This is a genomic window from Aquimarina intermedia (assembly GCF_008124785.1).
In the GTDB taxonomy this organism is placed as follows: Bacteria; Bacteroidota; Bacteroidia; order Flavobacteriales; family Flavobacteriaceae; genus Aquimarina; species Aquimarina intermedia.
Window position 1 is genome coordinate 1 of sequence record NZ_VNHU01000015.1, and the last position, 46,582, is coordinate 46,582.

The following is a 46,582-nucleotide window of genomic DNA, read 5'->3' on the forward strand; positions in this document are numbered from 1 at the left end:
TTAGACGCTTTTGTTTACACATCCTGCCAAAAGGCTTTACCAGAATACGGCATTATGGTATCTTAAGTAGTAGCATAAAGAACAAAGTGCTACCCTTACTTAAAGGTCAACTAACAGAAAAACCAGCAATAAAAAATAAACATCCCATACAACATCGCAAGTGTCCAAGCTGTATGAAAGGAATACTGATAACAGTGCATACTTTTGGTAGCAGAGGACCGCCAAATCACTGGCTCAAAAAGATAAAGAGTAAACATACTGCCCCAGAAAGTAACACCCTTGTCGGGTAAGGGGATACTTATGACCAAAAACAAAAAAAATATTAAAAAGAGGATACAATTACGTTATAAAATCATCACAACCTCTATAGAAAGAAGAAAATGGCACTCATAAATCGGTAAAGAGAACTTCTGTTAAATAGGTTCCACCTCACGCAGATCTATAGAAATACATATCAAACCCCATACTAAGGAATATCGACCCGGTTTAGTCAACACGGCCTGCATGCTCGGTCGTACCGACCGCATGAATGCTTAGTTGTTATGTGCTGGCTTTTTTCTCCGTTGCAAAAAATCCGTTATCATTTATTTCGTCAAATAATTCAATTTCGAGTGCATTATATTTATCTGAAATCGAATTGAGTAATTCCGCGTTAAATTCCGTTTTATTTATTTGCATTAATTCCATTCCGTCATAACTGACAAAAATCGGTTTGCTTTCTTTTTCGATTGAGAAATGAACCAAGTCGTAAATCAGTTTTTCTTTTTCCGATTCCAAAATGTTTAGCAATATGTTTTTTAATTCAGAAGTCAGAGGAATGATAAATGTCGAAATTTTGCTTTTATCAGGAACTTGCTTTTCAGAGAACAATTTTCGGAATGATTTGTCAGAGATATGTTCAGAGTAAAATCCGTTAATATTCATTTCCGATTTATTCGGTGAATTTATAATCAGTTCTTTTAAAAACGCTATTTGTAATTTTTCTTCTGTCATTTTTGTGTTTTTCGCTTGCACATAACACTGTTATATAATCACCTTTGGTAACTATATTCTTTTATATGATTACCAAAAGTAACTATATTTCTCTTTTACGATCACTACCCTAAAGATACTAAGTGGGGTTTAAGTGGTACTAAACTACAGATTTTATTTGAAATAAGCTATTGCCATGCAAAAGCCACGAGGCAGAAAGCAAAACTTGATAGAAGGGAGACAAGAAACAGGATGACAGGAAACAGGATACTTTTACATTTAGCATTTAAAATTCAATATTTTATATTCGGTATTCAGTATTCGATTAGTGTTTTTTCTTTTTTGCATCGCCCAAACCTCTCGACTCCGCTCGAGGTGACATTCAAAAACCCAAGTTCGAATATGCCTTTTCAGTAAGATATCCACTCCTCGTTTTAAACCAATTTCCTGTAGCCACTACCTTCACTTCATTTTTTACGCTAAAGTTTTTATAGGACGCTCCTTTCGCATAGCGATTCCCACCATCAGGAAAGCTTCGGGACAAGTGCGGCACGTTTTCCCACCACTGGGAAACCTTCAGGAGAAGTGCGGCAACGTTTCCCACCACCGGGAAAGCTTCAGGACAAGTGCGGCAACGTTTCCCACCATCAGGAAAGCTTCGGGACAAGTGCGGCACGTTTTCCCACCACTGGGAAACCTTCAGGAGAAGTGCGGCAACGTTTCCCACCACCGGGAAAGCTTCAGGACAAGTGCGGCAACGTTTCCCACCATCGGGAAAGCTTCGGGACAAGTGCGGCACGTTTTCCCACCACTGGGAAAGCTTCCTGACAAGTGCGGCAACTTTCCAAGCAGTGATAGCAAGGGTTTACCAAAATGTATGGACTAGTTTTTCTTTTTATAAAAAGGAATCAAATAACTTATCGAATAGCCATAACCTACGCCAAAATTGCTAAAGTCATTGGTTTTACCAAAACCGGGAATAAAAAGGTTGTCAAATTGTTCGGGAGATGTCTCATTGATCATGCCGCGTATCGATACATTGGCACCCAGATAAATATTAGCAAACAATTCTACTTTGATCCCCAATACAAGTTCTCCCCATCCTGCGGTCAATCCCTTTTCTTCGATGGGTACGGTAATACGTGTGGGTCCGTAATAATTGGTACCGGTGAAGACAGCGTATTCATCTAAGCGTTGTGAAAACGTAGCAAAACCATAACGTACACCAACATAAATACTATTTTGCATACCATACCAGTTATCATAGGCATTATAATCCACACCGATACGTACATAACTCCCCGAGCCTTCGCCCACTATATTTTCTTCTTCGCGTAGCAACTTTTCGTTACCAATCTCGGCAGCGAGATAGAAGTCTTTGTAGAAGCGATAATCTCCGTTGATTTCGAATCCGGTATATTCGTCTTGGATCGCAGTAAGCAATAGTTTATTAAGATCTGTCCCGACACGTAAGCCATACTTTTCTCCGGGTGGGAGGGTGTCAGTAGCTGTTACCTGTTGCTCGGTTTCGGCAGTGGTAGTGGGTTCCTGCGCATAAAGTGCTGTAGCTCCTATCAGACTAATGACGAATAAGTACGTGTGTAGTGGTTTCATCCTTAACATTTAAACTTTGTACAATAATTTCATTAATCCAGTTATCGGTATCTGTCGTATTTTCTCTGGTAGCACTTAGGCCCTCAAACGTAGCTCTAAAACCACACGCACTACTCACATATTCTTCGACTGTCGTGTATTGAAAACTTACCATATCAGTGTTGGCGGGAATCGAATCATTCTCAACGTTGCTATTCACCGTAAATTCAAATTCGCTTAAGGTACCGTTGGTACGAAGTGGTATCCTAATCGTATCCAGAGCAGTACCCAGTTCGAGCAATTCATCAATGCCTTCTCCTTTAATCTGTAATTCTACAGGCGCTTCAGCTTCGGCAGTCTCGGCCGAAATAAAAGCAATAACCAATAGGGGCGTTGTTGCCGTATCGGGCGCACAGATATCATCTCGCTCACAACTTACCTGAGTAAGCAGGAGTATCGATAGTAAGGAGAGACAGCTAATTAGAATATACGGTTTTAATCTCATGGTGGGTAGTCTTATCTTTTTTCGAGCAATACAACGTTTTCTACATGATGCGTCTGCGGAAACATATCCACCGGTTGCACCTTAGTTACTTTGTACGCTTCGTCTAATAACGCCAAATCTCTCGCTTGTGTTGCGCTGTTACAACTCACGTATACAATTTTTGCCGGAGCGATATTCAGTAGTTGTTGTACTACGTCTTTATGCATGCCGTCTCGCGGGGGATCGGTAATTACTACTTCGGGTTGACCATGGGTAGCAATAAAATCTTTGGTAAACACTTTTTTCATGTCCCCTACGTAGAATTCTGTATTGTCGATCTTATTGTTTCGGGCATTTTCCTTGGCATCTTCGATCGCTTCGGGTACAGCCTCCACACCAATTACCTTTTTAGCTTGTTTGGCAACAAACTGTGCAATGGTTCCGGTACCTGTATATAAATCATAGACTAGCTCTTCCCCGGTTAACTGTGCAAAATCACGGGTAATTTTATATAGTTCGTACGCCTGATCCGAATTGGTTTGATAAAAAGATTTAGCATTAATCTTAAATTGTAAGCCTTCCATTTCTTCGGTAATATGATCTTTACCGTGGTAACAAATCACGTCTTGGTCATATATAGTATCATTACCCTTACCATTTACCACATATTGCAGTGAAGTAATTTCGGGAAACTCAGTTTTGATATAGTCGAGTAAGAGATTACGTTTTTCGGCATCGTCAAAAAAGAACTGTACCAATACCATAATTTCACCCGTAGAGGTGGTACGTATCATCAAAGTACGCAATAAGCCGGTTTGATTACGAGCATTGTAAAAAGAAAGGTTGTTTTGTGTAGCAAAATCTCTGACTTTATTACGGATCGCGTTACTTGGATCTGCTTGTAAATAGCAAGTATCAATGTCCAGAATCTTATCCCACATGCCGGGAATATGAAAACCTAGTGCATTTCTATCCTTAATTTCTTCATCATTCTGTATCTCTTCTAACGATAACCAACGGCTGTCACTAAAAGAGAATTCCATTTTATTACGGTAAAAAAATTGTTCTGCAGAGCCTAAGATCGGCGTTACCTCAGGGAGGTCAACCTTACCAATGCGTGTGAGGTTGTTCATGACTTCCTGTTGTTTGTAATCCAATTGATGTTCATAGCCCATAAATTGCCACTTACATCCACCGCATGTACCAAAATGCTTGCAAATTGGTTCCACTCGTTTTGACGAAGGTTTAATTAAATTGGTAGCCGTACCTTCATAATATGCCTTTCTTTTTTTGGTAGTTCGGATATCTATGACATCTCCGGGAACTGCATTGTTTAAAAAGATAACCTTACCATCAGGAGCTTTGGCAATACTTTTTCCTTTTGCCCCTGCATCTATAACTTCGATATTTTCGAAGACTTGCTTTTTATTTTTTCTCGCCATAGCGCAAAAATAGAATATTTAGCAGGATTAAAGGGAGAAGCGCTAAAAAATTCGCTAAAGATTTAGTAATTTGCGATCCACTTCATTACGGTTGATTTCTCGCCGCTCTCACGAGTAGGATAAGTAGGAATAGTAAAGTTTTATTTTTAATACGTTTATAATGGCAGTTTTAGAAAAAAAGTCATCACAACACTCAATTGATTTAGAAAATAAGTATGGAGCACACAACTACCATCCGTTACCTGTGGTTTTGAACCGGGGAGAAGGAGTTTTTGTGTGGGATGTAGAGGATAAAAAATATTATGATTTTTTAAGTGCATACTCAGCAGTAAATCAAGGACATTGTCATCCCAGAATTGTGGATGCAATGACCGAACAAGCAAAACAACTAACCTTAACTTCTCGTGCATTTTATAATGATAAATTAGGAGAGTTTGAGAAATTTGCGACTGAGTATTTTGGGTTTGACAAATTGCTGCCAATGAACACAGGAGCCGAAGCGGTAGAGACTGCTTTAAAAATTTGTCGCCGTTGGGCATATGAGAAAAAAGGCATTGCCGAAAATGAAGCGCAGATCATTGTGTGCGAAAACAACTTTCACGGACGTACAACAACCATCATTTCTTTTTCAAATGATCCTGTAGCACGCGACAATTTTGGTCCGTATACCAATGGATTTATAAAAATTGAATATGATAATTTGAAGGCGTTGGAAGAAGTTTTGGAAAGCACTCCCAACGTTGCAGGATTCCTTGTAGAACCGATTCAGGGAGAAGCAGGGGTGTATGTGCCGTCTGAAGATTATTTAGCGAAAGCGAAAGCGCTGTGTAAAAAACACAATGTACTGTTTATTGCTGACGAAGTACAAACAGGTATTGCCCGTACAGGAAAACTTTTAGCGGTAGATTATGCAAAGGTGAAGCCTGATGTTTTAATTCTTGGAAAAGCAATTAGTGGCGGAGCCTATCCGGTTTCTGTGGTATTGGCAAATGACAATATCATGGAAGTGATACGACCAGGAAGTCACGGGAGTACCTTTGGTGGAAATCCGGTGGCGGCGGTAGTTGCCATGGCTGCACTTGAAGTAGTAAGAGATGAAAAATTAGCGATCAATGCCTTTGAGTTAGGAGAACTCTTTAGAGCAGAGCTTAACAACTATATTGAAACTTCGAATATCGTTAATCTGGTACGTGGTAAAGGATTACTCAATGCCATTGTAATTAATGATAGTGAGGACAGCGATACTGCCTGGAATATCTGTGTGGCTTTAAAAGATAATGGTTTGTTAGCGAAACCTACGCATGGTAACATCATTCGTTTTGCACCACCATTAGTAATGACGAAGGAGCAATTGTTAGATTGTGTACGTATCATTACTGAAACATTAAAGACTTTTGAAAAGTAGATCAACCTACTGATTACTTATTAGATATAAAAAAATCCCGCAACTTGCGGGATTTTTTATGCTTTGTGCTCTAATGCTAGTTGTACTGTTCAAGCATTTCTTGCTGCATTTCCATAAGTCCGTCATATCCTGCGATGATAAAGAAGATAATTAAGGAAATAAGATATAGTGCACTTAATACCAACCCAATAATAGCTAGAATCTTTCCGGTTTTTACATTTTGGTAACCGGTGTATAACTCAGGGTTCTCTAGGTACAGCTCCGTTGCTTTTTTGGACATAATAATAGCAATGATTCCAAATACGATTCCGAAGAATCCATAGCAGCAGCAACCAAGAATTGATAGAATTCCGAATACTAGAATTAAAGTAGAGTTTGGTAATGTTTGTTTTTCCATAATATTGAAAGGTTAGTTGAACATAAAATTCATTTTGATAAAGTAACTTATGATGATAGTCAGCACCGTAACTGCCAGTAAACCGTATTTGATATAGGTGTCAAATCTAAACTTAAAGAATAAGGTAACTCCCCAAAAGGCTAGTAATAGAAGTAGCGGGTATACGGCCGGATACATTTTGAAAGCTTGCGCGAACTCCCCTTGTGCCAGATAAGACAAGGAGCGTTGTAAACCACACCCTAAGCAGTCAACCCCAAAAAGTTTTTTATTAAGACAAGGAAACATGTATTTTTCCACAGTAATCTTAGGTATTTTGAGGTACAATATACGTATTTACATATTTTTTGCATGAGATAATTTCATTTTCATAAAATCCTCATATTTTTACCGGATGAAAAGCACTAGTTTTAAAACAATTCTCAAAACAAGCTGTATCGCGATTGGGATAGGGATATTAGTCCATCAACTGATGGCTGAAGAAAAGAACTATTACCTGCAAAGTTTGGGGGTCGTTTGTTTAATGGGAGGGTTGTATATGGTCAATACAACGCTTTCTTCACGCTCTGAAGGAAGTACGGATGAGACGCAAGAATAATTTTGGATATGATAGAGGTAGGTGATAAGGTTTCGGTTTTGGATGAAGATATAACAGGGGATGTTATAAGATTAGAGAAGGATGAAGCTGTGATAATGAGTGATGATGGCTTTGAGTTAAGCTTTCCCGTCAATGAACTTGTGCGCGTGATGACCGGAGATATGACCCTGCCATCCTATGAAGAGGTACATAAGAACCTACAGGAAAAAGAACATTTTCAAAAGAAAACAAAACGTCCGGCTGTCAAACCAAAAAAGCAACAAGCTCCCCCGATGGAAGTGGATTTGCATATTCACAAATTGGTAAAATCCAGTAGAGGGATGACCAATCATGATATGGTGAACTTACAATTGGATACAGCTAAGCGTCAATTGGATTTTGCAATCAGCAAACGTATTCCTGTAGTAATTTTTATTCATGGAGTAGGACAAGGCGTGCTCAAAGAAGAGTTAAAGTATCTGTTTGGAAGGTATGATAATTTAAGTATCTCTGATGGAGATTATAAAAAATATGGTTTGGGTGCTATGGAGGTGTATATAAAACAAAACCCAAACAACTAAATTAAATTAAGGCGTAAAGGTTTTTGCAACTTCTTGTTCGCCTAGAGCCAAGACCTCTTTTCTGTAAGCAACCCCTTCACCGGTTAAGGTGATATCTTTTAAAAGAATCGTACGTCTAAATATAGAATCGTTCGCTTCAGTTCTCAAAAAATCATAACTAATTTCAGCAGTACCGCTGGTGCTTACATACTCAAGGGTGGCGGTGTTTTCTTTCGGCGGAATGTTACTACAAAAATAGCTGGAAGCTGTGATAGGGGAGTTAAACTCACGATATGTAAGTAAATTGGTAGTTTCATTAAGTGTAACCACATCTGTGGACGTTAGTTTTTTGGTATCCGGAATAAGCGTGAAATTTGTACCTGTAAAATTTAGGAATAGTGCTTTGCTTTTCGTTGCATCAAGCTTATAAAAAACAAAGGTATTTGCACTGATATTTGCACAATTGCCTAATGTCCCTTCAAATTCCAATTCATCGGTGATAAGATCCCCTTCACTACAACTAGCGGCCAAAATAAGTAAGCCTGCCATAAGGCCTAAAAACAAGTGGATCGTCTTTATATTATTTTTCATCTTTCTTATTTATCTTATCAATCGTGATGTCTCTAAAGCCGAGTACATAGGTGTCAGAATCTAAGGTTTGTGAATCCGAACTAAGTTCAAGGTTAGTAATGCTAACAGAGGTTCTATAAGTCGTTTCAACAGTATTAAGGTTGCTTATAGGTGTTGGATATTCGGTTACTTGATCGGCCTGTAAATAATTGGGGATATTATCGTTGTTATCATCATCTTCTCTCGGACCATCTTCACCATTCGTATCTTCATTTCTCGTTAACACCCCATCATTATCATCATCATTATCCAAATAATCCGGTATACCATCCTCGTCGCTGTCTCTAGGATCATCATTGTCAGGAATATTATTTGGTAATTCAATAATGGTTAAGATATTATCATCATCGTCATCAGCATCTTTATAGTTAGGGATGCCATCATTGTCGGTGTCATCGTTTTCAAGATTGCCATCATTATTGATATCCTCTTCTGCTGCCGGAATACCGTCATCATCATCTTCGGTTATAATTTCGGTAACAATGGTTGCATTTCCGGATAGACTAAACAAATCTTCGGTAATGGTAATGTCATTGGGCGGTACACTACCACAAAAATAAGTAGCAGGCACCTCTCCGCTAAATTTACGATACACCAAGTCTCCTGCTTCGGTAGCCAAATTAATTGAGATCGGCGCCTCTGTAGATATAGTGTCCGAAAATTGCTCATTTTTAAAGGTAAAGGCGATAGCTTCGTTAACTTCTTTTCCGATTTTATAAAATACGTACTCATTCTCCCCGGATCCGTTACATAATTGAAGGTCCACTTCGTCAAACTCAAAAGAGGTAATGATAATATCTCCATCGTTACAGGCGAATAGGAAGCTAGCTAATAAAAATAAAACAATACGTTTATTCATAGGATTAATTCCGCTTTTAAGCAAAAATAAGGCAATTGAAAGATTATAACGTTATCCATGGAAAATAATTTTATTTACTATAGTTTTGCCTGATTAAACAAACAATATAATGCGAAAAGTTTATTTTGACAGCGCTGCTACGACTCAGGTTCATCCAGATGTAATCACCAAAATGACAGAGGTTTTACAGGATAGCTATGGGAACCCTTCATCCATCCATGCCTTTGGACGCTCTGCCAAAAATCTTATTGAACAGGCTCGTAAACAAATCGCTAAACAACTCGGAGTTACCGCCGGAGAAATAATTTTTACCTCCGGGGGCACCGAAGCAGATAACTTGGCATTAAATAGCTCAGTACGTGATTTGGGCGTTCGTCATATCATCACTACCAGAATCGAACACCATGCAGTGCTACACACAGTGCAAGAACTACAAAAGCATCAGGATATCGCTGTGAGTTATGTGAAAATTTTACCGACGGGTGCTATTGACTATGCGCATCTTCAAGAACTTTTGCAAACAGCAACAGAAAAGACATTGGTTAGTTTAATGCATATCAATAATGAAGTTGGTTGTATTTTAAATATTGATGCAGTAGCTGAACTTTGTAGAACACATAACGCGCTTTTTCATAGCGATATGGTACAGTCTATTGGTCATTTTGATGCGAATTTAGCTGATATAACGGTTGATTTTACTGCCGTGAGTGCGCACAAATTTCATGGTCCTAAAGGCGTTGGTTTTGCGTTTGTGCGAAAAAACTCCGGGTTAAAACCTTTAATTTTTGGTGGAGAGCAGGAGCGAGGATTTCGAGGGGGTACCGAAAGTGTTCATAATATTGTAGGTATGGCTGAAGCATTACGTCTGGCATATGACAATTTGGAAGAAGATACGGCGTACGTAACGGGAATTAAGGATTATTTCACTGCCCAATTGAAGCAACATATTCCTGAAGTAAAATTTAATGCCGATTGTTGTCAAAATGAACATAATACCTATACCTTGCTAAACGTTTGTTTGCCGATATCTTCAGAAAAGGCAGGGATTTTACTATTTCATTTAGATATTAACGGGATTGCATGTTCCCGAGGGAGTGCTTGTCAAAGTGGAAGCAGCAAAGGATCTCATGTGTTATCAGAGATTTTATCTGCCGAAGACATAGAAAAACCATCGGTACGCTTTTCATTTTCTAAATTCAACACCAAAGAAGACGTGGATTACGCCGTTGAGGTGCTTAAGAAATTTATCGAGAGTTAGTTAGATTTTGCTAAAACTTCAGTGCTAACTTTACATTAAAAGTACGTGCAGTTAAATAATTTGGAATCGCATATTGACGTTGTGATGACGCATCCCGAACAAAGGTGTTGGTAATTGAATTTTGATTGTTAAACACATTATAAATTTCGAATCCAACGCTCAAATCATTGAAAATCTTCAGCCAGTTTGGAGTTGCTTCAGGTTGATTGGCATCTACCACTACATAAGAAATTCCTAAATCCGCGCGCCTGTAATCCGGGAGCCTGTTTTGATATTCATAAGGATCAGCATTTGATGGCGATCCACTGGGCACGCCTGTCTGATACACCATATTAAGATACATCTTCAGATTAGGAATGGTGGGGACATAATCCTGAAACAGGACCCCAACTTTAATGCGTTGATCAGTTGGTCGGGCAATATACCCGCGATCATTCTGATTTTCTTCTGTTTTGAGATAACTCAAACTGACCCAGCTTTCTGTACCGGGAACAAATTCACCATTGAGGCGTAAATCTATTCCTTGCGCGTATGCTCTTGCATTATTGTTCGCAGCATATCGAATCCGAACGTTCTCTACCGTATAAGCGTTAATTTTGGACAATTCTTTATAATAGAGTTCTGTAGAAAGCTTAAACGGGCGATTCCATAGTAAGAAACTGTAGTCGTTGCCGAGAACAATATGTACCGATTTTTGAGCTTTGACCTCAGAGTTTACCGTGCCTGAGAGATCTCTCAATTCTCGATACATAGGAGGTTGGTAATAGAGCCCTCCCGAAATTCTAAAAAGCATATCTGCTTTCCAATCCGGTTGTAACGCTACTTGAGCTCTCGGACTAATAATGATTTCGCTATTGGTTGCAATTTGATCTCCCGAAACAGTATAGTGTTGAAAACGAGCGCCTATATTGGACCAAAATTTATGTTCACTAATAGTTGCACGCATGCTATATTGAAGGTATCCCGAGATTCTTTGGATGTCAATATCATTCTGTGCACGAACGGAGTTAAAAGGAAGCAGCGGACTTGTGTACGGAGTGTAGGGTTGATCATTCTTGAAATCATTAATCGGCGGACGAATAGAAAATCCGGCAGAATCAACAATTTCATACTCCTGAATGCGATCTTTTATGTTCTCAAAAGTATACTTAACACCCCACTCAAATTGATGGTTGTTCTTGTGATAGTTTCCTTTGTGCTCAATGTTATAGAATAAAGCATCCAGATCATTTCGTGCATGCGTGAGTTGCGAACCGATACCTTCGCTAAATTCAATTTCACCTAAGTTTTCGCTTCCAATATCGTTATTTACGGTGCCTAGCTCGTATTGTGCTAAAATGTCGTAGTATTCTTGTTCTTTGGTGTGGTATACTGAGGTTATAAGCTTTAGGTCTACAGCGTCGTTCAAACGATAGGTTGTTTTAACAGCTCCCATAGAGGTGGTGTATCGATCTTCTTCCTGTCCTTGATAATATACCAAAAGCGCCTGAGTATTATTGACTGTACCAAAATTGGTCTGCCGGGTTAGAGGTTCGTAGGAATAATTATTAAGGCTTAAATTTCCTAAAAAGCTCATTTCTATTTTAGAAGTAGAGGTATAGGTGAGAAATGTTTGCACATCTGCAAAGCGGGGATTAAAATTGGTTTCAGTTTGTTTGGCTTCCACCAACATGCTGTTGTCCCGATATCTAAACCCCAAAATACCACTGAGTTTTTTGTTCTTTGTCACTCCTTGTGTAGCAACGCTCGCACCCAATAAGCTTAGTTTGACCGAGGTTTCTATGTTGGTAGGACGTTTATAGGTGATGTCCAGAACGGAGGATAGTTTATCTCCGAATTTTGCTTGAAATCCTCCGGCTGAAAAATCGACAGTACGCACCAAGTCGCTATTCACAAAACTGAGACCTTCTTGTTGTCCCGATCGCACTAAAAAGGGACGGTAGACCTCAATATCATTTACGTAGACTAGGTTTTCATCATAATTACCGCCACGTACCGAATATTGCGTACTCAATTCATTTGTACTACTTACACCCGGTAATAACTTTAGCAAGCCTTCAACGCCCGCATTGGCAGAGGGTGTGGATCTGATAGTTTCCGGATCCAACGTAGCTAAACCTTCAATGTCCTTTCGCTCACTGCCAGAAAGGATAACTTCCGTAATTTGTTCGATGTCCTGTTTTAAAATAGGATTAAGCTCGTATACCTGATTGGGAGCTAACTTAATTTTGAAACGGATGTTTTTAAAACCGATATGTGCGATAGTAATCTCAAATTCGGCATTGGAAGGGATACTTAATTGATACACCCCGTTACTATCGCTTTGTGTGCCGATCTCATTCTGAGAAATAGTTGCTCCGACTACAGGTTTCTTGTCTGTGTCTAGAATTACACCTTTTAAAGTAGCAGTTTGACTGAGTAGGGTAGAAGATGCAGACAATAAAAGAAGGAGCGAGAGGATGAGTAGGTTTTTCAAGGTTGTAAAAGCTGTTTTCTGAAAAATGTGGTAGTATAAATGGACGTATTGCCTACATTGTCTTTCACAGTAAGTTTTAAATTATTTTCTGTAGCTGTCTCTACAGCATCATTAAAATCATATACAAGCATCCCGGTTTTATAATCATATTCCATCAAAATGAATTTACCGTTTATTGTTGCGCGATAACTATCTATTCCACTATCGTTGTCATTGATCTTAAATTTTAAAAAATTTTCATTAGAGATCCATTTGTTATCCGCAACATTAAGTGGCATAATTGTAGGTTGTTCCGTATCCTTTGCCAAGGTATAGGTGCCAAATGTACGCGTTTTGGTAAGGAATCGATCTCCACTTTTTTTAGTCGAACAGTAGTACGTTTTGTTTTGTTCATTCACTCGGGCAATGTAAAGCTTCTTTTTGTCCTGATTCGTATACTTTGAAACGTCAAATGCTATACTCATATTTCTGTGAAGCGGCGTACTTTTTGTGTGAATTCGAATCGTATCTTTGTCTTGTGTAATATCCAAGTATACGTCTTCATATAAACTGTGTTTGGGAATGTGTACATCGACTTGATTGCCAGCATAGACGAAATCTTCCTCCCAGGAGGCGAAAAAATCTGTTTTTGAATCTACGGCTGATGGTAAATTGACTTTTTTTCCGAGTATAGGAATGTGAATGACTGTAGTATTTCCTGAATAATCTTTAACTGATATTTTGACCAGATAGGACAAGCTGTCCTGTACTGAGATATAGCCATCATCTTTAACGTTTTTGTAAACCGACAAGGGATTGTTTTTTTCGATAAAAAGTTTTTCAATTTTTATGCGATTATCTTTATAATGCGCATAATCAATCAATCGGTTGATATAGCGCGTTTCAGAAAAGCTAAAACGATTCATTTCGATCCCAAAGTTCGGCGAACCATTGACCGTCGAAGTTATAGCATATACGCCATTCTTATTCGGAGCTAAATCCTGCTGATCATAAGTAGCAACTCCAATTCCCAGTTTTCCAAAAGCCTTTATTTCATCAGCTCGATAACTACCGTCAGCTTGTAACCGCAGTGCGACTTTATATTTTTCTCTACTCATTTCGACATGCGAGGCGTCATTTTGAGGGTAGATATAAAGGTCTTGAATGATAGGTTTATTAGTGTCCAAAATTTCAATTCCGAATGCCATCGGATTCATTGGACGAGCGTTCTTATCTCGAATTTCAAAATGCAGATGTGGTCCGCCACTTCCCCCTGTATTTCCACTGTAGGCAATTGTATCTCCTTGTGATACCTGTAACAGCCCGGATTTTGGATACAGCTGAATGTCGTAGGATTCCTTGGCATACTGTCGTTTTTTTACATACGCTTCGATCGTTGGATTGAATTTTTTGAGATGCGCATATACAGAAGACTTACCATCGGGATGTTTGATATATAAAGCTTTTCCATATCCAAAACGAGATACTTTGATTCTAACAATTGTGCCGCTTGCACTTGCAATAACAGGAATACCTTCGACCCCGTTAGTTTTCAGATCCAAACCAGAATGAAAATGATTGGACCGTAATTCACCGAATGTTCCCGAGGTCATCAAAGTGATCGGTAATGGAGGTATAAAATTGGACGTTGTATCCGTATTTTGTGCGAATACAGCAATCGATATAAATAGAAAAAGTAAGGGGATTACACGCATAGTTGGTAAATGTAAAAATTTTGATTTGAATATAGAAAATATGTTTTCTAATTTTCATAAACCATTAATTATAAGTAGATTGAATTTGGTTGTGCTCCCACATCAAAATTAGTTTAAAAACTATTGGGATTTTTCAATTGGTATGTTAACTTTGTGTAACGAAGTATTGCGTAGCTAAATAATGAGTGATTTAATTGGGACTATTGATTCTCTGGAAGATAAGATAAGCAGGTTGCTGGATCGTTATGATCATTTACAGCAACAGAATATCGATCTGGAACGTAAGATAGGGGAGTTTCGGCGAAATGCTGAAGTCCAATCAGATCAATTAAGGCAGTGGGAAGAAAAGTTCAGTGCCCTTAAAAATGCTAATGCAATGTTAGGCAGTGACGAATATAAAAGAGAAACTAAGCTCAAAATAAATGCTTTGATACGAGAGATTGATACGTGTATAGCGCAACTCTCAGAATAATAAAGGGGAAATGGCCGATAAGCTGAAGATTAAAATTACTGTTGCCGATCGTGTCTATCCTCTAACGGTACATCCTGAACAGGAAGAAGGATTGAGAAAAGCCGCAAAAAAGATCGAAGAAATGATCAAGCAATTTGAGCAGAGTTATGCAGTGAGAGATAAACAAGACGTTTTGGCTATGTGTGCTTTGCAATTAGCAGCACAAGTGGAACAAAAAGGAATAGATAAAGATAATGATAAAAATAATGTAGCAACTCGCCTTACGGTATTAAGCGATTTGTTAGATAAGCATTTATCATAACGTTCATATCATAGGACATAAGGTTACTGCCTGCACTAGTCGTATTTTTTGATAAACTCAACAAGAATTAATTCAAAAGGGTGAGTTTAAGTTGTAAAAGCGCGCCGCCTTGAGCGGATTCTTGACCAGCTTGTTAGCCCTAAACCTGTTTTTACAGAGTTTATACAAAACCCATGCTAGTGCAGGCTTTTTTATACACAAATATTAAATTTAAATTATGGATAATATAATATTCTTAATAGTTGCGACCATAGCAGGAATAGCAGTGGGCTTTGTTATAGCTAAGGTGCTGGAACGCAATAAAGCTTCTGAAATACTTTCTAATGCTAAAAAAACGTCTGATCGCTTAATTAAAGAGGCAAAAAGTGAAGGTGAGTCTATTAAGAAGGATAAAATACTACAAGCAAAAGAAAAGTTCATTGAGCTCAAATCAGAGCATGAAAAAGTTATTTTTTCCAGAGATAAAAAAATGGCTGATGCAGAAAAAAGAACCCGTGATAAAGAATCACAGGTTTCTAATGAACTGGCAAAAAATAAAAAGCTAAGTGCAGAGCTGGAAGCGAAGCTTAAAGAAACTGATAAGCATACCGAATACTTGGAAAAGAAAAGTAGCGAATTAAAGAAGCTTCACAAAAGCCAGGTACAACAGCTGGAAGTTATCTCCGGTTTATCTGCTGATGAAGCAAAAGAGCAGTTGGTAGAATCTTTAAAAGAGCAAGCCAAAGCTGACTCTATGGCACTTATTCAGGATCGTATCGAAGAGGCTAAATTAACTGCAAAGCAAGAGGCTAAGAAAATTATAATTAATACCATTCAACGTATTGGTACCGAAGAGGCTGTAGAGAACTGTGTATCTGTTTTCAATATCGAAAGTGATGATGTTAAAGGTAGAATTATAGGAAGAGAAGGTCGTAATATTAGAGCGATTGAAGCCGCTACGGGTGTCGAAATTATTGTTGATGATACTCCAGAGGCTATTATTCTTTCTTGTTTTGATTCAGTAAGACGTGAGGTTGCTCGATTGTCATTACATAAGTTAGTTACCGACGGTCGAATACATCCTGCCAGAATTGAAGAGGTGGTTAAAAAGACCAGAAAACAGATTGATGAAGAAATTATAGAAGTGGGTAAGCGTACTGTTATTGATTTAGGAATTCATGGACTGCATCCAGAATTGATTAAGACGGTTGGTAGAATGAAATATCGTTCGTCTTATGGACAAAACTTATTGCAGCATTCACGTGAAGTCGCTAAATTGTGTGGAGTGATGGCTGCGGAATTAGGATTGAATCCTAAATTAGCTAAGAGAGCAGGGTTATTACACGATATTGGTAAAGTGCCTGATACTGAAACCGAAGTGCCACATGCAATTTTAGGAATGCAGTGGGCAGAAAAATATGGTGAGAAACCAGAGGTTTGTAATGCTATTGGAGCTCACCATGACGAAGTGGAAATGACCTCCTTAATTTCGCCAATTATACAAGTGTGTGATGCTATTAGCGGAGCTAGACCTGGTGCCAGAAGACAAGTGCTGGATTCGTATATTCAACGTCTTAAGGATCTTGAGGAGATTGCTTTTGGTTTTAGTGGAGTGAAGAAAGCTTATGCTATACAAGCCGGTAGAGAATTAAGAGTTATCGTAGAGAGTGAAAAGGTAAATGATGAACGAGCTGAAAGCTTATCCTTTGAAATTTCTCAAAAAATTCAGACAGATATGACCTATCCCGGTCAGGTTAAGATAACTGTAATACGCGAAACCAGAGCGGTAAATATTGCGAAGTAAGCAATCTTAATGTATAGAAATGTAAAGGAGTATAAACCAGAGGGTTTATACTCCTTTACATTTTGACACTCACTCAATTTGGTGTAAGATTTTGGTTAGTTGGTTAACGAAATATCTTATTATTTTTCTATACAGCTGAGAATCTCATCTTTATATGCTAAAGCTTTTTCCATTGATTCGAAATACTTAAATTCTTTTTTAAAGAAGTTTTTCTCTATTTCGTATTGTTTCCTGTGAATTACTAGATCGGATACAATTATAAAAGCGACCAGATTATCAATTTGAGAGGTCTCAAAATATACTGTAGGATCTACTGCGTACGAATTAACTCTATGGGTGATATATACAAAAGGTCTATTTTTAAAAAATTGTAAGGCGATTTCTGTTAGTGTTGCATTACGTTCAGAAGTGATGCACACGCCTTCGTTAATTTCTGCTTTCATGTAGTTCTCATGCAATTCTAATGAGCAAAAATCCAAATTATATTTTGCAATTGCCTTTGGATGCCTCATTTGTGGTATGGTTTAAGATTTTTATAATTCATGTTGGGGGGCTTTTTATTAACTTGTGTTCAATCTTAAAAAGAAATAAGCCTCGCTTTTGCGAGGCCTATCCTTTTATAGTATTAATTTATTACTACGATTCTGTAGATTTTTCAGCTTTTTTAATGGTAATCACCAACTTTTCCGCGTTCTCATCCATATCCATGAATATACTGTCTCCCTCTGCTAAGTGAGAATTAATTATTTCTTCAGCTAAAGCATCTTCAATATATTTTTGAATCGCTCTTTTTAGCGGTCGTGCTCCGAATTGTTTATCAAAACCTTTATCAGAAATATAGTCTTTTGCTTTATCCGTCAGGTGTAATTCATAACCAATATTCTTTATACGGCCGTATAATTTATTTAGTTCAATATCGATAATTTTATGAATGTCTTCACGTTCTAAAGCGTTAAAAACAACAACATCGTCCACTCGGTTAAGGAATTCCGGTGCAAAAGCTTTTTTCAAAGCACTTTCAATAACTCCACGAGCATACTCATCAGTTTGGGATTTTTTTGCGGAGGTACCAAAACCAACTCCTTGTCCAAAATCTTTAAGCTTACGCGCTCCGATATTAGAGGTCATGATTATTATTGTGTTTCTAAAATCAATTTTCCGACCTAAGCTATCCGTAAGATATCCGTCATCCAAAACTTGAAGCATCATATTGAATACATCGGGATGTGCTTTTTCTATTTCATCGAGAAGTACTACAGAATAGGGTTTTCTTCTGATTTTTTCTGTCAACTGTCCACCCTCTTCATACCCAACATATCCCGGAGGTGCACCGATTAACCTGGATACAGCGAACTTCTCCATATACTCACTCATATCGATACGAATCAGTGTGTCTTCGCTATCAAATAATTCTTTTGAAAGTACTTTAGCAAGTTGCGTTTTCCCTACACCTGTTTGTCCGAGGAAAATAAAGGAACCAATGGGTTTATTCGGATCTTTCAGTCCTGCACGATTACGTTGAATCGCTTTAACCACTTTGGAAACGGCTTCATCCTGTCCAATTACTTTACCCTTAATCAGGTTGGGTAATTCAGCTAATTTATTGCTTTCGGTTTGTGCAATTCTATTTACAGGAATACTGGTCATCATAGAAACCACATCGGCAACGTTATCCTCGGATACGGTCTCTTTATGTAGTTTAGAGTCTTTTTCCCATTGCTCCTGCGCTAATGAAAGTTCTTTTTCCAGATTTTTTTCATCATCTCGCAATTTGGCAGCTTCCTCGTATTTTTGTTTTTTAACAACACTATTTTTGAGTTCTCGTACATCCTCCAGCTTCTTCTCAAGATCAAGAATCTTTTTGGGAACGTCTATATTTGTGATATGTACACGAGATCCAGCTTCATCTAAAGCATCAATTGCCTTGTCCGGTAAAAATCTGTCCGTCATATAACGATTCGTCAATTTGACACAAGCTTCAATAGCTTCTTGTGTGTAGCTCACGTTATGATGATCCTCATATTTATCCTTAATATTGTTTAAAATCTCTATGGTCTCCTCAATATTTGTAGGTTCTACAATAACTTTTTGAAAACGTCGCTCCAAGGCTCCGTCTTTTTCTATGTACTGTCTGTACTCATCAAGGGTAGTAGCACCGATACATTGTATTTCACCACGAGCTAAGGCAGGTTTGAACATATTTGAAGCATCAAGACTTCCTGTAGCACCACCGGCACCAACAATGGTATGAATTTCGTCAATGAACAAAATGATATCATCATTTTTTTCAAGCTCATTCATAACTGCTTTCATACGTTCTTCAAACTGACCTCTGTACTTTGTGCCGGCTACAAGACTTGCTAAATCAAGGGTAACTACACGTTTGTCAAAAAGTATTCTAGACACTTTTCTCTGTATGATTCTAAGGGCTAAACCTTCTGCAATAGCTGATTTTCCAACACCGGGTTCTCCAATTAGCAACGGGTTGTTCTTTTTTCTACGGCTCAAAATCTGAGAAACACGTTCAATCTCTTTTGCACGACCAACTACTGGGTCCAGTTTGCCTTCTTCTGCCATAGCGGTGAGATCCCGACCAAAATTATCCAGAACCGGAGTCTTTGATTTTTTTGTGGCTTTGCCAGCAGATGGAGAGTTGAACGGATTTTCTTTTGAGCTATCTCCACTTAAGTCATCATCTTCAGAAAATGACTCGGCTTGTGGAGTTTCTATAAATTCTTCTTCATTTGTGATCATAAACTTAAATTGGTCTTTAACGTTATCATAATCGACTTTTAAACGATTTAAAAGTTTAGTAGTGGGGTCGTTTTCATTTCTTAAAATACACAACAACAGATGCGCTGTATTAATCGAAGCACTTTGAAAAAGTTTTGCTTCCAAAAATGTAGTTTTTAAAGCGCGCTCAGCTTGACGGGTGAGGTGCAAGTTTTTCTTTTCATTAGATGCAATTGCGATATCCGGATTGGCAGGACTCAAGATCTCAACCTTTCTTCTCAAATTAGTTAAATCAATATCCAATGCATCTAATATGCTAATTGCTTTTCCGCTCCCATCTCTTAATAATCCCAGCATAAGATGTTCGGTACCTATAAAGTCATGGCCCAAACGCAGTGCCTCTTCTTTACTATAAGCAATAACATCCTTAACTCTAGGTGAAAAATTATCATCCATAAAATTCTCTTTCTTTTTCTTTAACTAAAATAGTAATTTTTACTATGTAACAGGCAAAAACTATACCCTTTAACCAATCTTAACATTGTAGGCGGGCAAATGATCAATTGTCAGTCGTATCGATTGTCCTTTGCAGAAGTAAATTGTGTGACAATTACAATTTTGCCTTGATTTTAGTAAATAGACAAAAAAGTATTTAAATTTCAAAATGTTGTCAGCAGTACTTATTAACTGTTGTGCGCGGTAATATTGTTAATAAATTACTCATATTACAAAGGCGAACGGTTGTTAATACAGTCCTAAATTTCTTAAATTAGCGCGTTATTAAATAATGTAAGAACAAAACTAAGTTTATGGCTGAAGGAGAAAAGCTAATACCTATCAATATTGAAGATGAAATGAAATCAGCGTATATCGATTATTCGATGTCGGTTATTGTTTCTCGTGCTTTGCCTGATGTACGCGATGGTTTAAAACCAGTACACAGAAGAGTTTTATTTGGAATGTATGAGTTAGGCGTACGGGCCACCGGTGCTCATAAAAAGTCTGCAAGAATTGTCGGAGAAGTTTTAGGTAAGTACCACCCGCATGGTGATACTTCTGTCTACGATACGATGGTTCGTATGGCTCAAGAATGGAGTTTACGTTATATGTTGGTTGATGGTCAGGGTAACTTTGGCTCTGTAGATGGAGATAGTCCGGCAGCCATGCGTTATACCGAAGCACGTATGCGCAAAATATCAGAAGATATGTTAGCCGATATCGATAAAGATACGGTAGATCATACGTTAAACTTTGATGATACCTTATTAGAACCAACAGTTTTACCAACGCGTGTTCCCGGTTTACTAATTAACGGAGCCTCTGGTATTGCAGTTGGTATGGCAACGAATATGCCACCACATAATTTATCAGAAGTTGTGGATGGAACCATTGCCTATATTGACAATGAAGATATTGAGATTGATGAAATCATTCAGCATATTAAAGCACCGGATTTTCCTACGGGGGGAACTATCTATGGTTATGATGGTGTTCGTGAAGCCTTTAAAACCGGTCGCGGTCGTATAGTTATTCGTGGTAAAGCCAGTTTTGAAGAGGTAAATGGACGCGAATGTATCGTGGTTTCTGAAATTCCTTATCAGGTCAATAAGGCAGATATGATTAAGAAGACTGCCGACCTTGTTAATGAAAAGAAAATAGAAGGTATTTCTTCGATACGTGATGAGTCTGACAGAAAAGGGATGCGTATCGTTTATATCTTGAAGAGAGATGCGATACCTAATATCATATTGAACTTACTTTATAAGCACACTGCATTACAATCTTCTTTTAGTGTAAATAATATAGCATTGGTTAAGGGAAGACCGCAAATGCTTAATGTAAAAGATATGATTCACTATTTTGTTGAGCATCGTCACGAAGTGGTAGTGCGTAGAACAAAGTATGAATTGAAAAAAGCAGAAGAACGCGCTCATATTTTAGAAGGACTTATCATTGCTTCTGATAATATTGACGAAGTGATTGCTTTAATCAGAGCCTCTTCAAATGCAGATGAAGCCAGAGAAAAGTTAATTGAAAGATTTAAGCTTACAGAAATACAAGCAAAGGCAATCGTAGAAATGCGTTTGAGACAGTTGACAGGTCTTGAGCAGGATAAATTACGAGCTGAGTATGAAGATTTGATGAAAACTATCGAAGATCTTAAAGATATTCTTGAGAAAAAAGATCGTAGAATGGACATCATCAAGAATGAATTGCTTGAAGTAAAAGAGAAATATGGAGACGCGCGTCGTTCTCAAATCGAGTATGCAGGTGGAGACTTAAGTATTGAAGACATGATTCCGGATGAAAAAGTGGTAATTACTATATCACATGCCGGATACATCAAACGTACTTCTCTGAATGAATACAAAAAACAAAATAGAGGAGGCGTTGGACAAAAAGGAAGTACCACACGAAACGAGGATTTCTTAGAAAATCTATTTGTGGGAACGAATCATCAATACATGCTTTTCTTTACGCAAAAAGGAAAATGTTTCTGGATGCGTGTGTATGAAATACCGGAGGGAAGTAAAACGTCCAAAGGTAGAGCCATCCAAAACCTGATCAATATCGAAAGTGATGATAAGGTGAAGGCATTTATTTGTACCCAGGATCTAAAAGATGAAGACTATATCAATTCGCATTATGTCATAATGGCAACGAAAAAAGGTCAGGTCAAAAAGACATCTTTAGAACAATATTCTCGTCCGAGAACCAATGGTATCAACGCGATCACTATTAAAGAAGGCGATGAATTGCTTGAAGCAAAACTAACGGATGGGAAAAGTCAGGTGATGTTAGCTGTAAAATCAGGTAAAGCGATTCGCTTTGAAGAAGAAAAAACTCGACCTATGGGGAGAGGTGCTTCGGGAGTAAGAGGAATCAGACTGGCAGATGAAAAAGATGAAGTTATTGGGATGGTATCTGTAAACGATATGGATAGCAATATTTTGGTAGTTTCAGAGAATGGATACGGTAAACGATCTAATTTAGAAGACTATAGGATCACAAATAGGGGTGGAAAAGGTGTTAAAACTATTTCTGTTACCGAAAAAACTGGTAAATTAGTAGCAATCAAAAATGTAACAGATGCCGATGATCTTATGATTATAAATAAATCCGGTATCGCCATTCGTTTAGCAATTGAAGAATTGAGAGTAATGGGTCGTGCTACACAGGGAGTGCGATTGATTAGCTTAAAAGGAAAAGATTCAATAGCTGCTGTAGCAAAAGTAATGCATGACGAAGAAGACGTTGTGCTTGACGAAGAAATGGATGACATTGTAGCCGAAGATACTGATAATACTGCTAATGGCACGACTATTGATGACACCTCGGAAGAATAAAAAACTAATAAAACGTAACATGATGAAGAATAGAATTGTTTTAGCATTACTACTATCAGTAAGCGCTATTGGATTTTCTCAAAAACAAGCCCTTAAATCTGCTTCTAAAGCTCTCAAATCAGGAGATATAGAAGTTGCTAATGAGGCGTTAAAAGCAGCTGAGGCACAATTAAGCACTGCTGATGAGAAGCAAAAAGCTCAATATTATTATTTAAAAGCTGAAGCATTTAATGCAGCGGCAGATAAAAATGATATTGCTAATGTAGAAGGTGCTGCGATGGCATATGCTAAGGTGGTAGAAATTGAGAATGCTGCTGGAAACTCAAAATATAGTGGAGATGCTAGTGAAGCTTTACAAACAATCCGTCAGTCATTAGTTGAAAAGGCAATCGAAGATCAAAACAAGCAAAATTATAAAGGTGCTGCAGACAAGTTATACTTAGGATATAAAACAAATAAAACAGACACCATTTATCTTTATTACGCTGCTTCTAACGCGGTGAATGGTAAAGATTATGATACTGCATTAAATTATTATAATGAATTAAAGGATCTTGGTTTTACAGGAATTCAGAAAGAATTTGTTGCTATTAATAAGGAAACTGGAGAAGAAGAAAACTTTCCTTCAAAATCAGTAATGAATATTCAGGTGAAAGCTGGAGAATTTATCAAGCCGCAAGAGCGATTAACAGATTCTAAAAAGGCCGAAATAGCAAAGAACATTGCTTTGATTTATATCAGTCAGGGTAAAGATGAGGAAGCGATGCAAGCAATGGCTGATGCCAAAAAGGAGAATCCTAATGATGCTTCTTTATTGCAAGCTGAAGCTGATATGTTTTATAAGTTAGGTAATATTGCTAAGTATAAAGAAATAATGGAACAGATCGTGGCAAATGATCCTGAAAACCCTGATCTTTATTACAATCTTGGGGTGAGTGCTTCTAAGTTAGATAATAATGAGCAAGCTATTGAGTATTACAAAAAGGCATTAGAGCTTAAACCTGACTATGGAGCAGCTCAACTTAATATTGCTTCGATTATTTTAAGTGGTGAAAGTGCTATCGTTGAAAAAATGAATGCGCTAGGAACCAGTAGTAGTGATTATAAGAAATATGACGCACTTAAGCTTAAAAGAGAAGAACTTTATAAGAGTGTGATCCCTTATCTGGATGGTGCACTTAAGAGTAATCCTGATAATGTAGAAGTAGTACGTACGTTGATGAACATCTACTATCAGATAGATGATCCTCGTGCAGAAGAGATGAATAATAAATTGAAGGCTCTTGAAGGAGGGAATTAATCCTCCTCATAAGTAACGGATTTATATTATAATAACCCCCGAAGGTAAATAAATACCTTCGGGGGTTATTTTTTTTAGTTTTTGATTACACCGCTCGGGTTAAATCCAGCAATTGAATGTTACTTTGAAGACGTTCTTTTACGATATTCATCATACGTTTGTTTAGAGATGATGAATTTTTGGTGTACTGTAAATATTCATCTACTGTAAATTGTCCAATTATGATACCTTTTAAAATGTTTCTGAACTTCATGTCCTTTTGGATCGCATTTTCTATAAAAGCCATGCGTAGATCAACAGAAAGTTCGTAGAATGTGTTTTTTCGCTTAACGACATAATTTCTAAACACTTCTATCAATAAATCATTTTGTAGCTTAACAATGGGTCTGATAGTTCGATTTTGAAACTGTTCGTCAGTTGTCATGTTTGGGGAGACTCTCGCATTCAATATTTCAGGACGTAGTGCGATAAGTTCGTATGCTCTATTTTCCATATTAAATTGTTTTATTAAATATAAGGCTTATGTTTTTTGCTTGCGTTTGGTGATGTTTTAATTATCAACCAGTTGTAAACAATTATTAAATAGGGTTAGCCTGGAAATTTGAAGAGGTTCTGATCAATTTCTGGATTCAAAACAATGGTATTAATTTCAGCATCCGTACCATTTCTGGAAAATTTAACCGGAAATACCATTCCGTCGATAGTTTGATATGCTTTGATTTCTATGGTGTTTAATTCATTATTCACTGTTTTTTCGATACGTACGGGAAGGTAGGTGGTAGTATCCAGATAAAAAATGGTGGTGTCCATACTTTCTGTTTCTTTCAGCTCAATTTTAAATGTGTTTTTACCTCCTACGGTTGCATTACCGACTAGGTTGGCAACAAAACCATTTTTCCTATATCGCAATAACGGATTAGGAAATATGTCAGATATTTTTTTCATCTGATCCGCTTGATCTTCGCTTAATTTTTCGGTTTGCAGTGTCATGGGATTTTTAGCCCAACTAGTTTTTCCATCTGATGCAAAAAGTACAATATCCTGACCAAACGGTTGCGCAATCATTGCTTGTTTTCCATCTGAAGTTGAGATGATCGACATGGGTAGATTAAAACCTTTGAAATTGACAGAAGTAGTCATTTTTATTCCATCGATACGTTCCCAGTTCTCCCGACCGCCGGTTTTTTCGATATGTGTATTAATTAAGCTATTGGCATCTTGTGCTGTGACACCGGTAGATAAAAAAGCTACTATGATAATAACGACCGTGGGTATAAATTTCATAAAGTGGGTTTTGTGATTACTAAAATACTGTTCCTGTGCTATCTTTATATTAAGGGAATCATAAATCATACCTAACCATATTATAGGCTTAGATTTCTTTATATATTGGTTACCATATAATAAGAATTTATTCTAAACTTTATAATCGTATGAAATTTGGTAAAGTTGAGAACCCGGAGACCATTGATTTTTCTCTCCCGGAGGATCACCCGGACACAAAACGTGTACTTATATCTGGTAACAGTAAATCCCTTGACACATATGTTGGCTGTGCTAAATGGAATAAACAAGATTTAAAAGGCTTTTATCCAAAAGGCACTAAGGACGAATTGCGCTATTATGCGACTCAATTTAATGCTATAGAGCTCAACGCTACTTTTTATAGAATATTTACTGGAGATCAGTTTGAGAAGTGGTACCTCAAAACTCCTGAAAATTTTAAATTCTTTCCCAAATTAGTTCAAAATATATCGCATTTTAAAAGGCTTACAGACGATGTTCAACCCTTGGTGGATGAATATCTTAGCAACGCCGTTAGACTTAAGGAAAAATTAGGTACTATCTTTTTGCAAATGCACAGTAATTTTGCTCCTTCTCATATCGACAGACTCACAAACTTTTTAAAGCAATGGCCGGTTGACATACCGCTGGCGGTTGAGTTGAGACATCCCGATTGGTATGTCGGAGAAAACTTCACTAGACTTAACGCGTTTTTAGAAAAATACAAAGTAGCGTCAATCATTACAGATACGGCAGGCAGAAGAGATTTATTACACATGCGTCTAACCAACAAAGAAGCTTTTATTCGCTATGTCGGTGCAAATCATACATCGGACTATACACGTCTCGACGAATGGGTAGATCGACTGGCGATTTGGCATGGCTTGGGACTGGAAAAACTGCATTTTTTTATCCACCAGAACGTAGAAAAAGAATCACCGCTTCTGGCAACCTACTTTATTCAAAAATTAAATGAGCGACTCAATTTGGATTTAAAACTTCCTGAACACACCTCGAATACATTAGGTTTATTCTGATAAAAAGTAAGTTTAACAGTTAATTTTTAAACTTTTTATACACTTTATCGATTTTTTATGTACTTTGTCTATGTTTTTATGAGTTGCATTATACTACACATATCTTTTTTCCTGTGATACGTATTTTCGATTCAAGTTTAGGAATTATGAATTTAAATTGGATCTATGAAAAAACATTTACTTTTTACTTGCTTGATGGTGTGTATGGGGATATCCACTGCGGTATCGCAATCAATCGATAAAGCTGCAATCAGTGATAATATGAAGCATACCGTCGAAGTATTGGAGCTGCATGATCACGACGCTGCTTCTTCATTCACTAAGGTTGCTGTGTTAAGTTCTTCCAGACATTTGGATATTACCATGTCTTTACATTCGATTTTATCATCTGATGGAGGTTTTGACTTTAATTGCCATGGAGGATTCTGCATGCAAAAGTCCCATACCCATAAGAAAGGATTATCTCAAAATAAGCAATTATTTACTTATTTTATGAATGTTTCGGGATAGATAACTTTTGGGTAAGTAGCGTCAGTTAATAAGAATAGATTACTTTTGCGCAATAAAAGCAAGAGTATATGAGTTTTTTAGATTTAGGAGTGCCTAAGGCACTGAACATGGGATTAAAGGAAATGGGAATTACATCTCCTACCAAAATTCAAGAGCAAGCTATTCCTATTCTACTTAATAGTGCTACTGATTTTATCGGAAAAGCACAAACGGGTACTGGTAAAACAGCCGCTTTTGGAATTCCTTTATTGGCAGGAATTGATGCTAACAATCCTAAAACACAGGCACTTGTTTTAGCACCTACCAGAGAGTTAGGACAACAAATTGCAAAACAGCTTTTTAAATTCACCAAGCACACAGATAAAATTTTTGCTGAGTCCGTGTATGGTGGAGAAAAAATTGACAGACAGATTAAAAGGTTGCAAAGACCTACACATATCATCGTAGCCACACCGGGTAGATTAATAGATCTATTAGAAAAAAAAGCTGTTGATATCTCCACGATAAAAACAATTGTAATGGATGAGGCGGACGAAATGCTTAGTATGGGTTTCAAAAAGGATTTAACCACCATCTTGAGCAAAACCAAAGGGAAACGAAATGTATGGTTATTCTCTGCAACTATGCCGGCAGCGCTCAATGAGATTATCAATTCATATGTTAGTAAAGATGCAGTTAAAATTACAGTTGATAAGAATGCTACGGTTAATAAAAATATAGATCATAATTTTGTGGTAGGTGAAGAAGCAAGTAAGCTGGACACACTTACTTACTTTTTAAAAACCAACAAAGAGAGTAGAGGCATCATTTTTACGAAGACAAAAGTTGCCGCTAGAATTCTTGCAAAACAATTACTAGCCAAAAATTACGAGGTCGGTTTATTAGAGGGTGAAATGACCCAAAAAGACAGAGATAAAGTAATGCGTGCGTTTAAAAATAAAAAACTTCAATACTTAGTTTCTACGGATGTCGCAGCTCGTGGAATTGATGTGGATAATTTAGCTTTTGTGGTACATTATCAATTACCTGATCAGTTTGAGTATTACACGCACCGTAGTGGAAGAACTGCCAGGGCCGGAAAAACAGGTGTTTCTTTGGCGTTGATTGTAAAACAAGAATTGAAAACAATACGTGCTTTAGAGAGTGAATTAGGTATTCGTTTCAATCAAATTAGATAGATTTTAATTTAGAAATATTCTTATTCAGCTATAGTTTCTATAGCGCTTAAGAGTCTTTCAAAATCCACGGGTTTAGAAAAGTATTGGTCAAACCCTTTCTCTAAAAAATGTGCTTCATCTCCCGGTAATGCGTAGGCTGTAACGGCATATATAGGCTTTGTTTTTAAAGGATCCATAAGACGAAATCTTTTAAGAAGTTCGCAACCATCCATTTGATTTATACCCAAATTAATATCAACCAATATTAAGTCAAAGGAATCAGCACTAACTTCTTGAAGAGCAGTGCTTGCATTTGCTACGGTGATGACATCGCAGGCATTTTTAGATAACATTTTATCCATGACTACCGCGTTGATTTTGTTATCCTCTACATACAAAATTTTCATAAGTGTTTTGGTATTACAATTTGAAAATTAGTTCCTTTATTAATATGACTTTTTACAGTGATCGTTCCTTTCAAAACTTCAATAAAACGTTTAGCCAAGCTCAGTCCAATACCGGTTCCTTCATATTTTCGGCTTAGGCCTACGCTTTCTTGTACAAAAGGATCAAATATCTTTTTTAGGTTTTTCTTATCAATACCTATACCTGTATCTTTAATATTGATGTGCACTAAATCCTTCTTAGCTATATCTATAACTTCAATATCAATTGTTCCTTTCTCAGTGTACTTGATGGCATTGTGAATGATATTATGTAGTGCAGTTGACAATACTTCTTTGTCTATAATAGCAATAGGCGTCGTATTACTTAAATGTAATTCGTAGCTCAGACGCTTTGACTGCGCCTGATGTTTTAAATTTCTAAAACAACTTTCGACTTCAAAATTTATATCTGTCGGTTCTAACTTTAAGGTTGACTGAATTGTTTCTATTTCGCTATAATTAGAAAGATTGTTTAGCGTTTCTAACAACCGATCTTTACTTTCATCGAGATAATCTACTAATTTGTCACGTTCTTCCATAGAATGCTCATCAAGTAAAAGCTTTGAAATAGTTATAATTCCATTGAGAGGCGTTCTAATCTCATGGCTAAACACGGATAACAGATTGGACTTCAGATTGCTTAATTCCTGTTCTTTGAAATGAGCTTCTTTTATTTTGTATTCTGCTATTTTGAGATCGGTAATGTTTTGAAATGTAATGAGTACCGAACGGACAACCTTTTTTTGATCACAGATAGGAGCATAAGATACTTGTAACCACTGCATTTGTCCATCATCTGCTATACGTTCGATTTGTTTTTTAGTTACATTTCCCTTTAACGCCTCATTAAATTCATGAGCAAAAGGTACTTTGAAGTTAACCGGCATCACGTCGATAAATAAAGTTGGGGCAACCAAGGGGTTAATATTGAAATCTTTTTTTATTATTTCGACGGTATTCTTATCTGCCATTAGAATTTTACCTTTAGTATCTAATAGGATTGCATAATCAAATCCATGATTAATCATAGCTCGTAACCAGCCTGATTGCTCAGTTATAAGTTGCTCGCGTTCTTTCTTATCTTGGACATCAATTAGATTACCTACGATACGAGTAACGTTGTTCGAAGCGTCTAATTTTTTATATCCATAGACATCGTAATGGCGATATTCTCCGTTGTGATGTTTTATTCTATAATAGTTGTAATAGTGCTTGTCGTCTTTTTGTAGATTTTGATGATGTCTTACTATAGCTTCTTCCAGATCATCAGGATGTATTCTTTCCAAAAAGCTATCTTCGGTTACATAATCATGTTTTAAAGATAAGCCCAGCATCTTTTTAAAGGAATTACTGTATCTTATTTTACTATCCGAGACATTATGATCAAAAAGCCCGGATCGAATTCCTTTTAGAGCCAGATGTTTTGTCTCTTCCGATTTTTTCAATTGTTCCAAGTAGTTCTGTTGTTCAGTTACATCTGCAATAGCTCCATTTACATAGACTACTTTATTGTTTTGAACCACAGGTTTAGCAATTACACGAATCGACTTCTCATTGCCTTTATCTGTGTGAATTTTTTCAACATATTCATATTCCTGTTGAAGTTTTAGTAATTCATCAAAGTGCTGTTTGATAGTAGATCTTCTATCTTCTTTAAAAAACTTAAAAGCTCTCTCCAGTGTTATATTTTCGTCTGAAGTAGTCTCGTGAATTGTAAAACACTTGGTAGACCAATAGAGTTGTTTTTTCTCTACATCATAAAACCAAGCCCCGGTATTGGTCAATTTGGACAGGGAACAAAGTGCCTGTTGTTCCTTGCTTTCCTCAGTGATATCCATTCCGGTCGCTTGAATAAGCCCTTCAGCGAGGCTAAAATCAAATTTTATGTAGTTGAGTACACCATTGCTTACCCAAAGTCTTAGTATAACCGTTTGAGATGCTTTGTTAAGTTTTAAATTCTGAATAACATCTTGTAAAATACTTTTATCCTCATCTACAATCCAATTTTTTATATTACTTTCTTCTGATAGCTCGATATTGGAAAGAAAACATTCAAAAGCATTATTGTAATATAGTACTTTCCCATTTGTTTTTAGTACGAGGAGAAAGAGAGACGTTTTCTCAGGGATAAGTCTAAATTTTTCAGAGGCTAATGGCATATTTGAGCAATTTGTATTTAAAGTTACAAAAATGATTTGATTTATATTCATTTAGTAGCTGCGTTCTGGAAAGCCAGAAAATGAATTTTTGCTACTTCTTTTTCTTGAATTTAAAGCTAACTGTTTTATGATAAAAATCTTAATATCACAATTAAAACCCAACAAAATCGAATTTTAATTATTTTTTTAACTAAAAAAACTAAAATTATCATCTATTTACGTTAAAATCAATAGCGCTTCAATAGTGAAGCGTTAATTTTATGGTCTAATCATAAAACAAAATAAACATGTTACGTTGGACAATCATTTTTGTAGTAATAGCTTTAATCGCCGCAGTATTAGGTTTTGGTGGAATCGCCGGAGCCGCAGCAGGAATTGCTAAGATTCTATTTTTTATCTTTTTAGTACTTTTTATTATTTCATTAATTTTTGGATTTATGAGAAAATAAAAATTACACTACTTACTGCTGATTTACTTATTCGATAAAAGTAAAATTCAGGATCAAAAGAGAATGTATTAAATGATAGTACATTCTCTTTTTAGTTTCGACTTCATGCTATAAATCTTAAAATATTTTAGAGTTAACGGCTAAGCGATCATATCCTTAACGTAACATTTACACCCCGTGTTAAACAATGTCAATTTAAGATTAGGAGCAAGTTTAATACCTAAATTTATCATGATATGTTGACCAAACTATCCAAATAGACAACACACAGATTATTCTTTAATATTAAAATTTAAACATATGACAACTACAGAAAACATTACAGGTCTTATTAATGATCTAATTGAAAAAAATTATGATGCGAACAAGGGGTACCTGAAAGCGGCAGAAAAAGTCACATCTTCTAACCTTGCTATGTATTTTAGAGATAATGCGGCAAACAGATTAAAATTTGCTGAGGAATTAAAAGCAGAATTACACAAGTATGCTGATCACGATAAAATAAAAGATAGTGGTAGTGCTACAGGTAGCTTGCACAGAGCCTGGATGGATCTTAAATCTGCATTTTCATCGGATAATGATGAGGAAATCTTAGAAGAATGTATACGAGGTGATAAAGCAAGCTTGGAGGAGTATGAAGAATCTTTGGAGAAATACTCAGAATTACCTTCTCGCTTTAGAACGCTAATACAGGAGCAAATTACGAATGTACGTACTACACTGAACCGAATTAAATCTTTGGAGGATTTTGCGTAAAATAAACAGTATATAAAAGTGACTAGTCGGAATTAGTCACTTTTATATTCTTAACTATAAAATGATTGGATATGAATATTGACGCTTTGATTACCACACTTTACTCCTGTAGAAAGGCATGTTTATTCTGCGCAGACGCATGTTTGGATGAGGAGGATATTGCTGACATGTCAACTTGTATCAGGTTAGATCATCACTGTGCAATTCTTTGTGCGACGACTGCAGATTTGTTAGTTCAGTCTTATGGTAACATAGATGAACTATTAAAATTATGTATAGAGGCTTGTAAAGCTTGCGCTGATGTTTGTAGTCAGCATAAGCATGACCATTGTCAAAAGTGTGCTGCTTCTTGTAGAGAGTGCATCACTGCCTGTGAAAATTACTTAAGCAGATCGGCATAACAAGCAGGTTGTAGAATGATTGTTAACAAAATCAATACGGGTTGGGAGGTTATCTATCAATATACTCATGGCTTACTGGCAGGTAAAATCGCACAACAACTTGCCCACAAGTATAGACCACCACATTGGGTTGAAACGTTGACAGCTATCATTGAGCATGATGACAATCAACTTGATTTTGAGGAGAAAACATATTTAGATGAGGTTGGCGCTCCCCTTGACTTTGCGTTGGATCAACCTTCGCATAATGAATTATATGAGAGAGCTATCCGCGTGTTGAACTTGGCGTCCTTTAAATCCGGTTGGATTACGTTGTTAGTATCCATGCATGTAAATTTTTTATATCAAAGTAAGGCCTCAGAAAATGATAAGCTTAGTAAGTTATTAGATCAGCAGAAGAAACTAAGGAACGTTCTTAGAAAACGCTATGATATTACCAAAGAGGATGCAACTACCTATTACAACTTTTTGCTGTTTTGTGATCGTTGTTCGTTGATATTATGTCAAAATGAAGTACCTGCATTATCGAGATCGATAGAAATAAACAAAACAATTGATAATAAACAATATTTTATCAAACGTATAGATGATACATTTTATACTATCACTCCTTGGTGCTTTGAGCAGAATGAATTTGTACTCAGTGCAGAAACCAGAATAGTAAACCAACTCCAATTCAAAAGTAACCACGCGTTACATAAAGCCTTAACCACAGCTCAGGTACATTTAAATCAATGGAGTTTAAAACGTACCTGATAGTTAATACAAAAAATACAAAACTTAAATTTTTGACCACCACGATTCTAATTATATGATACATTCGATAAACCCTTTTTTGCCGACACAAACATTGATGCCACCTTCGGCGAATCCAGCTAACATTTTGGAAACTATAGGAGACACTCCGTTGGTTGCACTTCAACGAATCTCTCAGGCATATTCTTTTGAAATGTTTGCAAAAATGGAAAGTTTTAATCCGGGCGGCAGTATAAAAGATCGAACAGCACACACCATTTTAAGTACTGCACTGCGCGAGGGTAAAATAAAAAAAGGGGATATTATTATCGAGTCAAGCTCAGGTAATATGGCTATTGGATTAGCTCAAGCGTGTCTGTTTTATGGACTGCAGTTGATTGTGGTAGTAGATCCCAAACTAAATAAACATACCGCAAAGATTTTAGAAACGTATGGAGCGACAATAGAAACAGTCTCAAAACCGGAAAAAAACGGAGGTTTTTTAAAGAGTCGGCTCAATAGAGTAGTGGAGCTTTTAAAAGAATATCCAAATAGTTATTGGACTAATCAATATGAAAACACCTTAAATCCCACCACACATCATACAACCATGTCAGAAATTGCAGAAGCGTTGCAGGGCGAAGTAGCGTATGTTTTTGTGGCTACCAGTACCTGCGGAACTTTAATGGGGTGCGCAGAATATATTGCGCGTAATGGACTGTCTACAAAAATTATCGCTGTCGATGCTATCGGTAGTGTTCTGTTCGCCAAGGATAAAAAAGAACGTTTGATTCCAGGTCATGGTGCCGGAGTTCCTTCTAATTTTTTGGAATTAGACTCAGTGCATGACGTAGTACATGTATCTGATGAAGAATGTATTGAGGGGTGTTGGCGATTGTTGAAAGATGAGGCGATCCTTTGCGGGGGTTCTTCGGGGGCCATCATCAGTGCAGTAGAGAAATATAAAATGAACATTAAGAAAGATAGTGCTTGTGCCCTGATTTTATGTGATCGAGGAGAGCGATATCTCGATACTATTTACAACGAACAATGGGTAAAAACTCATTTTCCTGAAATGAACCTTCCTCATCAATCTATTACAATTTAATTATGCCAGGCAAAGAACTTTTTAACGATGAGCCCTTAGTTATTGGCATTGTTGGTTTTGGTCCAAAAGGATTGTACGGACTGGAACGATTGTTGGCGGCCTATAAAAATAATGGTTCCGAACGAAGAATTATTCTTCATTTGTTTAATAATAATGATCATTTCGGAAGTGGATCAGTATATCGTACAGATCAACCCTCATATTTGTTAATGAATTATGCTAACAGGTATATCGATATGTGGCCACGAACAGAACCACGACCTATTGTTGAAGATACGCTTACATTTAGCGAATGGTATAGTTCAACTTTTGAAGATCCAAAAAAGAACATTGATGCCATTAATGCACCAAGAAAGTTAGTCGGTCAATATCTTAAGCAAGGATTAAGTGCGCTGTTGGAGCACAAACCAAAGAATATTATCATTATTCAACATGTATTTGAAATCCACAGTATAGACAAGCGGGAAGATGGTTATTATATATCAGGTGTAAACAATCATCAGCAAGAAATCGCTATTCCGCAAGCGTTTGACGAATTGCTAATCACTACCGGTCATCAAAGAAATAAAAATAACGACAATACGCTATACCCCGAAGCTAAAAAAGGAATGTTCATTGACTTTGTATATCCGGTACAAAACACACTTGCTCACATCGAAAATAACGCCACAGTAGCTATAAAAGGATTAGGACTTACGTTTATAGATACGATATTAGCGTTGACAGAAGGTAGGGGCGGTAGATTTGTTAAGGTAACAGATGCCTATCAATATTGTAAAAGTGGTGAGGAACCCGCAATAGTATATCCTTTTTCTATCTCCGGGTTACCTATGATTCCAAGAGCAGCTATTGCAAACGATGATTTTGAGACTCCGGAGCCATTATATTTTCAACAAGCTTATAAAAGAGCCTACAAACAATTACAACAGAAAACCAGGGTCAATTTTAGAACCGAACTATTACCTGCTATACAAAAGGATGTTCAATTTGCCTATTATCAAAAATTGTTTGAGTTAAAAGGTGAATCCTTATTTTTTAACGAGGACTATTCGCGTATAGAACAGACTATTCGACAGTTACATAAACAATTTCCCGAAGAAGAGAAGTTTAGTTTACAAAGTTTATTGGATCCAATTCCTCAAGAATCATATGATCATGACCGGGTTATAGCTTATATCAAAGATAATCTGACTGCTATAAAGAACTATGGCGCTCAAGCGCCTATACAACTAGCGGTTTCCATGTGGCGCAAAATTAGTCCGCTATTTAATAATCTGTATAGTTTTGGAGGATTGACCGCTGAATCTCAAGAAGATTTTGATGCCAATTTTTCTGGTCACTTTAATCGTATCGCTTATGGAGCACCCGTAATCAATATGAAAAAATTAGTTGCCCTTGCCGATAGTGGCATTGTGAATTTCAGTTATGCGAAGTCACCGATTGTCAAAGTGTTCAAAGAAAAAGACAACATACAATTAAAACACAGTACAGATAAAACTTATAGCTATTGTGATCATTTAATTGACGCAAGAATTCCTAAAACTAATATCGAGGCAGAAAAAACGCAGCTTTTTGCAAAGCTTTGTGAAAGAAAACTAGCCACTCCATTTATAAATGCATCCAACAATTACCAGTATGCACCCGGATGCCTGGCAATTACCAATGAAGGCCATCTAATCCGAAGTGATGGTGAGGTCGAAAAAGGGATTACTTTATATGGGACACCTACCGAGGGAATTACCTTTGATAATGACACCTTATCCCGTACACGAAATGATTTTGCCTCTCAATGGGCCAATAAAATTATAGAAGCAACCACTTTAATTTCAGTTTAATAAAATGAACGCAATAGAAGATAAAATAGCAGTGCTCCCAAGTTTAACTCCGCGTATAGCACCGTGGATGAGGCAGGTGGCAAATGATAAAGTTTTACAACAGCAACTTTTTGAAACCTACGGATCTCCGATCAATGTGCACGCACTAGATAAATTTGAAAAGAATATTATGGCGTATCAAGAAGTATTGGATCGACATGAATTAGAGCATCTTATATTTTATGCTCGAAAGGCTAATAAAAGCAAGGCTCTAGTTGCAAAAGCAAAAGCGACGGGTATTGGAGTGGATACGGCGAGTTTTAATGAATTAAAGCAAAGTTTAGAGGTTGGAGTAGCCAGTGATAAACTGGTTTCTACCGCTGCAATCAAGAATGAGGATTTGATCAAATTAGCTATCCTTAATGATGTAGTACTAATTCTGGATAATGAAGATGAATGCCGTGCTGTTTCTCAGATTGCCACACAACTCAATAAAAGAGCGATCGTTGGCTTTAGGGTAAGCGGTTTTTATCATGCAGGAGAAAAACTATATAGTCGCTTTGGATTTGATGTTGATTCGGTGACGGATTTTATTATTAAGAATGTAGGTTGGGACAAGGAGTTTGATAATTTAGAGTATCGAGGGTTGCATTTTCATCTCGATGGGTATTCAACATCTCAAAGAGGAGAGGCTCTACACCAAACGCTACAAATAGCTGAGGAGTTAAGATCAGAAAAATTTGAAACCTTATTTATTGATATTGGTGGAGGATTTTTAATGAACTATCTGGAGGATGAGGAGGAATGGAATGCTTTTAAAACACAGTTGAAAGATGCAGTACAAGGTAACAGACTACCAATTACTTTTCAGAATCAAGGATTGGGTTATGAAATGATTGATGGCGTATTGCATGGCAATTTAGCAACCTACCCGTATTACAATACAATTCACGGACCTCAATTCTTAGAAGAAATTTTAGATTTTATCAATGCAGACAAAAAGACAGCAGCTTTCCGGCTCAAAGAGCAATCCATCCAACTGCGTATGGAACCGGGACGCTCCCTGCTGGACCAGGTAGGTATTACCATGGCAAAAGTTGCATTTAGAAAAAGAGATAGTGAGGGTTCGTTATTAATTGGATTAGAAATGAACATGAGTCAACTCATGAGCTCAAGTGCAGATTTTTTACTGGATCCGATGGTAGTACATATGCAAAGTAAAGAAGATACGGGGATCGAAGGATACTTCGTAGGAGCCTATTGTCTTGAACGTGATGTAATCTTAAAGCGAAAAATAGCACTCAAACAAATACCTGACATTGGCGATGTTGTGATTTTTATCAATACAGCAGGATATATGATGCATTTTTTTGAAACTGAAGCCCATCTATTTGACTTATCCAAAAACTTGAGTATGGATACAAGCAAAGAACAATTTGGCATTGATGATTTTATCGATGACACACTTATAAACTAAATTTTATATATCATGGAAAAGGATAAACAAAACGAAGATTCTGGAAAATTAAAAAGCAGGAATCCCAAAAAAGAGAAAGGACCACAAAAGGATAATCATACGAATCAATATGGGGAACAACGTGGCAACGATAGAAGAAGAGTCGACGAAGATTAAAAGAAGCTTAAAAAAAAGCCTGAGTACTAATAACTCAGGCTTTTTAGTGCTTACGCATTGTCTCGGGGTTGATGTTGTTCTTTGCGTTGTTTTTCCTGATGATTGATCTTTTTACCTTGAGTTTCATCAAGATTAATAGCTTGTTCTTTTTTACTTTGTTTTTCTTGTGCTAGTTTTTTCTCTGAAGTATCCATATCTGATTTTTTAAAGTTACTCTAAAATATAAAGTAAATAAAAGTCTGCATAGCACCTTATAACTGTTTAACAAGCATATGTTAAGGCTTTGTGATTTAGCTGTGTTTCTTACAAAAAAAGCGTTAAAATAAGAAAAGTACTGAAACAAAGGTGAGACTGTAAGAATCGTTCAAAATTCCCGTACATGTTAAGAGATTTAAGTTAATCGTTAAAGTGTATTAAGATACTCCCAAAGTTGGGGGGCACGGGTATGAAATAACTAGGACAAGACTTACATTTAGGGTGTAAGGATATTAACTTGTTTGCTTTTCTTACAATTTCACACAATATAATACTTTTGACAATGAAAAAAATACTTCAAACACAAGGGCTTACTATTATAAATTCCATAAAGAGATTCTTTAGGACCCTAATGCAAATTCCATCATTTTTCTCAACACTTATTCAACGAGAGAAAAAAATATCAGGGGATGCTACGCATTTACGTTTGCTTATCATGAACTCAAAAAATCAGAATATAGGCGCAGAGTGGTAAAGTGAATGTTATAAAACATTGGCCTTTTACTGAAAACCTAATTAAGACCACTTCTGGTACGCTTCTATTAAAACCTTGTAGTTTATGAATAAATTTAGTGTAATAACTATATATCAAAATCAAAGAAAAGATTTGATGCACCTATTGGATGCCATTGAACAGGGAAACGAACATCCTGATGAGGTGGTCATTGTATGTATGAAATGCGATGTAACGATAGAACAGTCATATTCATTTACTATTCGCTATGTTCCTTTTAATCCTAAGCAAACCGAAGGTCTTCCAATTTCCGAAGCACGCAATTTAGGTGTTGAAGCTGCCAGTTTTGAGAATTTAATATTTATAAATATTAAATGTATTCCAGAAGCTAATTTTATCGGTACAATGATTCGGCATGCTTTGTTGTATGAAGGTCTGATTATGGGAACGCCAAAATATATAACTCAAAAAATCGAATCAGACTTTGATATAGAAATTTTGGGAGAATCCAGTGTTTATCATCCGCAACGTCCCGAGGTATACGATATAAAACAAGAGTTTAACTATCAATTGTTCTGGAGTCTATGTTTTACAATCAGTAAGACACAGTATACTATTCTAAACGGTTTTGATACCAGATTTTCCGGCTATGGGGCAGAGGATTTGGATTTTGCGTTTAAAGCAAGAGAATTAAATTGTCCTTTTTATCTTAACGATGCGATTGTGTACCATCAACAATATGCATTCTATGCCTTACCGTTAAACAATTTTGATTACGTAATCAAAAACTCTGATTTGTTTTACGAGAAATGGGGAGAGTGGCCAATGGATAGCACCTTAGAAAAATTTACTCAGTTAGAATTGATAGATTGGACATGTGATCAGAAAAAACCAATTACTATTCGTAAAAAACCATCTATACATTTAATACAAGAGCATACCTTAAAGGGGCAAACTCAAATGTAAATTAAAATAAACAATGAAAACAGCTGCCTTAGCCAATAAAAGGAAGTATACTTTTGATAAACGAGATTACATCCAGTTTAGATTAAGAAAAATAACTCCGGAGATTGTAGAAAACCAACTTGTAACCCTAAAACGTCCCAGAGAGCACACTAAAGTTGTGAAGCCGGTAACTTTAAAAGATGGGATTATAAAATGGAACGCTAAGGAAAGAAAACGGTTACTAAGTGTTTTTAAAGAACACGCTGATACGTTAACCTATTGTCATTTTATACCGGCATCGGGAGCAGGTTCCAGAATGCTTCAGGATCTCACCACCTTTCTAAACGACTTTAAACCGGGCGAAGAGAGTTTTAGCAGCTATATAAATAGAACGAAGCAATTTGAACTCTCTGTATTTTTCAGAAAAATTAAAAAATTTCCTTTTTATAAAAAATTAAAAGCCACGTTAAAGCATCTCGAATTGCATACCTTAGCTAAGGATGAGCGCAAATTGATGATTGCGAAAGCATTATTGTACGATCCAAACTTCAAATTTTTAGCCTTACCCAAAGGACTACTCCCATTTCATAAAGGTAGGAGAGGAGAAGTGCTGACAGCCTTTGACGAGCAGCTTCGACAGTTTGTAGATTTTAGTGCCAGCTTCAAACAAGCTGAAATGCATTTTACTACATTAAAATCGGCACAGACGCACTTTAACACGGCATTGAGTACAGCACATTCAAAGCTTAAAAAGCTTACACAGAACAACCTGTCCATTAGTTTTTCGCATCAGTCGGAGCAAACAGATACCGTGAGTTTGACCAAGGAACACATGCTGGTAAGAGATGGTCAAGGCAAAGTATTGTTTAGACCTGCGGGTCATGGCGTTTTGCTGTCCAATTTGAACACCTTATCTCAGGATATTATTTTTATTTCAAATATCGATAATATAGCCAAACGTAAAATCCAAAAGCAAGTTGCTGATTTCAGAAAACTCATGATTGGGAATCTAATCGCTACACAAGATTATATTTTTGAGATGCTGCCAAAACTTAAGATGGATGCATTATCAACTGCACAACTTGATGAGGTAATAAACTTTACTAAAACCACCTTGCATTTAAAACTTGCCATAAATTTTGAAAAACGCTCAAAAGCAGAACGGTGTAAAATTTTATTTGGGATTTTGAATCGACCGCTTCGTATTTGTGCCGTAGTAAAAAATACCGGACAGCCCGGGGGAGGTCCATTTTGGGTAGAAGACGGCAAAGGCAATATTTCTATGCAAATTGTAGAAACAGCTGAGGTTGACGTAACGATTCCTGAGCAAAAACAGCAGTTAGATGCTGCCACCCATTTTAATCCCGTCGAAATTTGCTGTGGCATAAAGGATTATGAAGGAAATACCTTTGATCTGAACGAATTTTGTAAAGACGGAGAAGGGATTATCAGTCAAAAAACATATAATGGCAAGCCAATTACTATTTTGGAACGCCCGGGATTATGGAACGGAAGCATGCAACATTGGAATACACTTTTTGTCGAGATGAAACCATCGCTCTTTAATCCGGTAAAGACAATTAATGATTTATTAAAGAAAGCACATCAGTAAAAGTTTAAAATAGATAAAAGCAAATGGAGTGGATTTTGAATTCAGATTTGAACGTACTTACCTTATTGGGTAGTGTATTGGGGATATATCTGGCAATTATCGGTATCACAAGGATTGCCGGGTTGCGAACTTTTGCCAAAATGACAAGTTTTGATTTTGCTTCTACTATTGCGATTGGTTCTATAATCGCGTCGGTGATTATGAATACCAACCAATCATTAGTAAAAGGTCTTATCGCTTTGGCAGCAATGGTAAGTTTTCAGGTGGTATTTTCAATTTTGATCCGAAAATCAAAAACCGCGCAAAAAATAGCGACCAATACGCCTTTATTTTTGGCTAAAGATGGTGAAATTTTGTATGACAATTTAGCGAAATCAAATGTTTCAAAAAGTGTTCTCATAGCCAAATTGCGAGAGGCTAATGTTATCCAGATGTCCGAAGTAAAAGCAGTAGTGCTCGAATCCACAGGAGATGTATCCGTTTTACATACTACAAGTGACGATTCCGTTGACTCAATACTGCTGGAAGGAGTAAGAGATGCCTAAGCATATACTCTTATAACTACAACTGCTCGTATACATACTCCTACTGAAGGATGCAGCACAAGAATTAATTAAATTTATATGAAAAAGCTTCCAAAAATCTTAATTTTTGATGTTAACGAAACCTTGCTGGATCTTACAAAGCTCAAAACTCAGGTAAATGAAGCGGTGGGTAGTGACACAGCTTTTGATCTATGGTTTTCTACCTTATTACACTATTCATTAGTTGAGAATGCAGCAGGGGTTTATAAAGATTTTGGAGCCATTGGAAAAAATACGTTGAGGATGGTTTCAAAAAACCTACATAATCTTCTTGATGATATCAGCATAGATGCTATCCTTTCGAACATTACTAATTTATCACCACACCCCGAAGTTAAAGCATCCTTACAACTACTCAAAGAGAGCGGGTTCATCTTGGTAGCTTTGACCAACGGCGGACAAAAAACAGTCGAAGCACAACTTGAGTATGCGGAATTGACCGCTTTTTTTGATAAAATTATTAGTGTTGAGCAGCTCAAAAAATTCAAACCTTATCCAAATACATATCAATATGTTTTGGAACTTTATTCATGTACCCCTGAGGAGGCACTTTTAATTGCAGCACATGGTTGGGATATTTATGGAGCACAAATGGCAGGATTACAAACCGGTTTTATCGCACGTCCCGGCAAGAATATATATGATATATCCACAGTACCGGAATATGTAGCAAAGGATTTGGCAGCCTTAACCAAGCGGTTGACTAGTCAAAAGGAGTCGTGAACCACCAACTGCTATAGCTATCTGAATCCTTCAGTCGTATCTTACAACTACCAAATTACCTTTCCGAAAAGGAAAAAATCCTAAAAATAGGAATAATTCCAAATTTTAAGTTTAATTTTGCACAAGCTTGAAAAAGTAAGATTATGGAGCAACGCTACGCTGTCATTGATGTAGAGACCACGGGAAAAGGAATAAACGGGAATCGTATTACCGAAATTTGTATTGTACTTCTTGAAGGGAAGGTTATACGTGATAAATATACCACACTGGTGAACCCTGATCAGCACATTCCCAATTATATTACGGGATTAACGGGGATCGATAATGATTTGGTACATGACGCTCCGGCCTTTGACGAAATTGCAGCGCGTATTTTGGAGATTACGGAGGGAGCTATTTTTGTCGCGCATAATGTCTCCTTTGATTACAATGTTGTACGGAATGAGTTTAAGGCAATCGGTCATAATTTTGTTCGAAAGAAGTTGTGTACAGTGCGACTTTCACGTAAAATATTTCCCGGATTGTATTCCTATAGTTTGGGTAACTTATGTACTTCGCTCAACATACAATTAAAGAACAGGCATCGGGCAGAGGGGGATACGGACGCTACAGTTGTCCTATTTCAAAAAATTTTAGAGGAAGATCCAGATCTTAGTATCATTAATAGTTTTTTGAATATCCGATCCAAGCAAGCCACGCTACCACCACATTTAAAAGCGGAGCAGATCGAAGCGTTACCTGCATCTCCGGGGATTTATCTTTTTAAGGATCAGAAAGAGAAGATTATTTATGCCGGCAAGGCGAAGAATATCAAGCAACGCGTTATCAGTCATTTTTATGATAAGAAAAATAAAGAGTATTTATTAGGTCAAAAAACACACACGATTGATTATGAAGTTACCGGAAATGAACTAATTGCCTTGTTGCTAGAGGCCGAAATGATACGTAAACATTACCCGGAATTTAATACGGCTCAAAAAAAACCGGTAATTCCGTTTCATATCATCAGTTATACCAATCGAAGGGGTGTCCTTCAGCTAGCTATTGACCAATCCTACAGTGCTGATACGTCCATAGAATTTTATTACTCCCGAGCCGATGCCATAGCTGCCTTAGAGGAACTTTGTATCTCCTTTGAGTTGTGTCCCAGATATTGCAATTTACAACAGAGTACAGCAAGGTGTTCTCACTATAAGATTAAGTCCTGCAAAGGAGTCTGCAGTCAGGAAGAAGCTGTTGAGGCCTATAACTTACGCGTGCAAAAAGCTATGGAGAGCAGTTTGAATAAAAAAATGAGCTATATCATTAAAGAAAAGGGGAGAACCGGTGACGAACAGAGTTTTGTATTGGTTAAGGATGGTATGTATCGAGGATATGGTTTTATAGACGAGACTACTCAGGTAGCGCAAAGCGAGGATTTTGAGGAGATAGTACGTCTGCAAACCCATACCTATCACACCTCAAAAATCATCACTAGTTATATTCGTAAGCGTGGGGATGAGGTTATAATTCCGTTATAAACTTATACTGCTTATAAAATAACGACTACGATGTACCTTTACGCTCCATATACGGTTGCCAGGTAATTAGGACATATTTATGTTGTAGGTCAAGAAATCCGTATTCATAGCAAAATAAATATACTTGATTCTTTTGATTTTTCCAGTAATGCGTAAAATAGCCGGGATCAAATCCAGCCTCTAACAGTTTTTCTTTCCTTATCGTAGCGAGTCCTGCTTTATTATAAGCTTTTAGAATCTTTCTATTTATCTTAAGCTGACGGTCAATTTTTTGAAAGGTACTACTTTCTTTTTGCTTATTTATTTCATAGTGATAGGCAGATCGACAATAGGAAGAACAAAATTTTTTATCAGACCTTCCCTTAAGTTTGGTACTGCAATGTAAGCAAGCTACACTCATAGTCATTTAATTATACGTTTAATAGACGTATAAATATACGCTTAGTTTTCTTGGAAGCTTTCTTTATTTTGACTTTTACCAGATGCAGACTCCCTATAAAAGTATTACACTAAAGCATTTATGGATTGATAATCAGAAGTAGATAGGTTTACAATGCAATACAGATACCGTCTTGGATGCAGTAATTCAAACACTATCCAACCCGAAGTGGAGTAGTACCTACGGAATGATGTATGTTGTGTATACCAAAGAAAATCTGGATCAAATTTTTGCTAAATTCAGAGGTGTGGCGTGGATTAACGGAACTTCTTTTTTTAAAGAAAAAGTGATACGGGACAATCCACCAACAGACATTAAAGGGTATCGTCAACGAACCAAATCGATCTCCTATACCTATGTGCCAGAGGCATATCTTGCTAAACTTGAATTGAAACGCTACGCATTCAATACCTGTAAAACGTATATTCATCATTTTGAGAAGTTTATAAATCATTATAGAAAGTTTACCATAGATGAACTATCAGAACAAGAAATACGTACATATCTACAAACGCTTATTCAACAGCACAAGTCTACTAGTTATGTCAATCAGGCTATCAATAGTATTAAATTTTATTATGAGGTTGTGATGGGGATGCCGAACCGTTTTTATAGTATCGAACGCCCCAGAAAAGAACAAAAATTACCTAGTGTACTGGCTAAAAGTGATATTGTTACTATGATTGCACTTACCAAAAATTTGAAACACAAATGCATGATAAGCCTATTATATTCGGCTGGTTTACGTAGGGGAGAGCTCCTAAATTTGAAAATCGAGGATATTGATAGTAGTAGGATGTTAATCAAGGTACGACAAGCCAAAGGAAAGAGGGATCGTTACACTGTACTTAATCGTGTGGTTCTCGAGGATCTCAGAATGTATTATAAGCAATACAAACCCGCTGAGTATTTATTTGAAGCTTTGGTGCCGGGTAAAAAGTATAGCGCCGAGAGTGTGCTAAAAGTAGTAGTACAAGCTGCCAAAAGAGCTAAAATTACACAGTCAGTACATCCACATATGTTACGACATAGCTTTGCAACACACCTCTTAGAGGAGGGCATCGACTTGCGACATATTCAGGTTTTGCTAGGACATAACTCTACCAAAACTACAGAAATTTATACGCATGTTGCCATCAAAAAGTTTAAAAACATAAAAGATTTACTATTTTAGCTACTCACATAAAAGAAATATAGTTACCAAAGGTGATTATATAACAGTGTTGTACACAATATAACCCAACAGAATGAATAGAAAAATAATCACACTTTTACTTTTAGCAATATTCACAAATTTTGGATATTCTCAATCGGACAAAATCAATATAAAAACTGAGCATTTAACAGAGGCGAATTATCTGAAAATGGATGATTTTTATTTGACTCATTACTTATATATCGACCTCTTTTTAAGAGAAAATCTGTTTCCAGAAGCAAACGCAGAAGATGTTTCCTCAATTTTAAAAGCTTTGAAAAAATATGTTTCAGTAGAAAACAAACTAGACATTGAAATTGAAAAACCTGGAAAAAGGAATTACTTAATCCGATTCGCAATTTTAAAGAAAGATGACGGAACTGAACTTTTAATAGCTTTCACGAATTGGAGCGTTAAGAAAAAAGAGTTTGAAAAAGATATTAAAATGGAAAATGATTCCTATACGAGATGGTATTTTCTAAATGGTAACAAAATGACGTACCGAAAAGATATGTCTGACCAAAGTGATTATTCAACTATGAATAAATCTGACTTGGCTAATGCTTATCTATTCGATGAAATATCTGAAAATGATTCTGAGATAAAAAATGCAATAGACGAATATCTAAATCAAAGCGAATTAAGTGTTTCAGATAAAATTATGGCAAATTTAATTTTATTGAAATACCAAATTTTTCAAAAAGAGAACGATAATGTGACTAAACAAACTGAATACGTAACTGAACTATTTGAGAAAAATAAGTCGGAATCTAATTTAAGAGGTTTACAAGCAGCATTTAATGCGACAAAATTTCAAATAGAATTAAGTAAATAAATACTGTGTACAACAACTAAGCATTCATGCGGTCGGTACGACCGAGCATGCAGGCCGTGTTGACTAAACCGGGTCGATATTCCTTAGTATGGGGTTTAATATGTATTTCTATAGATCTGCGTGAGGTGGAACCTATTTAACAGAAGTTCTCTTTATCGATTTATGAGTGCCATTTTCTTCTTTCTATAGAGGTTGTGATGATTTTATAACGTAATTGTATCCTCTTTTTAATATTTTTTTTGTTTTTGGTC

General features: G+C 36.7%; 48 protein-coding genes and 1 other RNA gene. 30 read left to right on the top strand and 19 right to left on the bottom strand.

What is annotated here, in order from left to right:
* Positions 1-290 (top strand): transposase (locus BD809_RS15915; protein ID WP_246131566.1); only part of this gene is annotated, 290 nt, incomplete at its 5' end.
* 250 nt (positions 291-540) lie between these two features.
* Here BD809_RS15915 and BD809_RS15040 read toward each other — a convergent pair.
* The 5 genes from BD809_RS15040 to rlmD form a co-directional block, all read right to left on the bottom strand.
* Positions 541-993 (bottom strand): hypothetical protein, encoded by a 453-nt coding sequence (locus BD809_RS15040; protein ID WP_148783810.1) that lies wholly within the window; start codon positions 991-993, stop codon positions 541-543.
* Positions 994-1,354: 361 nt separating this feature from the next.
* Positions 1,355-1,648 carry a hypothetical protein gene (locus BD809_RS15045; RefSeq protein WP_148783811.1) on the bottom strand — a complete coding sequence of 98 codons (294 nt, stop codon included), beginning with the start codon at positions 1,646-1,648 and terminating at the stop codon, positions 1,355-1,357.
* A gap of 206 nt (positions 1,649-1,854) precedes the next feature.
* Positions 1,855-2,586: a DUF6048 family protein gene (locus BD809_RS15050; protein WP_211356730.1), complete on the bottom strand. Its 732-nt coding sequence runs from the start codon at positions 2,584-2,586 to the stop codon at positions 1,855-1,857.
* The gene (locus BD809_RS15055; protein WP_148783812.1) at positions 2,552-3,070 is read right to left on the bottom strand and encodes a DUF6452 family protein; all 519 of its coding nucleotides are present in this window, start codon (positions 3,068-3,070) and stop codon (positions 2,552-2,554) included. Before BD809_RS15055 ends, BD809_RS15050 begins: the two co-directional genes overlap by 35 nt.
* Positions 3,071-3,081: 11 nt before the next feature.
* Positions 3,082-4,491 (bottom strand): 23S rRNA (uracil(1939)-C(5))-methyltransferase RlmD, encoded by a 1,410-nt coding sequence (gene rlmD, locus BD809_RS15060; RefSeq protein WP_148783813.1) that lies wholly within the window; start codon positions 4,489-4,491, stop codon positions 3,082-3,084.
* A gap of 160 nt (positions 4,492-4,651) precedes the next feature.
* Between rlmD and rocD the strand changes: the two genes are divergently transcribed.
* On the top strand, positions 4,652-5,896 hold the full coding sequence (gene rocD / locus BD809_RS15065) for an ornithine--oxo-acid transaminase (RefSeq protein WP_148783814.1): 1,245 nt from the start codon (positions 4,652-4,654) through the stop codon (positions 5,894-5,896).
* Positions 5,897-5,972: 76 nt separating this feature from the next.
* On the opposite strand, the gene BD809_RS15070 is transcribed toward rocD, so the two are convergent.
* Complete coding sequence (locus BD809_RS15070; protein ID WP_148783815.1) at positions 5,973-6,293, bottom strand: CCC motif membrane protein; 321 nt, start codon at positions 6,291-6,293, stop codon at positions 5,973-5,975.
* A 12-nt stretch (positions 6,294-6,305) separates the two neighbouring features.
* Positions 6,306-6,590: a DUF2752 domain-containing protein gene (locus BD809_RS15075; protein ID WP_148783816.1), complete on the bottom strand. Its 285-nt coding sequence runs from the start codon at positions 6,588-6,590 to the stop codon at positions 6,306-6,308.
* Positions 6,591-6,684: 94 nt separating this feature from the next.
* On the opposite strand from BD809_RS15075, the gene BD809_RS15080 reads away from it, so the two are divergent.
* Both BD809_RS15080 and BD809_RS15085 read left to right on the top strand, forming a co-directional pair.
* A complete protein-coding gene (locus tag BD809_RS15080; RefSeq protein ID WP_148783817.1) occupies positions 6,685-6,888 on the top strand; it encodes a hypothetical protein in 204 nt (67 codons plus the stop codon).
* An 8-nt stretch (positions 6,889-6,896) separates the two neighbouring features.
* Positions 6,897-7,448, top strand: a complete 552-nt coding sequence (locus BD809_RS15085) for a DNA mismatch repair protein MutS (RefSeq protein WP_148783818.1) — start codon at positions 6,897-6,899, stop codon at positions 7,446-7,448.
* A gap of 6 nt (positions 7,449-7,454) precedes the next feature.
* Here BD809_RS15085 and BD809_RS15090 read toward each other — a convergent pair whose 3' ends face one another.
* Both BD809_RS15090 and BD809_RS15095 read right to left on the bottom strand, forming a co-directional pair.
* Entirely contained in the window at positions 7,455-8,018 is a 564-nt protein-coding gene (locus tag BD809_RS15090) for a hypothetical protein (RefSeq protein ID WP_148783819.1), read from the bottom strand.
* Entirely contained in the window at positions 8,008-8,916 is a 909-nt protein-coding gene (locus BD809_RS15095) for a hypothetical protein (RefSeq protein WP_148783820.1), read from the bottom strand. The genes BD809_RS15090 and BD809_RS15095 overlap by 11 nt, the downstream gene beginning before the upstream one ends.
* A gap of 109 nt (positions 8,917-9,025) precedes the next feature.
* Here BD809_RS15095 and BD809_RS15100 point away from each other — a divergent pair, with 109 nt between their 5' ends.
* Entirely contained in the window at positions 9,026-10,174 is a 1,149-nt protein-coding gene (locus BD809_RS15100; protein ID WP_148783821.1) for a cysteine desulfurase family protein, read from the top strand.
* 10 nt (positions 10,175-10,184) lie between these two features.
* Here the strand turns inward: BD809_RS15100 and BD809_RS15105 are convergent, their stop codons facing one another.
* Entirely contained in the window at positions 10,185-12,650 is a 2,466-nt protein-coding gene (locus BD809_RS15105) for a TonB-dependent receptor (protein ID WP_148783822.1), read from the bottom strand.
* Positions 12,647-14,344: a M23 family metallopeptidase gene (locus BD809_RS15110; protein WP_148783823.1), complete on the bottom strand. Its 1,698-nt coding sequence runs from the start codon at positions 14,342-14,344 to the stop codon at positions 12,647-12,649. The genes BD809_RS15105 and BD809_RS15110 overlap by 4 nt, the downstream gene beginning before the upstream one ends.
* A gap of 181 nt (positions 14,345-14,525) precedes the next feature.
* Here BD809_RS15110 and BD809_RS15115 point away from each other — a divergent pair, with 181 nt between their 5' ends.
* From BD809_RS15115 to rny, 4 genes are all read left to right on the top strand, one after another.
* A complete protein-coding gene (locus BD809_RS15115; protein ID WP_148783824.1) occupies positions 14,526-14,816 on the top strand; it encodes a hypothetical protein in 291 nt (96 codons plus the stop codon).
* A gap of 10 nt (positions 14,817-14,826) precedes the next feature.
* Entirely contained in the window at positions 14,827-15,117 is a 291-nt protein-coding gene (locus BD809_RS15120; RefSeq protein ID WP_148783825.1) for a cell division protein ZapA, read from the top strand.
* A gap of 55 nt (positions 15,118-15,172) precedes the next feature.
* Positions 15,173-15,279, top strand: a non-coding RNA gene (gene ssrS / locus BD809_RS15125) — 6S RNA.
* 55 nt (positions 15,280-15,334) lie between these two features.
* Positions 15,335-16,900: a ribonuclease Y gene (gene rny / locus BD809_RS15130; RefSeq protein ID WP_148783826.1), complete on the top strand. Its 1,566-nt coding sequence runs from the start codon at positions 15,335-15,337 to the stop codon at positions 16,898-16,900.
* A 119-nt stretch (positions 16,901-17,019) separates the two neighbouring features.
* On the opposite strand, the gene BD809_RS15135 is transcribed toward rny, so the two are convergent.
* Both BD809_RS15135 and BD809_RS15140 read right to left on the bottom strand, forming a co-directional pair.
* On the bottom strand, positions 17,020-17,412 hold the full coding sequence (locus tag BD809_RS15135; protein WP_148783827.1) for a hypothetical protein: 393 nt from the start codon (positions 17,410-17,412) through the stop codon (positions 17,020-17,022).
* Between the two features lie 124 nt (positions 17,413-17,536).
* Positions 17,537-20,089: an ATP-dependent Clp protease ATP-binding subunit gene (locus BD809_RS15140; protein WP_148783828.1), complete on the bottom strand. Its 2,553-nt coding sequence runs from the start codon at positions 20,087-20,089 to the stop codon at positions 17,537-17,539.
* Between the two features lie 353 nt (positions 20,090-20,442).
* On the opposite strand from BD809_RS15140, the gene gyrA reads away from it, so the two are divergent.
* Together gyrA and BD809_RS15150 are read left to right on the top strand one after the other, a co-directional pair.
* Positions 20,443-22,980, top strand: a complete 2,538-nt coding sequence (gene gyrA, locus BD809_RS15145; RefSeq protein WP_148783829.1) for a DNA gyrase subunit A — start codon at positions 20,443-20,445, stop codon at positions 22,978-22,980.
* A gap of 22 nt (positions 22,981-23,002) precedes the next feature.
* Entirely contained in the window at positions 23,003-24,280 is a 1,278-nt protein-coding gene (locus BD809_RS15150) for a tetratricopeptide repeat protein (RefSeq protein ID WP_148783830.1), read from the top strand.
* 85 nt (positions 24,281-24,365) lie between these two features.
* Here the strand turns inward: BD809_RS15150 and BD809_RS15155 are convergent, their stop codons facing one another.
* Positions 24,366-24,773: a glyoxalase gene (locus BD809_RS15155; protein ID WP_148783831.1), complete on the bottom strand. Its 408-nt coding sequence runs from the start codon at positions 24,771-24,773 to the stop codon at positions 24,366-24,368.
* A 95-nt stretch (positions 24,774-24,868) separates the two neighbouring features.
* Positions 24,869-25,564, bottom strand: coding sequence for an outer membrane lipoprotein-sorting protein (locus tag BD809_RS15160; RefSeq protein ID WP_148783832.1), 696 nt, complete (start codon positions 25,562-25,564; stop codon positions 24,869-24,871).
* Between the two features lie 149 nt (positions 25,565-25,713).
* On the opposite strand from BD809_RS15160, the gene BD809_RS15165 reads away from it, so the two are divergent.
* From BD809_RS15165 to BD809_RS15175, 3 genes are all read left to right on the top strand, one after another.
* Positions 25,714-26,601 carry a DUF72 domain-containing protein gene (locus BD809_RS15165; RefSeq protein WP_148783833.1) on the top strand — a complete coding sequence of 296 codons (888 nt, stop codon included), beginning with the start codon at positions 25,714-25,716 and terminating at the stop codon, positions 26,599-26,601.
* A 165-nt stretch (positions 26,602-26,766) separates the two neighbouring features.
* The gene (locus BD809_RS15170; RefSeq protein ID WP_148783834.1) at positions 26,767-27,111 is read left to right on the top strand and encodes a hypothetical protein; all 345 of its coding nucleotides are present in this window, start codon (positions 26,767-26,769) and stop codon (positions 27,109-27,111) included.
* Between the two features lie 68 nt (positions 27,112-27,179).
* Entirely contained in the window at positions 27,180-28,289 is a 1,110-nt protein-coding gene (locus tag BD809_RS15175) for a DEAD/DEAH box helicase (protein ID WP_148783835.1), read from the top strand.
* 20 nt (positions 28,290-28,309) lie between these two features.
* On the opposite strand, the gene BD809_RS15180 is transcribed toward BD809_RS15175, so the two are convergent.
* Positions 28,310-28,675, bottom strand: a complete 366-nt coding sequence (locus BD809_RS15180; protein ID WP_148783836.1) for a response regulator — start codon at positions 28,673-28,675, stop codon at positions 28,310-28,312.
* Complete coding sequence (locus BD809_RS15185) at positions 28,672-30,873, bottom strand: PAS domain-containing sensor histidine kinase (RefSeq protein WP_170251909.1); 2,202 nt, start codon at positions 30,871-30,873, stop codon at positions 28,672-28,674. The genes BD809_RS15180 and BD809_RS15185 overlap by 4 nt, the downstream gene beginning before the upstream one ends.
* Positions 30,874-31,160: 287 nt before the next feature.
* On the opposite strand from BD809_RS15185, the gene BD809_RS15190 reads away from it, so the two are divergent.
* The 8 genes from BD809_RS15190 (at position 31,161) to BD809_RS15670 (ending at position 37,769) form a co-directional block, all read left to right on the top strand.
* Positions 31,161-31,322 (top strand): DUF1328 domain-containing protein, encoded by a 162-nt coding sequence (locus BD809_RS15190; protein ID WP_148783838.1) that lies wholly within the window; start codon positions 31,161-31,163, stop codon positions 31,320-31,322.
* 300 nt (positions 31,323-31,622) lie between these two features.
* Entirely contained in the window at positions 31,623-32,078 is a 456-nt protein-coding gene (locus tag BD809_RS15195) for a ferritin-like domain-containing protein (RefSeq protein ID WP_148783839.1), read from the top strand.
* A gap of 71 nt (positions 32,079-32,149) precedes the next feature.
* Entirely contained in the window at positions 32,150-32,479 is a 330-nt protein-coding gene (locus tag BD809_RS15200; RefSeq protein ID WP_148783840.1) for a four-helix bundle copper-binding protein, read from the top strand.
* Between the two features lie 15 nt (positions 32,480-32,494).
* The gene (locus BD809_RS15205) at positions 32,495-33,235 is read left to right on the top strand and encodes a DUF3891 family protein (RefSeq protein WP_148783841.1); all 741 of its coding nucleotides are present in this window, start codon (positions 32,495-32,497) and stop codon (positions 33,233-33,235) included.
* A 55-nt stretch (positions 33,236-33,290) separates the two neighbouring features.
* A complete protein-coding gene (sbnA, locus tag BD809_RS15210; protein ID WP_246131567.1) occupies positions 33,291-34,322 on the top strand; it encodes a 2,3-diaminopropionate biosynthesis protein SbnA in 1,032 nt (343 codons plus the stop codon).
* 2 nt (positions 34,323-34,324) lie between these two features.
* On the top strand, positions 34,325-36,157 hold the full coding sequence (locus BD809_RS15215; protein WP_148783842.1) for an FAD/NAD(P)-binding protein: 1,833 nt from the start codon (positions 34,325-34,327) through the stop codon (positions 36,155-36,157).
* A 4-nt stretch (positions 36,158-36,161) separates the two neighbouring features.
* Positions 36,162-37,613: a Y4yA family PLP-dependent enzyme gene (locus BD809_RS15220; protein WP_148783843.1), complete on the top strand. Its 1,452-nt coding sequence runs from the start codon at positions 36,162-36,164 to the stop codon at positions 37,611-37,613.
* Between the two features lie 12 nt (positions 37,614-37,625).
* Positions 37,626-37,769 (top strand): hypothetical protein, encoded by a 144-nt coding sequence (locus BD809_RS15670; protein ID WP_170251911.1) that lies wholly within the window; start codon positions 37,626-37,628, stop codon positions 37,767-37,769.
* Positions 37,770-37,819: 50 nt separating this feature from the next.
* Here the strand turns inward: BD809_RS15670 and BD809_RS15675 are convergent, their stop codons facing one another.
* Complete coding sequence (locus BD809_RS15675) at positions 37,820-37,963, bottom strand: hypothetical protein (protein ID WP_170251913.1); 144 nt, start codon at positions 37,961-37,963, stop codon at positions 37,820-37,822.
* A 344-nt stretch (positions 37,964-38,307) separates the two neighbouring features.
* Here BD809_RS15675 and BD809_RS15225 point away from each other — a divergent pair, with 344 nt between their 5' ends.
* The 6 genes from BD809_RS15225 to BD809_RS15250 all read left to right on the top strand — a co-directional run bounded on the left by BD809_RS15225 (position 38,308) and on the right by BD809_RS15250 (position 43,862).
* Positions 38,308-38,499: a hypothetical protein gene (locus BD809_RS15225; protein WP_148783844.1), complete on the top strand. Its 192-nt coding sequence runs from the start codon at positions 38,308-38,310 to the stop codon at positions 38,497-38,499.
* 84 nt (positions 38,500-38,583) lie between these two features.
* On the top strand, positions 38,584-39,444 hold the full coding sequence (locus BD809_RS15230) for a glycosyltransferase family 2 protein (RefSeq protein ID WP_148783845.1): 861 nt from the start codon (positions 38,584-38,586) through the stop codon (positions 39,442-39,444).
* A 13-nt stretch (positions 39,445-39,457) separates the two neighbouring features.
* The gene (locus BD809_RS15235; RefSeq protein ID WP_148783846.1) at positions 39,458-41,035 is read left to right on the top strand and encodes a DUF4301 family protein; all 1,578 of its coding nucleotides are present in this window, start codon (positions 39,458-39,460) and stop codon (positions 41,033-41,035) included.
* Positions 41,036-41,058: 23 nt separating this feature from the next.
* Complete coding sequence (locus BD809_RS15240; protein ID WP_148783847.1) at positions 41,059-41,580, top strand: DUF421 domain-containing protein; 522 nt, start codon at positions 41,059-41,061, stop codon at positions 41,578-41,580.
* Positions 41,581-41,658: 78 nt separating this feature from the next.
* Entirely contained in the window at positions 41,659-42,342 is a 684-nt protein-coding gene (locus tag BD809_RS15245; protein ID WP_148783848.1) for a haloacid dehalogenase type II, read from the top strand.
* A gap of 143 nt (positions 42,343-42,485) precedes the next feature.
* Positions 42,486-43,862 (top strand): exonuclease domain-containing protein, encoded by a 1,377-nt coding sequence (locus BD809_RS15250; protein WP_148783849.1) that lies wholly within the window; start codon positions 42,486-42,488, stop codon positions 43,860-43,862.
* A gap of 25 nt (positions 43,863-43,887) precedes the next feature.
* Here the strand turns inward: BD809_RS15250 and BD809_RS15255 are convergent, their stop codons facing one another.
* Complete coding sequence (locus tag BD809_RS15255) at positions 43,888-44,268, bottom strand: hypothetical protein (protein ID WP_317130881.1); 381 nt, start codon at positions 44,266-44,268, stop codon at positions 43,888-43,890.
* A gap of 166 nt (positions 44,269-44,434) precedes the next feature.
* Between BD809_RS15255 and BD809_RS15260 the strand changes: the two genes are divergently transcribed.
* Positions 44,435-45,475 (top strand): tyrosine-type recombinase/integrase, encoded by a 1,041-nt coding sequence (locus tag BD809_RS15260; protein WP_317130882.1) that lies wholly within the window; start codon positions 44,435-44,437, stop codon positions 45,473-45,475.
* 73 nt (positions 45,476-45,548) lie between these two features.
* Complete coding sequence (locus tag BD809_RS15265) at positions 45,549-46,331, top strand: hypothetical protein (RefSeq protein WP_148783850.1); 783 nt, start codon at positions 45,549-45,551, stop codon at positions 46,329-46,331.
* Positions 46,332-46,582 lie beyond the last annotated feature (251 nt).

Coding starts and splice junctions, on each gene's coding strand:
- BD809_RS15040 (WP_148783810.1), bottom strand. CDS start 993: ATGACAGAAGAAAAATTACAAATAGCGTTTTTAAAAGAACTGATTATA.
- BD809_RS15050 (WP_211356730.1), bottom strand. CDS start 2,586: ATGAAACCACTACACACGTACTTATTCGTCATTAGTCTGATAGGAGCT.
- BD809_RS15055 (WP_148783812.1), bottom strand. CDS start 3,070: ATGAGATTAAAACCGTATATTCTAATTAGCTGTCTCTCCTTACTATCG.
- rlmD (WP_148783813.1), bottom strand. CDS start 4,491: ATGGCGAGAAAAAATAAAAAGCAAGTCTTCGAAAATATCGAAGTTATA.
- rocD (WP_148783814.1), top strand. CDS start 4,652: ATGGCAGTTTTAGAAAAAAAGTCATCACAACACTCAATTGATTTAGAA.
- BD809_RS15070 (WP_148783815.1), bottom strand. CDS start 6,293: ATGGAAAAACAAACATTACCAAACTCTACTTTAATTCTAGTATTCGGA.
- BD809_RS15080 (WP_148783817.1), top strand. CDS start 6,685: ATGAAAAGCACTAGTTTTAAAACAATTCTCAAAACAAGCTGTATCGCG.
- BD809_RS15085 (WP_148783818.1), top strand. CDS start 6,897: ATGATAGAGGTAGGTGATAAGGTTTCGGTTTTGGATGAAGATATAACA.
- BD809_RS15090 (WP_148783819.1), bottom strand. CDS start 8,018: ATGAAAAATAATATAAAGACGATCCACTTGTTTTTAGGCCTTATGGCA.
- BD809_RS15095 (WP_148783820.1), bottom strand. CDS start 8,916: ATGAATAAACGTATTGTTTTATTTTTATTAGCTAGCTTCCTATTCGCC.
- BD809_RS15100 (WP_148783821.1), top strand. CDS start 9,026: ATGCGAAAAGTTTATTTTGACAGCGCTGCTACGACTCAGGTTCATCCA.
- BD809_RS15110 (WP_148783823.1), bottom strand. CDS start 14,344: ATGCGTGTAATCCCCTTACTTTTTCTATTTATATCGATTGCTGTATTC.
- BD809_RS15115 (WP_148783824.1), top strand. CDS start 14,526: ATGAGTGATTTAATTGGGACTATTGATTCTCTGGAAGATAAGATAAGC.
- BD809_RS15120 (WP_148783825.1), top strand. CDS start 14,827: ATGGCCGATAAGCTGAAGATTAAAATTACTGTTGCCGATCGTGTCTAT.
- rny (WP_148783826.1), top strand. CDS start 15,335: ATGGATAATATAATATTCTTAATAGTTGCGACCATAGCAGGAATAGCA.
- BD809_RS15135 (WP_148783827.1), bottom strand. CDS start 17,412: ATGAGGCATCCAAAGGCAATTGCAAAATATAATTTGGATTTTTGCTCA.
- BD809_RS15140 (WP_148783828.1), bottom strand. CDS start 20,089: ATGGATGATAATTTTTCACCTAGAGTTAAGGATGTTATTGCTTATAGT.
- gyrA (WP_148783829.1), top strand. CDS start 20,443: ATGGCTGAAGGAGAAAAGCTAATACCTATCAATATTGAAGATGAAATG.
- BD809_RS15150 (WP_148783830.1), top strand. CDS start 23,003: ATGAAGAATAGAATTGTTTTAGCATTACTACTATCAGTAAGCGCTATT.
- BD809_RS15155 (WP_148783831.1), bottom strand. CDS start 24,773: ATGGAAAATAGAGCATACGAACTTATCGCACTACGTCCTGAAATATTG.
- BD809_RS15160 (WP_148783832.1), bottom strand. CDS start 25,564: ATGAAATTTATACCCACGGTCGTTATTATCATAGTAGCTTTTTTATCT.
- BD809_RS15165 (WP_148783833.1), top strand. CDS start 25,714: ATGAAATTTGGTAAAGTTGAGAACCCGGAGACCATTGATTTTTCTCTC.
- BD809_RS15170 (WP_148783834.1), top strand. CDS start 26,767: ATGAAAAAACATTTACTTTTTACTTGCTTGATGGTGTGTATGGGGATA.
- BD809_RS15175 (WP_148783835.1), top strand. CDS start 27,180: ATGAGTTTTTTAGATTTAGGAGTGCCTAAGGCACTGAACATGGGATTA.
- BD809_RS15180 (WP_148783836.1), bottom strand. CDS start 28,675: ATGAAAATTTTGTATGTAGAGGATAACAAAATCAACGCGGTAGTCATG.
- BD809_RS15185 (WP_170251909.1), bottom strand. CDS start 30,873: ATGCCATTAGCCTCTGAAAAATTTAGACTTATCCCTGAGAAAACGTCT.
- BD809_RS15190 (WP_148783838.1), top strand. CDS start 31,161: ATGTTACGTTGGACAATCATTTTTGTAGTAATAGCTTTAATCGCCGCA.
- BD809_RS15195 (WP_148783839.1), top strand. CDS start 31,623: ATGACAACTACAGAAAACATTACAGGTCTTATTAATGATCTAATTGAA.
- BD809_RS15200 (WP_148783840.1), top strand. CDS start 32,150: ATGAATATTGACGCTTTGATTACCACACTTTACTCCTGTAGAAAGGCA.
- BD809_RS15205 (WP_148783841.1), top strand. CDS start 32,495: ATGATTGTTAACAAAATCAATACGGGTTGGGAGGTTATCTATCAATAT.
- sbnA (WP_246131567.1), top strand. CDS start 33,291: ATGATACATTCGATAAACCCTTTTTTGCCGACACAAACATTGATGCCA.
- BD809_RS15215 (WP_148783842.1), top strand. CDS start 34,325: ATGCCAGGCAAAGAACTTTTTAACGATGAGCCCTTAGTTATTGGCATT.
- BD809_RS15220 (WP_148783843.1), top strand. CDS start 36,162: ATGAACGCAATAGAAGATAAAATAGCAGTGCTCCCAAGTTTAACTCCG.
- BD809_RS15670 (WP_170251911.1), top strand. CDS start 37,626: ATGGAAAAGGATAAACAAAACGAAGATTCTGGAAAATTAAAAAGCAGG.
- BD809_RS15675 (WP_170251913.1), bottom strand. CDS start 37,963: ATGGATACTTCAGAGAAAAAACTAGCACAAGAAAAACAAAGTAAAAAA.
- BD809_RS15225 (WP_148783844.1), top strand. CDS start 38,308: ATGAAAAAAATACTTCAAACACAAGGGCTTACTATTATAAATTCCATA.
- BD809_RS15230 (WP_148783845.1), top strand. CDS start 38,584: ATGAATAAATTTAGTGTAATAACTATATATCAAAATCAAAGAAAAGAT.
- BD809_RS15235 (WP_148783846.1), top strand. CDS start 39,458: ATGAAAACAGCTGCCTTAGCCAATAAAAGGAAGTATACTTTTGATAAA.
- BD809_RS15240 (WP_148783847.1), top strand. CDS start 41,059: ATGGAGTGGATTTTGAATTCAGATTTGAACGTACTTACCTTATTGGGT.
- BD809_RS15245 (WP_148783848.1), top strand. CDS start 41,659: ATGAAAAAGCTTCCAAAAATCTTAATTTTTGATGTTAACGAAACCTTG.
- BD809_RS15250 (WP_148783849.1), top strand. CDS start 42,486: ATGGAGCAACGCTACGCTGTCATTGATGTAGAGACCACGGGAAAAGGA.
- BD809_RS15255 (WP_317130881.1), bottom strand. CDS start 44,268: ATGACTATGAGTGTAGCTTGCTTACATTGCAGTACCAAACTTAAGGGA.
- BD809_RS15265 (WP_148783850.1), top strand. CDS start 45,549: ATGAATAGAAAAATAATCACACTTTTACTTTTAGCAATATTCACAAAT.